This window comes from Klebsiella sp. SYXHC3, assembly GCF_057196925.1.
Window position 1 is genome coordinate 1 of the sequence record NZ_JBXUNG010000006.1, and the last position, 55,737, is coordinate 55,737.

Consider the following 55,737-nt stretch of genomic DNA (forward strand, 5'->3'; position numbering starts at 1 on the left):
GGGTCGTTAGCTCAGTTGGTAGAGCAGTTGACTTTTAATCAATTGGTCGCAGGTTCGAATCCTGCACGACCCACCATTCAACATTGAACTTTGATGTTGAACGTGAAGGATAACGTTGCGTCAGCAACGGCCCGTAGGGCGAGGCGAAGCTGAGTCATCCTGCACGACCCACCAATGTAAAAAGGCGCCCTAAAGGCGCCTTTTTGCTATGCGTCATTCTCCACAATCATCTCCATGTTCGCACTACGCTTACCGTGACTCCATAGCGCACGAACCGGTAGCCCGGGAAGATGCGAGCATCGTCCCCGGGGAATACAAAATTCATCACGACATTTCGCTTGCGATCGGCTATCTTGTTTAGCATATAAAACACAGTGACCGTATTAAGGCGATACAAAGCGATATTTACGGTTTCAAAGTTAAGCCAGTAAAACGAGATTGCATGATGAGCGTAATGTTTGATCCTGAAACGGCGATTTATCCTTTCCCGCCAAAACCACAACCGTTGAACCGTGACGAAAAAGTGTTTTACCGCGAGAAAATTAAACGCCTGCTGCGTGAACGCGACGCCGTGATGGTGGCGCATTACTACACCGATCCTGAAATTCAGCAACTGGCCGAAGAGACCGGCGGCTGTATTGCCGACTCGCTGGAAATGGCGCGTTTTGGCGCGCGTCACCCGGCCTCCACGCTGCTGGTTGCCGGAGTGCGTTTTATGGGCGAAACGGCCAAAATTCTTAGTCCGGAAAAGACCATCCTGATGCCGACGCTGAATGCGGAGTGTTCTCTGGATCTCGGCTGTCCCATTGATGACTTTAATGCATTTTGCGATGCTCACCCGGATCGCACCGTGGTGGTCTATGCCAATACGTCAGCGGCGGTAAAAGCGCGCGCCGATTGGGTAGTGACTTCCAGCATCGCCGTGGAATTGATTGAACATCTCGATAGCCTCGGACAAAAGATACTTTGGGCGCCGGACCGCCATCTTGGCCGCTATGTACAGCGCCAGACCGGGGCCGACGTGCTGTGCTGGCAGGGCGCCTGCATCGTCCATGATGAATTTAAAACCCAGGCGCTGGCGCGCATGAAGGGGCTCTACCCCGACGCGGCGATCCTGGTGCATCCGGAATCACCGCAGGCGATTGTCGACATGGCGGATGCGGTAGGATCAACCAGCCAATTAATTGCCGCGGCGAAAAGCCTGCCGCAGCGCCAGCTTATCGTGGCCACCGATCGCGGGATCTTCTATAAAATGCAGCAGGCGGTACCGGAAAAAGAGCTGCTGGAAGCGCCTACGGCAGGTGAGGGCGCAACCTGTCGTAGCTGCGCCCATTGTCCGTGGATGGCGATGAACGGCCTGAAAGCGATAGCGCAAGGGTTAGAGCAGGGCGGCATTGAACACGAAATTCACGTTGACGCCAAACTGCGTGCCGGGGCATTAATTCCGCTTAACCGTATGCTGGAATTTGCGGCTACACTACGGGGATAACTCATTACCGCGTCGCGTTACGCTTAGGGGATAAAATGGATTTTTTCAGTACGCAGAATATTTTAGTGCATATACCGATCGGCGCCGGCGGCTACGATCTGTCGTGGATTGAGGCGGTGGGGACCATCGCCGGCCTGTTGTGCATCTGGCTGGCGAGCCTGGAAAAGATCAGCAACTATGCCTTCGGCCTGGTGAACGTGACGCTTTTTGCGATCATCTTCTTCCAGATCCAGCTGTACGCCAGCCTGCTGCTACAGCTGTTTTTCTTCGCGGCGAACGTTTACGGTTGGTACGCGTGGTCCAGGCAGACCAGCGATAACGAAGCGGAACTGAAAATTCGCTGGCTGCCGTTGCCAAAAGCGCTGGCCTGGCTGGCGGGCTGCGTAGTGGCTATCGGTCTGATGACGGTGTTTATTAACCCGGTGTTTGCCTTCCTGACCCGTATCGCCGTCAACCTGATGCAAATGCTCGGGCTGCAGGTGGCGATGCCGACGCTGGAACCCGATGCTTTCCCATTCTGGGATTCCTGCATGATGGTGCTGTCGATTGCCGCGATGGTATTGATGACGCGTAAATACGTTGAGAACTGGCTGCTGTGGGTGATCATCAACGTCATTAGCGTGGTGATATTCGCTCTACAGGGCGTGTATGCGATGTCGCTGGAATATTTGCTGCTGACGTTCATTGCCCTGAATGGCAGCCGGATGTGGATTAACAGCGCGCGTGAGCGGGGTTCTCACGCGCTTTCACGTTAATGGTGATGATGATGCTCATGTCCGGAATGCGCCAGATTCAGGTGGCATTCCGGGCCGCTGCAGGGACGGTACTCCATCTGTACCGTCACATGCTCAATTTCATATTTATGCTCAATAAAATGCTGGATGCTATCAAGTAGCGCATCGTGATCGTGCGGCGGTACGACCTGTACGTGCAGCGTCATCACCGGTTTTTCCCCTACCAGCCAGACGTGAACGTGGTGAACGTCGCGGACTTCAGGAATTGAGCGGCGTAGATCGCGGCCTAATGCTTCGACATCCAGCGAGCGCGGCGCGCCCTCCAACAACTCATTCATACTCTCCTGCAGCAGTCGCCAGGCGCTGCGCAGTACTAAACACGACACCAGCACCGAGAGGATCGGGTCAATCGGCGTCCAGCCGGTCATCAGAATGACGATAGCGGCCACGATGGCGCCGACGGAACCCAATAGATCTCCCAGCACATGCAGTGCCGCCGCGCGGACGTTAAGATTACTTTCGGCGCTGCCGCGGTGCAGGATCCAGAAGGCGAGGATATTGGCCAGCAGTCCGGCGACGGCGATGACCATCATGGTTTTTCCCGCCACCGGCTGCGGATGGTTAAAACGCTGTACCGCTTCCCAGAAGATGAAAATCGTAATGACCACCAGGGCGATAGCGTTAACGAAGGCGGCGAGAGTGGTTAAACGCAGCCAGCCAAAGGTGTGGCGGCTATTTGGCGGCCGGCTGGCGAAGCGCACCGCCAGCAGAGCGAACAGGAGGGCGGCGGAGTCGGTGAGCATATGTCCGGCATCGGCGAGCAGGGCCAGGGAACCGGAAATGACGCCGCCGATGGCCTCAATAATCATAAAACCGGCGGTTACGATAAAAGCCCAAAGCAGCCGGTTGGCGTTACTGTTTTCGCCAGCAGGGGTCGGTGAATGTGCATGCGCCATGATGTCATCCCTTAATAGTTATCATTATTACACTATGACATCTTACCGAAATTCAGCGAACAAAGGGATCAAGGTGAGCACTGCCACCTCGATCCCTTATCTCACCCGTTTCAATTACTGCGAGGTGCCATCCGTTTTGCTGGCATCGTTGTTCATGCCATTGCCGCTTTCCATTTTTTTATCCGTATCCGGACAGCGTCCATCTTTGCACATGCTGTTTTTATGGACCTCGTCGCTCGACATCCCGTCATGATTCATCGTCGAACCATCAGGATGAAGCATGGTGCCGCCGGAGTTAATTTTGTCGTTATCGACATTATTTGGCGCCACGTTTTCACGGGCATCGGGCGCAACCTGTCCGGCATCAGCGGCGGAATTGGCCTGACCGTTGTTCGATTGCGCGCCGCTATCGGCGGCCAGCGCGGCGCCGCTGGCTAAGCTTAAGGTGGCGGTGAGAAGTAGGGCTGTGAGTTTATTCATATTCATCGGATACTCCTGCTTAGTCGATTTGTTAGCTAAACGCGCCAACATAGATGTGCCAGGGATCTGCGGTGCTATGGTTTAACACTCCGCCTTAGCGTGAGGATTTAAAATATAATACTGAAAATAAACATTTAATTGGATGTTGCAGTTAAAAATTGTAGTTGGCTGGCAGGATTTCGCTACTTTATGGCGTATTTTTCCCTAATTCCAGGATTATTCCATCGTCAGTGTAAAATCACGTTTACACTTTTTGACCGAAGAGATAGATTGGAAGGATTGCATTTCATTGTATAAGTATGGCAACGCCTGGAAAGAAGATGAATTATCAGAACGACGATTTACGCATTAAAGAGATCAACGAATTATTACCTCCCGTTGCGCTCCTGGAAAAATTCCCCGCTACCGAAAATGCTGCTAATACCGTTGCACATGCTCGCAAAGCGATTCACAACATCCTCAAAGGCAACGACGATCGTCTGCTGGTGGTAATTGGTCCGTGCTCTATTCACGACCCTGCCGCGGCGAAAGAGTATGCCAGCCGCCTGCTGAAACTGCGTGAAGCGCTCAAAGGCGAGCTGGAAATCGTTATGCGCGTCTATTTTGAAAAACCGCGCACCACCGTCGGTTGGAAGGGGCTAATTAACGATCCGCACATGGATAACAGCTTCCGCATTAACGACGGGCTGCGTATCGCGCGTAAGCTGCTGCTGGAAATCAACGACAGCGGTTTGCCAGCGGCGGGCGAGTTCCTTGACATGATCACCCCGCAATATGTGGCGGACCTGATGAGCTGGGGGGCAATCGGCGCGCGTACCACTGAATCCCAGGTGCATCGTGAACTCTCTTCCGGCCTCTCATGCCCGGTTGGCTTCAAAAATGGCACCGATGGCACCATCAAGGTCGCTATCGATGCGATCAACGCTGCTGGCGCGCCGCACTGTTTCTTATCGGTAACGAAGTGGGGCCATTCCGCTATTGTGAACACCAGCGGCAACAGCGATTGCCATATCATTCTGCGTGGCGGTAAAGAGCCGAACTATAGCGCTCAGCACGTTGCCGAAGTGAAAGTGGGTCTGGCAAAAGCCGGTCTGCCGGCGCAAATCATGATCGACTTCAGCCACGCTAACTCCAGCAAGCAGTTTAAAAAGCAGATGGAAGTCGGCGCCGATGTGTGCCAGCAGATTGCCAGCGGTGAAAACGCGATTATGGGCGTGATGATTGAAAGCCACCTGGTGGAAGGCAATCAGAGCCTGGAAAGCGGCGAACCGCTGACCTACGGCAAGAGCGTGACCGACGCCTGCATCGGCTGGGAAGATACCGAGACCATCCTGCGCCAACTGGCAGATGCGGTTAAAGCGCGCCGCGGCTAGCCTGTACTTTGCCATTGTTGGCTGCGTTCGCGTTAGGCCTGCAATGGCTAAAAATAAAAAAGCGTGGGAAATCCCACGCTTTTTTTATGGCTGAAATTATTCAGTCGCTTATTACTTCGCTTTACCCTGGTTAGCGACAGCCGCGGCCTTCGCAGCGATTTCGTCAGCATTGCCCAGGTAGTAGTGTTTGATCGGCTTGAAGTTTTCATCGAACTCATACACCAGCGGTACGCCGGTCGGGATGTTCAGTTCAAGGATCTCGTCTTCGCCCATGTTGTCGAGGTATTTCACCAGCGCACGCAGGGAGTTACCGTGAGCGGCGATAATGACGCGCTCGCCGCTTTTCAGGCGCGGCAGAATGGTTTCGTTCCAGTAAGGTACGACGCGGTCGATGGTCAGCGCCAGGCTCTCGGTGGTCGGCAGTTCCGCATCGGTCAGCTTCGCGTAACGCGGATCGTGGCCCGGATAACGTTCGTCATCTTTGGTCAGTTCCGGCGGGGTGACGGCAAAGCCGCGACGCCACTGTTTAACCTGCTCGTCGCCATACTTCTCAGCGGTTTCGGCTTTGTTCAGGCCCTGCAGCGCGCCGTAGTGACGTTCGTTCAGTTTCCAGGATTTCTCAACCGGCAGCCAGGCCTGATCCAGTTCGTCCAGCACGTTCCACAGGGTGTGGATGGCACGTTTCAGCACGGAGGTATAAGCAAAATCAAAGCTGAAGCCTTCTTCCTTCAGCAGTTTACCCGCCGCTTTCGCTTCGCTAACGCCTTTTTCAGACAGGTCAACGTCGTACCAACCGGTGAAACGGTTTTCGTTGTTCCATTGGCTCTCGCCGTGACGAACTAGTACCAGCTTAGTTACAGCCATTCTCTTACTCCTCCTACACGCAACCCGACTACTGTGGTGTATGTGTTTATTGATTGATAACTATTCTCATTATATTGCCGTGATTTACCTCACGGCAATGCTTATCCCTAACCATAGCGAAAATAGTGACGCAGTGTAAGATGCTTGTAAAACACAGGTTAGCTTTTTGTCTTTTAGCGGTGCAAATTACAGCAAAAAGGCGAAAAAAAACCCTCCGCAGGGAGGGCTATGGCGTTATCCGGCGATAAACTGATATTCCGTCAGACTAACGTATTCGGCGCCGGGCCGTAATACGCAATCTGGCTGCGGCCAATGCGGATGATTGGGGGAGTCCGGCAGGAACTCGCTTTCCAGCGCCAGCCCTTGCCAGTCGCCGTAAGGTTGACTGCCGCGCGATGGCGTGCCGCCGAGATAGTTACCGGAATAAAACTGCAGCGCCGGGGCCGAGGTGTACACCGTCAGCTGTAGCTTTTCATCCTGCGACCAGACATGCGCCGCCGGCTGGCGGGCGTCGCCTTTGGCCTGCAGCAGAAAGGCGTGATCGTAACCTTTCACTTTTTGCTGGTCAGCATCGGCAAGAAACTCTCCAGCAAGCACCTTCGGCGCGCGGAAATCAAAGCTGGTGTACTCCACGTCGTGCAAATCGCCATACGGAATACCGTCGCTCTCCACCGGCAGATACTGGTCGGCGAAGATCTGCAGGCGGTGGTGGCGCACGTCGCCCTGCGCGCCGTCGAGGTTAAAATAGACATGGTTAGTCATATTGACCGGGCAGGGCTTATCAATGGTGGCGCGGTACTCAATGGCGATACGATTATCGTCTGTCAGGCGATAGCGCGCGGTTGCCTGAATATGACCCGGGAAGCCCTGATCGCCATCGGCGGAGTCGAGCGCAAACAGCACCTGGCTGTCGTCGTGGCTGACAATTTGCCAGCGGCGCTTGTCGAAGCCGTCCGGCCCACCGTGGAGCTGGTGGCCGGCCTCGTTCGACGGGGTTAAGTTCACGATTTCGCCATCGAGCGTGAAGCGGCTGTTGGCGATACGGTTAGCGTAGCGGCCGACGGACGCACCCAGAAATGCCGCCTGCTGGCGATATTGCTGCGGCGTGGCGCAGCCAAGCAACGCTTCGCGCAGGCTGCCATCGGCAAGAGGCACTTGCGCGGAGAGTAGCGTCGCGCCCCAATCCATCACCGTTACGGTCATCCCGGCGTTATTACGTAGCGTTATCACGTTCCACGGCTGTCCGTCGGGCGCGAGTTCGCGAGTTGGCGTTAGCATTGGCCGGCTCCCTGGGATGGTTTGCAGACGTAAAAAGTCTCTTTAATGCCGGTTTTCGCTTCATACTGAGCGGCTACCGCCTGCTGTACTTTTTCAACCAGTGCTTCCGGTATCAGGGCAACGATGCAGCCGCCAAAGCCGCCGCCGGTCATACGCACGCCGCCCTGGTCGCCGATAACCGCTTTGACAATCTCAACCAGCGTATCAATTTGCGGTACGGTGATTTCAAAATCATCGCGCATGGAGGCGTGAGACTCTGCCATCAGTTGGCCCATGCGCTGCAGGTCGCCGTTTGCCAGCGCGCTCGCCGCTTCGACGGTACGGGCGTTTTCGGTTAACACATGGCGCACGCGTTTTGCCACAATCGGGTCCAGCTCGTGGGCCACGGCATTAAATTGCGCAAGCTCAACGTCACGCAGAGCGGGCTGCTGGAAGAAACGCGCGCCGGTTTCACACTGTTCGCGGCGGGTGTTGTATTCGCTGCCGACCAGCGTGCGTTTAAAGTTGCTGTTGATAATCACCACCGCGACGCCTTTCGGCATCGACACCGCTTTGGTGCCAAGGGTGCGGCAGTCAATCAGCAGCGCATGATCTTTTTTACCCAGCGCCGAAATAAGCTGGTCCATAATGCCGCAATTACAGCCGACGAACTGGTTTTCCGCTTCCTGGCCGTTAAGGGCGATTTGCGCGCCGTCGAGCGGCAGATGATATAGCTGCTGGAACACGGTGCCGACGGCGACTTCCAGCGAAGCCGAGGAGCTTAAACCCGCGCCCTGCGGTACGTTGCCGCTGATGACCAGATCGGCGCCGCCGAAGTGGTTATTGCGCTTCTGCAGGTGTTTGACCACGCCGCGTACGTAGTTTGACCACTGTTGGGTATCGTGGCTAACGATAGGCGCATCGAGGGAAAACTCGTCGCGCTGATTATCGTAATCGGCGGCAATGACCCGCACGATACGGTCGGAACGCGGCGCGCAGCTGACAACGGTTTGATAGTCAATGGCGCACGGCAGCACGAAACCATCGTTGTAATCGGTATGTTCGCCAATCAGGTTGACGCGGCCCGGCGCCTGAATGACGTGACTGGCAGTGTAGCCAAACTGTTCAGCAAACAGCGCCTGGGTGTTCTCTTTCAGACTCATTATTCAACTCCTGATTCACGAAAATGGATATCGCTAACGGCACGTAACTTTTCGGCGGCTTGCTCCGCCGTGAGATCGCGCTGGGTTTCGGCTAGCATTTCGTAGCCGACCATAAATTTGCGCACCGTGGCGGAGCGCAACAGCGGCGGGTAAAAGTGAGCGTGCAGCTGCCAGTGTTGATTATCTTCATTATTAAACGGCGCGCCGTGCCAGCCCATGGAGTAGGGGAAGGAGGTCTGGAACAGGTTGTCGTAACGGCTGGTCAGCTTTTTCAGCGCCAGCGCCAGGTCGTGGCGCTGGGCTGCGGTTAAATCGGTCAGACGCTGGATGTGCGTTTTTGGCAGCAGCAGCGTCTCAAATGGCCAGGCCGCCCAATACGGGACCACGGCCAGCCAGTGTTCGGTTTCTACAACGGTACGGCTGCCGTCGGCCAGTTCGCGTTGCACATAATCCACCAGCATCGGTGAACCCTGCTCAGCGAAATATTTCTTTTGCAGACGGTCTTCACGTTCCGCCTCATTGGGCAGGAAACTGTTGGCCCATACCTGGCCGTGAGGATGCGGGTTGGAGCAGCCCATCGCCGCGCCTTTATTTTCGAAGACCTGGACCCAGGGATAACTTTTCCCAAGGTCCGCGGTCTGCTCTTGCCACGTTTTAACCACGCCTTCCAGTGCTTCAATGCTCAGTTCCGGCAGCGTTTTGCTGTGGTCTGGCGAGAAGCAGATAACCCGACTGGTGCCGCGGGCGCTTTGGCAGCGCATTAGCGGATCGTCGCTCTCCGGAGCATCCGGCGTATCGGTCATCAATGCCGCAAAGTCGTTGGTAAACACGTAGGTGCTGGTGTAATTCGGGTTAGTGTCGCCGGTGACGCGGGTATTGCCCGGACACAAGAAACAATCCGCATCGTGCGCGGGCAAGGTTTGTTTTGCCGGCGTCTCCTGCGCCCCTTGCCAGGGGCGCTTGGCGCGATGCGGTGAAACCAAAATCCACTGCCCGGTTAACGGGTTATAACGACGGTGCGGATGGTCGACGGGGTTAAATTGCGTCATGGTATTTCCTTAGAGCCTTACCTTTAGGCTATTAGTCCGGATAACCCTGCGGATGACGGGACTGCCAGTGCCAGGTGTCCTGCGCCATTTCGTCAAGGTTGCGCGTCACGCGCCAGTTCAGCTCGCGGTCGGCTTTGGCGGCATCAGCCCAGTAGGCCGGGAGATCGCCATCGCGGCGCGGCGCGAAGTGATAATTAATCGGTTTACCGCAGGCTTTGCTGAAGGCGTTGACCACGTCCAGCACGCTGCTGCCGACGCCTGCGCCGAGGTTGTAGATATGTACGCCAGCTTTGTTCGCCAGTTTTTCCATGGCGGCGACGTGACCGTCGGCGAGGTCCATCACGTGGATGTAGTCGCGCACGCCGGTGCCATCTTCGGTCGGATAGTCGTTACCGAATACCGCCAGTGATTCGCGACGGCCAACGGCAACCTGCGCGATATACGGCATCAGGTTGTTTGGAATGCCCTGCGGATCTTCGCCCATATCGCCTGATGGATGCGCGCCGACCGGGTTGAAGTAGCGCAGCAGCGCGATGCTCCAGTCCGGCTGGGCTTTCTGCAGGTCGGCGAGGATCTGCTCAACCATCAGTTTGCTTTTACCGTAGGGGCTTTGCGGGGTACCGGTCGGGAAGCTTTCAACATAAGGGATCTTCGGCTGGTCGCCGTAGACGGTCGCGGAGGAGCTGAAAATAAAGTTTTTAACGCCGGCTGCGCGCATAGCGGAAACCAATTTAAGTGTACCGGTGACGTTATTGTCGTAATATTCCAGCGGCTTGGCGACGGACTCGCCGACGGCTTTCAGGCCGGCAAAATGGATCACGGCTTCGATAGCGTGATCGTGCAGAATTTCCGTCATCAGCGCTTCATTACGAATATCGCCTTCGACAAAGGTGGCTTTCTTGCCGCCGAGACGTTCAATGACCGGCAATACGCTGCGTTTACTGTTGCAGAGATTGTCGAGAATAATCACATCATGTCCCTGCAGCAGCAGCTGTACGCAAGTATGACTTCCAATGTAACCGCTACCACCTGTGACCAGTACTTTCATGATTCGCTCCAATAGGCTTATCGTGTGAGAAGAAGATAGCATACCAAAGAAGGGAAAAGTGTGACACAGGCCAAAGTGGTGGAATCGTTTACACTTGGTTTGATATTAAGGCTGATTTTAGTTAATTCTTTATAAAACAGCTATTTGTGGTGATTATTGGTTATTTCTCTGAAAAAATACAGGGATCCGCAGACCCCTGTATAGCGCTATTCTGCCAGCGGACCGAGGCGGTAAGTGTAACCGTCTCCACTGCGAATGAACTCCAGACGGTGGGTAATGCAGTCAGGGGCATCTTCGGCATGATGCGATACAAACAGCAGCTGCGTGGCCCCTTCGCCAATTAAAACATCGACGAAACGACGTACCAGTTGACGATTCAGAGGATCCAGTCCCTGTAACGGTTCATCGAGTATCAGCAGGGTCGGGTGTTTGACCAGCGCGCGAACGATCAGCGCCAACCGCTGTTGCCCCCACGACAGACTATGGAACGGCGCGTCGGCGGTGCGTTTATCAATGCCGAGAATATCCAGCCAGCGCTGGACCAGCTTGTGCTGCTTATCAGAGACCGCCTGATAAATGCCTATCGAATCAAAGTAGCCGGAAAGGATCACGTTACGCACGTTAGTGCTGACACGGTATTCCAGATGCAGGCTGCTGCTGACATAGCCAATATGTTTTTTGATATCCCAGATGGTCTCGCCGCTGCCGCGACGGCGGCCAAACAACGTCAGGTTGTTGCTGTAACCCTGTGGATGGTCGCCGGTGATCAGGCTCAGCAATGTGGATTTGCCCGCGCCGTTGGGGCCGACAATCTGCCAGTGTTCGCCGGGGTTCACCGTCCAGCTTAGCTGGTTAATGATCGCTTTATCGTTATACGACACTGTGCCGTCGTTAAGGACGATAAGCGGAGCGTTCGCCGCTAAGTCGTGCCGGGCGGCGGGGGCATCCGGTTCTGGTAGCGTCATACCGGTAAGTTTTTCGCTATGCGCCAGTTGGGCAACCAGCGCCTGTTGTAATAATGCCTGTTTCTCGCCGGTTTCGCTCAGCGTGCAATCCGCCAGCACGCCGGCATATTCAATGAATTCTGGAATCTCATCGAAGCGGTTGAGTACCAGTACCAGGGTGATGCCTGCCTGATGCAGGCTGGCAAGCAGGTCGGCCAACTGTTGGCGCGAAGCGACATCCAGGCCATCAAACGGCTCGTCGAGAATCAGCAGGTCGGGGTCGCTCATCAGCGCCTGGCAGAGGAGCGTTTTGCGGGTTTCGCCCGTCGACAGATATTTAAAGCGCCGCGTCAGCAGGTGGCTAATACCAAACTGCTCCGCCAGCCGGGAACAGCGTTCCGGGTCGCGTCTTTCATCTTGGATGATTTCTGCGGTGGTGCGACCGGTATCTTCTTCGCCGGGACTGAGCATATCGGTGTTGTTACGTTGCCACTCGTCGCTGACCAGTTTCTGCAGCTGTTCGAAGGAGAGGCGAGTAGTACGCTGAAATGCGCTTTCGCGCTGCCCGTTTAACAGAGTCAGTTCGCCGGCCAGCGCTCTGGCCAGCGCCGATTTACCGCTACCGTTACTGCCGACGAAAGCCCAGCTTTCGCCAGCGCGCAGCGTGAGGCGATCGATACGTAAGGTTTTTATATCGCTAAGGCGAAACGTGCCTTGCGAAATTTGCAATGATGACATTGTGTATCCCACTTTTTGCAGCGTTGTGCTTCAGGGATACGTCTTCACGACAATAAAGTCAATGCCATTAGCATAAGGTTGCCAGAATGATGCGATCGGCATTGAAGTAGGCGATCGCCTGCGCGCCTTCCTGCAAACCGTCGGTTTGCGCCGTTGACAGCGTGGCGCACAGGTTTTGCCCATCCGGCAACGCCATGATGACTTCGCACCGCTCCGGCCCGCGTTCAATGTGGCTGATGCGCCCGGTAAGCTGGTTGTCTGCCTGCTGCGCCACGGCGTGGTCAAGCGTGATGCCGACCCACGGCGCTTTCAGCAACACCAGCACTTCCTGGCCTTCAGTGAGCCCGAGGCGGTCGGCGCTTTGAGCGGTAATGGCGACTTTAAAACGGGTCTGGCCGTCCGCCAGCAGCACGTCGACATGTTGCTGTACCTGCTGGTGGTCGCGACCGGTGATGGTGCCGAACCACTGGTTGCGGGCGCTGGTTTGTAACGAGAAGCGGGAAATCGCCGCCAGCAAGCTGTCGAGGGGCAGGGCGTCATCGTCGCTTAGTACGTCGAAGGCTTTTTGTTGAATCTGCGCCAACAGATCGTATAACTGAATCAACCGCTGTCCATAGCGGGTCAGCACCGCGCCGCCGCCGCCTTTACCGCCAGTGGCGCGGTCGACCAGCGATTGTTCGCTAAGCTGGTTCATTTCGTTGATCGCATCCCATGCGCTTTTATAGCTGATACCGGCGTTCTTCGCCCCCTGGCTAATTGAGCCAGTCCGATCAATCTGCTTGAGTAAGGCTATCCGGCGGGGATCGGCGAACAGGCGCTGTTGAAGCTTAAGGGTAAGAAGGATTTCGGCCTGCATAATCAATTCCTGACGTAAAAAGCGTATTGTGAACGATAGCGTCCATCTTGCAACAGCCATCTGCCGCAGCGGCGGTGAGGCACCGCACAAATGGGGCGTGTTTTTCCGGCTGAAATGGTTACAATGAAGTATTCGTACTATCTGGAGCCAACCATGTTAGAGCTGTTGAAAAGTCTGGTATTTGCTGTCGTCATGGTACCTGTGGTGATGGCGGTCATCCTCGGTCTGATTTACGGTCTCGGCGAAGTGTTCAACATTTTCTCCGGCGTCGGTCATAAAGACAGCAGCCAGCAAAATCACTGATTCCCCAACGCCCGGCTCGCCGGGCGTTTTCTTTTGTACCTATCCTGATTACCCCTAAATCGCGCTGGGAAATCCTGAGTATAGTCGTTATATTATTCGCTACATAACGAACACACAGGAGTTTCCAATGGCAGGTCAATGGTCGCGTTTTCTGACCGGAGCGGCTTTAACGCTCTGCGTTTCTGGTCATGCGCTGGCGCAGGACGGCAAAATTACCGTTTTTGCCGCGGCGTCGTTAACCAACGCTATGCAGGATATCGCGCAAGCCTATAAAAAAGAGCACCGTGTTGAAGTAGTCTCTTCCTTTGCTTCTTCCTCCACGCTGGCGCGCCAGATTGAAGCCGGCGCGCCCGCCGATCTGTTTATTTCTGCGGACCAGAAATGGATGGACTATGCCGTAGATAAAAAATCAATCGATAAGGCAACCCGCACCACGCTGCTGGGCAATAGCCTGGTGGTGGTCGCGCCGAAAGCCAGCGATCGCAGCGATATCACCATTAATGCTAAAACCGACTGGGCCAGCCTGCTGCAAGGCGGACGTCTGGCGGTCGGCGATCCGGATCACGTACCGGCGGGGATCTACGCGAAAGAAGCGCTGCAGAAACTGGGGGCCTGGGAGACGCTGTCGCCGAAGCTCGCGCCGGCAGAAGACGTGCGCGGCGCGCTGGCGCTGGTGGAGCGCAACGAAGCGCCGCTGGGCATCGTCTACGGCTCTGATGCCGTCGCCAGCAAGGGGGTCAAAGTGGTGGGCACCTTCCCGGAGGATTCGCACAAAAAAGTCGAGTATCCGCTGGCTATCGTTGATGGGCATAAAAATGCTACCGTAACCGCGTTTTATGACTACCTCAAAGGCCCGGAAGCCTCGGCTATCTTTAAACGTTACGGATTCACCACACAGCAATGATTTTAAGCGATCCCGAATGGCAGGCGGTACTGCTGAGCCTGAAAGTTTCATCCCTGGCGGTGGTTTGCAGCTTACCTTTTGGGATCTTTTTCGCCTGGCTGCTGGTGCGCCGCCATTTTCCCGGCAAAGCGTTACTCGATAGCATTATACATTTACCGCTGGTGCTGCCGCCGGTGGTGGTCGGCTATCTGTTGCTGATTTCCATGGGGCGACGCGGCTTTATCGGCAGTTGGTTATACGACTGGTTTGGTCTGACCTTCGCCTTCAGCTGGCGGGGGGCGGTGCTGGCGGCGGCGGTGATGTCATTTCCGCTGATGGTGCGGGCGATACGCCTCGCGCTTGAAGGGGTGGACGTGAAGCTTGAACAGGCGGCGCGCACCCTGGGGGCTAATCGCTGGCGGGTATTTTTCACCATCACGCTGCCGTTGACCCTGCCGGGCATTATTGTCGGTACGGTGCTGGCTTTCGCCCGTTCGCTGGGAGAGTTTGGCGCGACGATCACCTTTGTCTCAAACATTCCTGGCGAAACGCGCACCATTCCTTCCGCGATGTATACCCTGATTCAAACGCCCGGCAGCGAAGGCGCCGCCGCGCGGTTATGCATCATCTCTATTGTTCTGGCGCTGGTATCGTTGCTGGTGTCTGAATGGCTGGCGCGCCTTAGCCGTAAGCGGATGGGAAAATAACTATGCTGGAGCTCGATTTTAGCCAGACGTTGGGCAACCACTGCCTCGAAGTGCATGAAACCCTGCCCGCCAGCGGCATTACCGCTATTTTCGGCGTCTCAGGCGCGGGAAAAACCTCATTGATTAATGCTATCAGCGGGCTGACGCAGCCGCAGCAGGGGCGCATTGTGCTCAATGGCCGGGTACTCAATGACGCGCGACAGCGCATCTGCCTGGCGCCGGAGAAGCGGCGTATCGGTTATGTGTTTCAGGACGCGCGGCTGTTTCCGCACTATAAAGTGCGCGGTAACCTGAAATATGGGATGGCTAAAAGCATGGCCGCGCAATTTGATAAGCTGGTGGCGTTATTGGGCATTGAGCACCTGCTCGAACGGCTGCCCGGTAGTTTGTCCGGCGGGGAAAAACAGCGGGTGGCGATTGGCCGCGCCCTGTTGACCGCGCCGGAATTGCTGCTGCTGGATGAGCCGCTGGCCTCGCTGGATATTCCGCGAAAGCGCGAATTACTCCCCTATTTACAGCGGCTGGCGCGCGAGATCCATATCCCGATGCTGTATGTCAGCCACTCGCTGGATGAAATTCAGCACCTGGCCGATAACGTGCTGGTGCTGGAAGCGGGAAAAGTGAAGGCGTTTGGCGATCTCGAAACGGTGTGGAGCAGCAGCGTGATGCATCCGTGGCTGCCGCAGGAGCAGCAGAGCACGATTCTTAACGTCTCGGTGATCGCGCAGCATCCGCAATATGCAATGACTGCGCTGGCGCTGGGCGATCAGCAACTATGGGTTAATCAGCTGGCGCGGGAGCCGGGCGAAGCGGCGCGTGTTCGTATTCAGGCGTCGGATGTGTCGCTGGTGCTGGAGCATCCGCGACAAACCAGTATCCGGAATATTCTGCGCGCGCAGGTTGTTGGCTGCGTGGAAACCAACGGCCAGATCGAGGTACAGCTTACGGTCAGCGGCAAAACGCTATGGGCGCGAATTAGCCCGTGGGCGCGGGATGACCTGGGTGTCAGCCCAGGCCAGTGGCTATATGCGCAAATTAAGAGCGTATCGATCGCAGCCTGATTACAGCAAGTTACGATTGATAAAGTCGGCGATGCTGGTGGTTTCGTTTTCGCCGATCACCACCTTCGCCCGCGCTTTGACTTCTTCAACCGCGTTACCCATCGCCACGCCGGTCCCGACGGCTTCCAGCATGCTGAGGTCGTTGTAGTTATCGCCAAAGGCGATAACGTCCTGCATGGATAATCCTTGCGCGGCGACCCACTGCGCCAGGCGCTTGCCTTTGCTATTGCCGGCGCGGGCAATATCCACCTGATCGTGCCACGACCATTCAGATTCCAGGCCCAGCTTCTGGCCGACGGTCTGCGCGAAGGCCTGCAGTTTCGGGATATTTTCGTCGGTAAGGGCGAATTTCCAAACCGCTTGTACTTCACGCGCCGCCTGTGCCAGAGAATCCACCTGGGTGAAAACCGGGCGCTGTTCAACCGGCAGCGACTGCGCCCAGTTAGTGGTGCGGATCACATGGCCGGTCGGACGTTCATAAAGCATGGCGTCATCGACGTACATCAGACCGTGAATATCGTGTTCGGCGAGCATGTTGGTGAGGCTGAGGGCCTTATCTACCGGCATCGGATCGGCTTCGAGAACCTTTTTTGCATGATAATCATACAAATAGGTACCATTACAACAAATTGCAGGTGTATCGAGAGCCAGTGCCTGATAAAAAGGATGGATAGCGACGTGATGTCGGCCGGTTACGACGATCACCTGATATCCAGCCTCCCGGGCGCGAGCCAGCGCATCGAGCGACGCCGGAAGAATCGTTTTTTTCGAGGTCAGTAGGGTGCCGTCTAAATCGAGGGCGATCACGCGTGAGGTCATGTGTTGGTTCCGGTAAATGGTGAAAAAGGGTCTGCCATGATGGTACACGGCTTCGTCTCAGGGGCAAATTTTTCAGCATCTACCGTTAAAAGCGTCTATACCATTCATCGTTGCGCCGCGCGCCGGATGAAATGTATAACGATGTCCACGAGCAGTTTCACGAGCAGTGAGGAAAGGAGTAGTCATGAAACAAACCGTATATACCGCCAGCCCGGAGAGCCATCAGATTCACGTCTGGAGCCTCAATGCTGAGGGAAATCTGACATTGGTTCAGGTTGTTGATGCCCCGGGCCAGGTGCAGCCGATGGTGGTAAGCCCGAACAAAGAGTATCTCTATGTCGGCGTGCGTCCGGAGTTTCGCGTCCTGGCTTACCGCATTGCGCCAGATAATGGCGCGCTGACTTTCGCCGGCGAAGCCGCGCTGCCGGGGAGCCCGACGCATATCTCCACCGACCATCAGGGCCGTTTTGTTTTCAGCGCATCCTACAATCAGGGCTGCGTGAGCGTGACGCCATTGATTGACGGCCTGCCGGGTGAAACGGTCACCGTCGTCGAGGGGCTGGAGGGCTGCCACTCGGCCAATATTTCACCGGACAACCGCATGCTATGGGTACCGGCGCTGAAGCAGGATCGTATTTGCCTGTTTAATCTGAGCGATGACGGCTATCTGGCCGCGCAGGAGCCGGCGGAAGTTACTACCGTGGAAGGCGCCGGTCCGCGGCATATGGTGTTCCATCCGAACCAGCAGTATGGCTACTGCGTGAACGAGCTGAACAGCTCCGTTGACGTGTGGGAGCTTAAAGATCCGCACGGGAAAATTGAGTGCGTACAGACGCTGGATATGATGCCGCCAGATTTTACCGGCGTGCGTTGGGCTGCGGATATCCATATTACGCCGGATGGCCGTCATCTTTATGCCTGCGATCGTACCGCCAGCATTATCACCATCTTTAGCGTTTCTGAAGACGGTAGCGTACTGTCTATTGAAGGCTACCAGCCGACCGAAGCGCAGCCGCGCGGCTTTAATCTCGATCACAGCGGTAAGTATCTGATTGCCGCCGGGCAGAAATCGCATCATATCGCGGTTTATGAAATTGCCGGCGAGCAGGGGCTGTTAAAAGAGAAAGGGCGTTATGCCGTTGGTCAGGGCCCTATGTGGGTAGTGGTTAACGCGCATTAATTTGCTATTGATAGAAAAAAACCTCGCGGCGGCGAGGTTTTTTTATTCGGACTGACAGCTTTAAATATCATCCATCGTATAGCCGACGACAATTTCCAGCGTCTTGCGAATCACATCCGCGGTAACCACGTTATCGGTGGTTTCCAGCGCATTGATCAACCATAAAATAAGCGCCTTGTTACTCAGATGCCCATCTGAGCTGAGGATACTGTCGATTGCCAGCGACATTACCGCAGATTCATCGACTAATTTATCTCCGGCGCTGCGGAAATATTCTGAGAGCGCTGTATCCTGCAGTCCTGCGTAAATATCTGATTGCTGATGCATAGTCTGTCTCATCATATTCTCACTTGTTTATTAAACTTGTTCGGGGATCAGTGTATTTTTTTGCCCGTCGGTTCGACGTTACTATCCACAACAACGGCTCTGTTTTCCCACTGGCCGTTAATCTTTTTAATGACCGGCGCGTGATTGCCGCGCGTCGTGAGTCTGACGCTAATTTCATCGATAACGGCAATAATTGCATTCCTTCGCTGGCGGTTCGTTTCCGCTGCCTGCATTAACCGAAGTTTGACTAGCAGCGTCGGAATATTAATTGGCCGGTTTGTTTTAAGAAGAGATAAAACTGCCTCGCCAATAATCTCATCGCTAACCCGATCTGATTGACTGCTTTTCATCATCGTCCCTCTGCATGCCAGGTTGTTCCTGTAGGCCAGGTCAGGTGCAGGCCGACAGTCAGCGTTTACTCCGGACGCTCAAACAGCATGCCAATCAACGTTTGATAATGATTTTCTTCTTCCGGGGCTCGTGCGACGTCAAGACGGCTCAGTAACTTGGTGCAAAGCGCTTTGCGGTTTAAATGCCGCCCTTCGGTGAGAATGTCCATCACGATTTCGCCCAGCGTCTCCTGCTGAGAAGGTAACGATGCTTTGTTGAAATACTGGGCTATCGCGTTCGCTGTATCTGGAATGTAACCATTCTGCTGCATATGCGCTCCTTTAATTTCACTCATCTGTTAACTGTGAGTAAACTTATACAATAATTTGTAACTTGTACATAGCGTATTGCGCAATAAATCGTGCCTGGAGTATAGTTGATTGAAAATTATTGATAAATTTGTTGTTTTTTTATTTTGTGTAAAATTGCAATGAGGGTTTTAAGCGTGACGGATTGTACAAGATTATGCGGCCTGGCGGCGTTGTGTGTTCAATTTTTGTTAATATAAATACTTGTTTAGCAAGACGTATCGAACAGTAACTGCTACTGTGAATGCTTATACCTCTCATCTGGAACCGCTATGCTCACCACCATCATTTATCGCAGCCATATCTGCGACGATGTCTCATTCAAATCGCTCGAGTCGATGGTTGCTGCGGCTAACGAGAGAAATGGTCAGGCGGATGTCACCGGTATTTTACTTTTTAACGGTACGCATTTTTTCCAACTCATTGAGGGACCGGAAGAAAACGTACAGCAAATCTATCGACATATTTGCGCCGACCCGCGTCATTACAATCTGGTGGAGCTTTTGTGCGATTACGCGCCGGCTCGCCGCTTTGGTAAGGTCGGCATGGAGCTGTTTGATTTAAGGGAACACGATCGCGACGCGGTACTACAGAACGTGCTGGATAAGGGGACGACAAAATATCAACTGACTTACGACGACAGGGCGCTGCATTTTTTCCGTACCTTTGTCGAAGCGACGGAAAAAGAGAATTATTATGAAATTCCGGCAGCTGATAGCTGGGATTTTACTGCTGATGAGAGCACGTTTTATCCGGCCGTACCTTGTATCGACGGCGCTGAATCATGCTGTTTTGCTTTTCAGCCGGTGGTTGACCCCTTTGCCTGCGAAATAATCTCCTGGGAAGCGCTGCTGCGTACCGTTGACGGAGAACCGCCCGCAGCCTATTTTGCCGGTTTGTCAGGCGATGAGATTTACGTCGCGGATCTGCAAAGTAAACGGGTTGCGCTGGCCATTGCCGGTAAGTTAGGCCTGCGTGAACGTACGCTGACCATCAATCTACTGCCGATGACGCTGGTGAAAGTGGCGGATGCGGTGCCATTCCTGCTAACGGAAATTCAGCGCAACGATTTGATTCCGGAACAAATTATTGTTGAATTCACCGAGCGTGAAGTGATTTCGCGAATGGATGAGTTTACCGATGCCGTACGCAAATTGAAGGGGGCGGGAATACGCGTCGCTATCGATCACTTTGGCGCTGGTTTTGCCGGGCTATCGCTGCTGGCGCAATATCAACCGGATCGAATTAAAATTGACCAACAGCTGATCCGCAACATCCATCGTGACGGGCCGCGTCAGGCTATCGTGCAGGCGATTATTAAATGCTGCCACTCGCTGGAAATTGCCGTATCGGTGGTTGGCGTTGAGCAGGCGGAGGAGTGGATGTGGCTGGAGGCGGCGGGTATTTCTCATTTCCAGGGAAATCTGTTTGCCAGCCCGCGACTGGGCGGTCTGCCGGCTATCGCCTGGCCGGGGAAAATATGATCCCTCCTGGGATAGCGTAAACATACTTTCATCCTTTTTCCCGCACGCTGTGAGCTGCAACCTGATATCTTTATCTGTACAAGAAAAGAGAGTTGTACAGTATGCCTAAATTCGTTAGTTTAGGCGCTAAAGTATCAGGTTGAGATAAGGCGGCTTATGGCTTTTTACAGTATCGGTGAAGTAGCCGAGCGTTGCGGAATCAATCCGGTCACCCTTCGAGCCTGGCAGCGGCGTTACGGTTTGCTGAAACCGCAGCGTAGCGAAGGCGGGCACCGTCAGTTTGATGAAGAAGATATTCAGCGAATCGAAGAAATTAAGCGCTGGATAGAACGTGGCGTTTCAGTGGGCAAGGTGAAAGCGCTGCTGGAAGGCCAGCTACCTGCCGCCCGTGACGAATCCGCACAGTTGCAGGAAGAGATGATGAGTATCCTGCGCTATATGCAGCCGGCCAAAATCCGCGCCAAAATCACCGCATTAAGTCATCAGCATCCCGTCGACACCCTGCTTGATAGCCTGTTCGCGCCGGTGCGCCAGCGGTTGAAGCTCGATCAAAACACTTCAATGGTCATCAGCAGCATGTTGGATGGCATATTGATTGATTGCGTGGCGCTGTTTTTAGCGGAATCGCGTAAAAAAAATGGCAAGGAGACGCTGCTGGTGGGGTGGGGGAATGAAGACCGCACCGGCCTATGGCTGGAAGCCTGGCGTCTTTCGCAACGCGGTTGGCATGTTAACGTGCTGGCGGAACCGTTAGAATCTCCCCGCCCGGAGCTGTTTCCTGGACAACATATTTTCGTCTGGACCGGGCGCCCCGCCTCGCCGCTGCAACTGGAGCTGCTGGGCCACTGGCAGGAACAGGGCTTTAGTATTCACTTCCACGGTAACGAATAAAAAAACCTGCCTTGCAAGTGAGGCAGGTTGCTGTTTGCTTACGTCGCGCGTGCTCACAGATGGATTTGACTCCAGGACTTAAATGTTTCGCTACGGCTGATATTAAAGAAATCGGTCCTGCCGCTGCAGCCCAGTTTTTTTATCAGATTCAAACGGATTTGATAAATTGTCTTAATATGCAAGTTTAGCGAGCGACCAATACTGGCAATGGCTTCGCCATTACTGATGAGCTGAATGACCTTCTTTTCTCGCTCGGTAAACTGTATCAGTTCGCCAGGAGAAGTATGCGATTTATAATAACGGGTCGGTTGATTGAGAAATGTTTTTAATTCAGCAGGGGTCGATCTGGCGGGGATGCGTAACATTGGCAGTTCGCTAAGGAAATTAAGATCGTTGCCTTCGGTTAATAAAATAAAAATCGTTTCCCGACGATTGTATTTGTGTTGCAACACTGAGAAATAGCTATCGCTGGTGAAGAAAACATGCTTTTTGCGAAAGCAACTTTCTGGCAGCGTGCGCAGAATAAGGCTGATACCACTCATCAGAAAGTGGTTGTCAATCCACAGGTCATAGCGTTCGGAACAAATGTGCGTGTGTTTACTGAACATTTTGGTCTCCACGAAGCGGATGGACGAATTAATGACGAATACCACAGCGCAGAATATCCAGCGCCTGTAAATAGATATCAGCAAGTATTTCATTACTTTCTATTTGTAACCGTTGATTAATCTCACTAATTAATTGAAGATCGTCAACGGTTTTATTTTCCTGTAATAAGCTATTTTCTATGTTTTTCAGCAATGCGCAGTTAGCTATAAACTGCACAGGGATCGTATTTTTGATATGCATAAGCCTGAATCTCCCACGCGATAAATAAAAGCCGCTGGCGTAAACGATTTGCACATCGTTTACGCCAAAACATTGCGGACAGGCAACGGTAAAACAGGAACCACCTCAAAATAACCGCGGCGTTGGCGCAGAGTGCTGACCCGAGCGCGCGCGTAAAATCGAGCTACCCGTCAACTATAGACGCTCAGAGGAAAGTTGTACAAATTTCTATGGAATAATTTGTACAAATTAGCGGTTAGTGAATGTGTTTTTAATTATGTTATTGATATGTATGTTTTTTATTCTCATGTTTCTTGTACAGACAAGGCGGTAAATCTCTCTGAAAAACGACGAATGCTCTCTGCGCGGGGTTATACTTGTCTGCCAGGAAAGAGAAAAAGGAGGATATGCGATGAAACTATGGCCAATTCTGACTGGGGTTGCGGTATCGCTGGCGTTGGTCGCCTGTAAAACCCCAACGCCACCTCAAGGGGTAAAACCGATAAACCATTTTGACGCCAGCCGTTATCTGGGGCGCTGGTATGAAGTCGCGCGTCTGGAAAACCGTTTTGAACGAGGTCTGGAGCAGGTGACGGCAACCTACAGTATGCGTGACGACGGCGGCATTCGCGTACTCAATCGAGGATTTGACCCGCGCAACAAACGCTGGCGCGAGAGCGAGGGCAAAGCCTATTTTACCGGCGCTTCCACTACGGCAGCGCTGAAAGTCTCTTTCTTCGGCCCCTTCTATGGCGGGTATAACGTGATCGCGCTCGACGAGGACTACCAGTACGCGCTGGTAAGCGGTCCAAACCGCGACTATTTATGGCTGCTTTCGCGCACCCCGGATATTCCGTCCCACATTCGACAGCAGTACCTTGCCCTGGCCGCTGAGCTCGGTTTTGCGGTAAACAAACTGGTGTGGGTGCAGCAGGCGAAGGCTTAAACTATCGCCTGCTGCAGGGCGCGCCGCGTCGGTGAGCGCGGGCCGATAATATTACTGTTTCGGAGCGGCAACCACAAAGCTGCCTACGCCGCGGTTGTTATATTCCCACATGCGGTTGAAGCCGTTGTCGTTAAGGTTACGCTGCGGGTTGCCTTTGTCATCCTGCGCGCCAACGTTACCGCTGAAGGCGCGGTTAGAGCCGACCGCCGCCGCCCACGGTTGAGCAATGTTAAAGCCTTCATTGATGACGCTATCGCGAATCACCACCTGGCCATTACTGTTGCCGTCGACGTCCAGCGCGCGGCCCAGCTGCGCGACGTTATCGCCGGACGCGGTGAAGCGGCTGTTGGTCGCCAGGAAGCCGTAGGTTACGCTTTTCAGCGTTGCCGGGGCGAAAACGTAGGCTTCTTTCTGCGTACGCGAATTCACGACGCGGAAATCGGTATTATCGAATACCACCGCGCCGCGACCGGAAACGATATCCACATCGCCTTCAATATAGCTATTGGTCACCAGCGTGCGGGTCTGACGGTTGTCCTGCAGACGGTTCTGCACGCCGCTATTGGTCACAAAGAAGGTGTTCTGGCGGCCAAGAATGTTGACCTTGTTGATCTGCACCTGGTCGCCATCGCTGCGCAAGGCCACTGCCTGATGGGTACCGGCATCGACGCTGTCGCCGAGATTGTTGGCGATGGTCAGGTTCTGCAGCTGCAGGCCATTATTCTGCGACCAGAAGACCGCGGAACACATCACGCCGACGGTGGCGGCGGATTTGCTCTGGCAGCTGTCGAACATATACCACGCGGGCTTGCCTGGCATGTATTTGCCGCCCGGATTGACCAGGTGACGCCAGCTATTGCGGTCCATTTCGGAATCAATCGCTTCGCTGATTTTGACGTCGGCAGGGTTTTCACCGGTACCATAAATCGTCAGCGCGCCCGGCGCGGCAGGCACGTAGACAGTACCCGCATATTCGCCTGGCATAACGGCGATGAACAGGCGACGGGCAGAGTGACGGGCAATCGCCGCATCGACCGCGGCCTGAATAGTCGTGTGGGTCACGCCCTGGGCACCCGCCGGGCCGACGATGAAATCAGGCTGCGCCGGCAGGCTGATAGCGGATGGCGTCCACGCGGCGGCATTCGGCGTCAGCGACTGAAAATAGGCCGCTTGAGTGAAGTTTTTCGCTTCATCGGCGCTAAGAATCGGCCGTGCGGTATTGCCCGGTGCAGTCTGCGTTGAGGGCTTTTGATCGGCAGGCGTCGAGCTACAGGCGGACAGCGTCACGCCGAAGGCCAGCGCCAGCGCCAGACGGGAAACGGAATATGTGTTCATGTTGCTCCGGGCGATAATATGCAAAGTTACATACCCTTTGTGCGCGACAGGGTATAAGTCCTTTAAAACCTGCTGTTTTATACTAACTTGAACGAAACGGGAAGATGCCAGTTCAAAAACTTCACTTCTTTACGCAATACCTGGTGACAGTGGAACGTCTGTAGTCACAAAAAAATAACATTTACCCGCGCTTTTATTGACATTACCGGCGTTATGAAAATAAATGTCTATACAACCCATGACAAGTTGAACGCTATGACTGAAGCCACCTCTGAACTCGTTATCTGGCGAAACGCGCGTCTCGCCACCCTGAACCCTGATTATTCCCAACCGTACGGCCTGCTGGAGCGCCATGCGCTGCTGGTGCGTAACGGCCGTATCGAGGCGATCGTCGACGACGCTGACGCCCCGGCGGGGCGTCGTATCGACCTCGAAGGCCGGCTGCTGACGCCGGGCCTCATTGACTGCCACACTCACCTGATTTTTGGCGGTAGCCGGGCGCAGGAGTGGGAGCAGCGGCTGAACGGCGTGTCGTATCAAACCATCAGCGCCAACGGCGGCGGCATTAACTCCACCGTGCGCGCCACGCGCGAAAGCAGCGAAGCTGAACTACTGGCGCTGGCGCAGCCGCGTCTTGCTCGCCTGCTGCGTGAAGGGGTGACAACGCTGGAGATTAAATCAGGCTACGGTCTCGATCTGCAAAACGAACGCAAAATGCTGCGGGTCGCCCGACAACTGGCCGACGACAATGGCGTAGAACTGTCGGCGACGCTGCTCTCCGCCCACGCCACGCCGCCGGAATATCATGGCGACGCCGATGGCTATATCTCGCTGGTCTGCGAGACCATACTGCCGACGCTGTGGCAAGAGGGGCTGTTTGAAAGCGTTGACGTCTTCTGTGAAAACGTCGGCTTCAGCCCACAGCAAACCGAGCGCGTCTTTCAGGCCGCGCAGGCGCTGGGCATTCCGGTAAAAGGCCACGTTGAGCAGCTCTCGTCGCTGGGCGGCGCACAACTGGTGAGCCGCTATCATGGGCTTTCCGCCGACCATATCGAGTATCTGACGGAAGAGGGCGTGGCGGCGATGCGCGAAAGCGGCACCGTGGCGGCCCTGCTCCCCGGCGCGTTCTACTTCCTCAATGAAACCCGCAAACCGCCGGTGGAACTGCTGCGCAAGTACCAGGTGCCGATGGCGGTGGCGACCGATTTCAACCCGGGCACCAGCCCCTTCGCTAGCCTGCATCTGGCGATGAACATGGCCTGCGTCAAGTTTGGTTTAACGCCGGAAGAGGCCTGGGCCGGGGTGACTCGCCATGCCGCGCGGGCGCTGGGGCGACAGGAGAGCCATGGTCAGCTGGCGGCGGGCTTTGTCGCAAACTTCGCTATCTGGGATGCCGAGCACCCGGTCGAGATGGTGTATGAGCCGGGGCGCGCGCCGCTCTGGGGGCGCGTGGTACGAGGAGAACTGCAATGATGCTGTGGCAAGCTACGCCCGCCAACCTTTGGCAGGGGCGTGATGATAGCGCGGAAGCGCCTAATGCGCTGCGCCTGTTCCAGACCATCGCCCGCGCGGAACGCTTCGCGCCGCAGGAGATGCCCGGCGATATCGCGCTGCTCGGCTTCGCCTGCGACGAAGGCGTACGGCGTAATAAAGGGCGCACCGGCGCCGGAGATGGCCCGGAAACGCTACGCCGGGCGTTGGCCAATATGGCCAGCCATCAGGGCCATGACCGCTGCGTGGATATGGGCACGATTAGCGTCGACGGTGAACAGTTAGAAGCCGCGCACCAGGCGCTACGCGAGGCGGTGGCCGCCTGTCAACGCGCCGGCAAACGCACGCTGGTGCTGGGCGGCGGTCACGAGACGGCCTTCGGCCACGGCGCTGGGGTACTGGACGCCTTCCCGGGCGAAAAAGTGGGCATTATTAATCTCGATGCGCATCTGGATTTACGCTTTGCCGAATGCGCCAGTTCCGGGACGCCATTCCGCCAGCTGGCGCTGGAGTGTGAAGCGCAGCAGCGAGGTTTTCACTATACCTGCATTGGCGTCAGCCGGGCGGCGAACACCCAGGCGTTATGGGATGAAGCGGCGCGCCGCCAGGTGGCTATCGTTGAAGATCTGGAGGTGCTGGCAGCCTTCGAAACACGCGTGTTGCCGGAGCTTGAGCGCAATATCGCGCAATTCGACCGTCTGTATCTGACTATCGATCTCGACGTGCTGCCGGCGCGCGAAATGCCGGCGGTTTCCGCGCCGGCGGCGCTGGGCGTGCCGCTGGCGACCCTGCTGCGGATCGTTGAGCCGTTGTGCCGCAGCGGTAAGCTACAGGCGGTGGATTTGGTCGAGTTTAATCCGCAATTTGACATCGACGGACAGGGCGCCCGCGCGGCGGCCCGTCTGGCATGGCAAATCGCCCATTGGTGGCGCTAGCGATCCGCGCTATTATTTTCGTTTCGCCGCTCCGCTTATTACGCATAAGGAAAGCCAGGCCATGTTTGCACAACAACCTCGTTCCGCGCCCGCGCCTTTCTATGAAAAGGTGAAGCAGGCGATCAGCGAAAAGATCCACCGCGGCGAGTGGCGTCCGCACGACCGAATTCCCTCGGAGGCTGAACTGGTCGCCCAGTTCGGCTTCAGCCGCATGACCATCAACCGCGCGCTGCGCGAACTGACGGATGAAGGCTTGCTGGTGAGGCTACAGGGAGTCGGTACCTTCGTCGCCGAGCCGAAAGGGCAGTCGGCGCTGTTTGAAGTGCGCAGCATAGCCGATGAGATTGCCTCCCGCCGTCACCAGCACCGCTGCGAGGTGCTGCTTTTAGAGGAGACCGAAGCGGACGTTATCCAGGCGGAGGCGCTCAACGTCGCCGAAGGCACGCGTATCTTCCATTCGCTGATGGTGCATTTCGAAAACGAGGTCCCGGTACAAATTGAAGATCGCTGCGTCAATGCCGCGGTGGTGCCGGACTATCTACTACAGGATTACACCGCCACCACGCCGCATGATTATCTATCGCTCATCGCGCCGTTAACCGAAGGCGAACATATCGTCGAGGCGGTGCAGGCGACGTCAGAAGAGTGCGCGCTGCTGCGCATCCTGCCGCACGATCCCTGCCTGCTTATTCGCCGCCGCACCTGGTCGACGACGCATATTGTCTCACACGCTCGCCTGCTGTTCCCCGGCGCGCGCTACCGTCTGCAGGGCCATTTCAGCTCGTAATTCTCCCTGGCGTCAGCAAAACGTGATTGCTGACGCAATATAACAAAATTGTATCATTTCTGTTAAATCCTGGCTTGCGTATGGTTGTATAGACAAGTATATGTATCTACGTACACAACGTTAATTGTCAGGAGAAACCCCGATGTCGCAAAGCAAATATCGCCAGCTGGACGTACGTGCCCCGAGAGGCACGACGCTTACCGCCAAGAGCTGGTTGACCGAAGCGCCGCTGCGTATGTTAATGAACAACCTCGATCCCGATGTCGCCGAAAACCCGCATGAGCTGGTGGTCTATGGCGGTATCGGTCGCGCTGCGCGCAACTGGGAATGCTATGACGCTATCGTGAAGGCGCTGAAAAACCTGGAAAGCGACGAGACCCTGCTGGTGCAGTCCGGCAAACCGGTCGGCGTATTTAAAACGCATGAAAACTCGCCGCGCGTGCTGATCGCTAACTCCAACCTGGTCCCGCACTGGGCCACCTGGGAACACTTCAACGAACTGGATGCCAAAGGGTTGGCGATGTACGGCCAGATGACCGCCGGCAGCTGGATTTATATCGGTAGCCAGGGCATCGTGCAGGGCACCTACGAAACTTTCGTCGAAGCCGGTCGCCAGCACTATCAGGGCAGCCTGAAAGGCCGCTGGGTGTTAACCGCCGGTCTGGGCGGCATGGGCGGCGCGCAGCCGCTGGCCGCGACGCTGGCAGGCGCCTGCTCGCTGAACATTGAATGCCAGCAGAGCCGCATCGATTTCCGTCTGCGTACCCGCTACGTGGATGAACAGGCCACTTCTCTGGATGACGCCCTGGCGCGCATCAAAAAATACACCGCCGAAGGCCGCACCATCTCTATCGCCCTGTGCGGCAACGCCGCGGATATCGTTCCGGAACTGGTGAAACGCGGCGTGCGCCCGGATATGGTCACCGACCAGACCAGCGCCCACGACCCGCTGCACGGCTATCTGCCGAAAGGCTGGAGCTGGGAAGAGTATCAGCAGAAAGCCGAATCCGATCCGCAGGGCACTATTCTGGCGGCGAAACGCTCGATGGCCGACCACGTTCAGGCGATGCTGGCCTTTAATGAAATGGGCGTACCGACCTTCGACTACGGCAACAACATCCGCCAGATGGCGCAGGAAATGGGCGTCAGCAACGCCTTCGATTTCCCGGGCTTCGTGCCGGCGTATATCCGCCCGCTGTTCTGCCGCGGTATCGGCCCGTTCCGTTGGGTAGCGCTGTCCGGCGATCCGCAGGATATCTACAAAACCGACGCGAAAGTGAAAGAGATCATTAAAGATGATAAGCATCTGCACCACTGGTTGGATATGGCGCGCGAGCGCATCAGCTTCCAGGGACTGCCGGCGCGTATCTGCTGGGTAGGTCTGGAGTGGCGGCAGAAGCTGGGGCTGGCCTTTAACGAAATGGTACGTAGCGGCGAAGTCTCCGCGCCGATCGTGATTGGCCGCGATCACCTTGATTCCGGCTCCGTCGCCAGCCCGAACCGCGAAACCGAAGCCATGCGCGACGGCTCGGATGCGGTATCTGACTGGCCGTTGCTCAACGCACTGCTTAATACCGCCAGCGGCGCGACCTGGGTGTCGCTGCACCACGGCGGCGGCGTAGGCATGGGCTTCTCGCAGCACTCCGGGATGGTTATCGTCTGTGATGGTACCGATGAAGCGGCGGCGCGTATCGCTCGCGTCCTGCATAACGACCCGGCGACCGGCGTAATGCGTCATGCCGACGCGGGTTACGATATCGCCATTGAATGCGCGGTGGAACAGGGTCTGAATCTTCCGATGGTTGCGGCAACGCAGGGGAACGCTAAATGAAATCTTTAACGCTAATTCCGGGGCAACTGAGCCTGTCGCAGCTCCGCGACGTTTACAGCCACCCGCTGAACATTACCCTCGATAGCAGCGCGTTTGCCGCGATTGATGAGAGCGTGGCCTGCGTTAACGCCATCCTTGCCGAAGGGCGGACCGCCTACGGTATCAACACCGGTTTTGGCCTGCTGGCGCAGACCCGTATCTCGACGGAAGATCTGGAGAACCTGCAGCGTTCGCTGGTGCTATCCCATGCGGCGGGCGTTGGTGAGCCGCTGGATGATGACCTGGCGCGCCTGATTATGGTGCTGAAGATTAACAGCCTGTCCCGCGGCTTCTCCGGGATCCGCCTGAGCGTGATCCAGGCGCTGATTGGCCTGGTGAATGCCGGCGTGACGCCGTGGATCCCGGCGAAAGGTTCCGTCGGCGCCTCCGGCGACCTCGCGCCGCTGGCGCATATGTCGCTGACGCTGCTTGGCGAAGGCAAAGCGCGGGTACGCGGCGGCGAATGGCTGCCGGCGACGGAAGCGTTACGTCAGGCGGGGCTGGAGCCGATTACCCTGGCGGCGAAAGAAGGTCTGGCGCTGCTGAACGGCACCCAGGCGTCGACGGCCTTTGCGCTGCGCGGTCTGTTCGAAGCCGAAGATCTGTTCGCCTCCGCGGTCGTTTGCGGGGCGTTAACCACCGAAGCGGCGCTGGGTTCGCGTCGTCCGTTCGATGCGCGTATTCACGAGGTGCGCGGCCAGCGTGGTCAGATTGATGCGGCGGCGCTGTATCGCCACCTGTTGACCGATGACAGCGCGATTTCGCAGTCGCATCATAACTGCGCCAAGGTGCAGGATCCGTACTCTCTGCGCTGTCAGCCGCAGGTGATGGGCGCCTGCCTGACGCAGATCCGCCAGGCGGCGGAAGTATTGTTAGCCGAAGCGAACGCGGTCTCCGATAACCCGCTGGTCTTTGCCGCCGAAAATGACGTCATCTCCGGCGGTAACTTCCATGCCGAACCGGTAGCGATGGCGGCGGATAATATCGCACTGGCGATCGCGGAAATCGGCTCGCTCTCCGAGCGCCGCATCGCGCTGATGATGGACAGCCATATGTCGCAGCTGCCGCCGTTCCTCGTGAAAAATGGCGGCGTCAACTCCGGCTTTATGATAGCCCAGGTCACGGCGGCGGCTTTAGCCAGTGAAAACAAAGCGCTGTCGCACCCGCATAGCGTTGACAGCCTGCCCACCTCCGCGAACCAGGAAGACCACGTCTCGATGGCGCCGGCTGCCGGTCGTCGCCTGTGGGCGATGGCGGAAAACACCCGCGGGGTGCTGGCCGTTGAGTGGCTGGCGGCGGCGCAGGGGCTGGATATGCGCGAAGGGCTGACCACCAGTCCGCTGCTGGAAGAGGCGCGTCATCTGCTGCGCGAACGCGTGCCGCATTATACCCAAGACCGTTTCTTCGCTCCTGATATTGAAAATGCCACCGAGCTTTTGGCCGCACGTCACCTGACGCGTCTGCTGCCTGCCGTATTGCCTGGCCTGAATTAATCACCGTTGTTCTCTGTACCCGCGTCGGGGGGATGTCATCCCCCCGGCCGTCCTACATCGCATATTTGTCGTCATATAAAAAAACCAGGACACCTGTATATGCAACAACAACACAAACCGCATCTGCTGCGCGGGCTGAATGCCCGACACATTCGTTTTATTGCGCTCGGTTCCGCTATCGGCACCGGGCTGTTCTACGGTTCGGCCTCCGCCATTAAGGCGGCGGGTCCGGCGGTGCTGCTGGCCTATCTGATCGGCGGCGCGGCGGTCTTTATGGTCATGCGCGCGCTGGGTGAAATGGCGGTGCGCAATCCGGTTTCCGGCTCCTTCGGCAGCTACGCTCGCCAGTATCTCGGGCCGCTGGCCGGATTTATTACCGGCTGGACCTACACCTTTGAAATGGTGATCGTGGCGCTGGCCGACGTCACCGCGTTCGGTATCTATATGGGGTTGTGGTATCCCGATGTGCCGCGCTGGATCTGGATCCTCAGCATCATCTTCTTTATTGGCGCGATGAACCTGTGCAACGTGCGGGTGTTCGGCGAGATGGAGTTCTGGCTGTCGCTGATTAAAGTGGTGGCGATTATCGCTATGATGGCGGCGGGCGCGGGGATTATTTTCTTTGGCTTTGGCCATAGTTTCCCGGCCACCGGGCTGGAAAATCTGTGGAGCCACGGCGGCTTTGCGCCAAATGGCTGGCAGGGGATCATCGCCTCGCTTGGCATCGTGATGTTCGCTTTCGGCGGTGTAGAGATTATCGGCGTCACCGCGGCGGAAGCGCAGAACCCGAAGAAGGTCATCCCGCAGGCCATCAACACCATACCGCTGCGTATTATTCTGTTTTACGTCTGCACCCTGGCGGTGCTGATGGCGATCTTCCCGTGGAATAGTTTTGGTGAGCAGGGCAGTCCGTTTGTGCTGATCTTTGATGGCCTCGGGATCCCGGCGGCGGCGACCGTGCTGAATATCATCGTGATTAGCGCCAGTATCTCGGCGATTAACAGCGATATTTTTGGCGCCGGGCGCATGATGTACGGTATGTCAAAAGAGGGGCTTGCGCCGAAGTGCTTCCAGCGGATCGCCAGCAACGGCGTACCCTGGATGACGGTTGTGGTGATGGGCGTGGCGCTGCTGGTGGCGGTGGTGCTTAACTATCTGATGCCGGAACAGGTCTTTGTCCTGATTGCCTCGCTGGCGGCGTTCGCCACCGTCTGGGTGTGGCTGATGATCCTGCTCTCTCATTTCTCGATGCGCCGCGGTTTGTCGGCCGAAGAGCGCAGTAAGATCGAATTCCCGATCCCCTTCTGGCCGGTTGGCCCGCTGTTGACGCTACTGTTTATGGGGCTGGTGATCGCCGTGCTGGGAATGGTGGAAGAGACGCGCGTGGCGCTGTTAGCCGGGCTGGTCTGGCTGGGGCTGCTGACGGTGGTGTGGTACGCGCGCGTGCGTAAAACCGCGCTGCAGGTGGCCACGGAACAGTAAGGTCAATCTCCCCGGTGGCGCTGCGCTTACCGGGGCTACGTTTGGACCGTAGATACTGTTATCGGTTTGCAACGGTTTTGGTCGGGGAAAACATGTGCTTTGTGTTAATTTCGACACATTGCGCTCCCAATATTTCTTCTGCGTTATGCCCCTCATGGCGCAGGGAGCGCACAGGGGGCGGCCAGTCGCCGCCGCCCCCTGTACCCCCGGGCTCTGGCCGCCAAAATCGCCACTTCGTGGTACCTTCGACTTATCCCTGCAGGCTTCGGGTCGGGCCGAGGCAGCGTCCTTGCAAAACACGGCCCTCAGCCCGCATCCATGCGGGCTGCCCCGGCCTTCCGGGAACGTCTCAGCGATTTTGAGGCCGCCAACAACGGCAGTTTCAGCAAGCATGGTGAATAAATTAAAGGCAGGCCGCACGGACCGTAGGTCGGGTAAGCGCAGCGCCACCCGACAATATACCGGTGCCGCGGGTTGCCCGGATAAGGCGCAAGCCGCTATCCGGGGGGATAATTAACTGAACAGGGCGGTGATGGAAGCGCTGGCGAGCGAATGGAAATGGACATTAAAGCCGACCATCGCGCCGCTCGCCTCGGCATCGACATCAATCTTATCGATATCCAGCGCGTGCACGGTAAAAATGTAGCGGTGGGTTTCACCCTTCGGCGGCGCCGCGCCGCCGTAGCCGGCCTTACCAAAATCGGTGCGGGTCTGAATGGCCTCTTCCGGTAGCTCCGCCTGACCGGAACCGGCCCCCTGCGGTAAAACCCGGGTATCGGCAGGCAGGTTGGCTACCACCCAGTGCCACCAGCCGGAACCGGTCGGCGCATCCGGGTCGTAGCAGGTGACGACAAAGCTTTTGGTTCCTGCGGGAACGTCGTCCCACATCAGATGCGGCGAAAGATTATCGCCATCGTACCCCATACCGTTGAATACGTGACGATTAGGCAGCTTGCCGCCGTCTTGCAGATCGTGACTGGTCAGTTTCATGCTTCATCCTCATTGATAATGCGCTGATTAACAAAGAAGTGTAGCTTTCCCGACGGCGCAATTCCGCTGTTTATTCGCTAAAAAATGTTTCTTCTTGTACCGCCATATTGACCGCACGGGTCAGGCGAGTCAGCTGTTGTGGGCTGATGATGTACGGTGGCATCAGATAAATCAGCCGGCCAAACGGGCGGATCCATACCCCTTGCTCAACGAAAAAGCGCTGCAGAGCGGCCATGTTCACCGGATGACGGGTTTCAACCACGCCAATCGCGCCGAGTACGCGCACGTCGGCGACCCATTCTGACTCTCGTGCCGGAGCCAGCTCGGCCTTCAGCTGGGCTTCAATCGCCGCTACCTGCTGTTGCCATTCGCCGCTCTCCAGCAGGCGCAGGCTTTCGCTTGCCACCGCGCAGGCCAGCGGATTACCCATAAAGGTGGGGCCGTGCATAAAGCAGCCGGCTTCGCCATTGCTGATGGTTTCAGCAACTGTTCGGGTGGTGATGGCGGCGGAAAGGGTCATGGTACCGCCGGTCAGCGCTTTACCCAGACACAGAATATCGGCGGAGATACCGGCATGCTCGCAGGCGAACAGTTTGCCGGTACGGCCAAAGCCGGTGGCAATCTCATCGGCGATCAGCAAAATCCCTTCCCGGTCGCACATTTTACGCACTCGCTTCAGCAACTCCGGATGGTACATGCGCATCCCGCCGGCGCCCTGGACTACCGGTTCGAGGATCACCGCGGCGATTTCGTGGCGATGCGCGGCCATCAGGCGGGCAAACGGCACCATATCCATCTCGTCCCACTCGCCGTCGAAGCGGCTTTGCGGCGCGGGGGCAAACAGGTTATCTGGCAGGTAGCCCTGCCACAGGCTGTGCATTGAATTCTGCGGATCGCAGACCGACATCGCGCCGAAGGTGTCGCCGTGATAGCCGTTGCGGAAGGTCAGGAAACGACGGCGCGGCTGGCCTTTAGCCTGCCAATACTGCAGCGCCATTTTCATCGCCACTTCTACCGCCACCGAACCGGAATCGGCGAGGAAAACGCACTCCAGCGATTCCGGCGTCATCGCCACCAGTTGGCGACAGAGCGCCACCGCCGACGGATGGGTGATCCCGCCGAACATCACGTGCGACATCTGGTCGATCTGCGCTTTCATCACCGCATTCAGGCGCGGGTGATTGTAGCCGTGGATCGCCGCCCACCAGGAGGACATGCCGTCAACCAGTTGTTCGCCGCCGGCGAGGGACAGCTCGCAACCGTGGGCGGAAACCACCGGGTAGACCGGCAGGGGGGAAGTCATAGAGGTGTAGGGGTGCCAGATGTGGCGCCGATCGAAAGCGAGATCGTCCAGTGTCATAAGCGACTTGTAAACCATTTTGAAAACATTTAGGTTTACGAGTATAAACCGAACCGCAAATTAACAAAACCTTTTGGAGAGGCCAATGACTCACCACGCACGCTGGACAATGTCGCAAGTTACTGAGTTATTTAATAAACCACTCATCGATCTGCTGTTTGAAGCGCAGCAAATCCACCGCCAGCATTTTGACCCGCGTCAGGTACAGGTCAGTACGTTGCTGTCGATTAAAACCGGCGCTTGTCCGGAAGATTGTAAATATTGCCCGCAAAGCGCACGCTACAAAACCGGTCTTGAATCCGAGCGCCTGATGGAAGTCGAGCAGGTGCTGGAATCAGCGCGTCAGGCGAAAAACGCTGGCTCGACCCGCTTCTGCATGGGCGCGGCGTGGAAGAACCCCAACGACCGCGATATGCCGTACCTGGAACAGATGGTGAAAGGCGTCAAGGCGCTGGGGCTGGAGTCCTGTATGACGCTCGGTACCCTTACCGATAGTCAGGCGCAGCGTCTGGCCGGCGCGGGGCTTGATTACTACAACCATAACCTCGACACCTCACCGGAATTTTACGGCAACATCATCACCACCCGTACCTATCAGGAGCGTCTGGATACGCTGGATAAGGTGCGCGATGCCGGGATTAAAGTGTGCTCCGGCGGCATCGTCGGGTTGGGGGAAACCGTGAACGATCGCGCCGGGCTGCTGCTGCAGTTGGCCAATCTGCCAACGCCGCCGGAAAGCGTGCCCATCAATATGCTGGTGAAGGTCAAGGGCACGCCGCTGGCGGATAACGACGATGTCGACGCCTTCGATTTCATCCGCACGATCGCTATTGCGCGCATCATGATGCCAACCTCCTACGTGCGTCTCTCCGCCGGGCGCGAGCAGATGAACGAGCAGACTCAGGCGATGTGCTTTATGGCCGGGGCGAACTCGATTTTCTATGGCTGCAAGCTACTGACGACGCCTAACCCGGAAGAAGATAAAGACCTGCAGCTGTTCCGCAAGCTAGGGATTAACCCGCAGCAGACGGCGGTGCTGGAAGGCGATAATGAGCAGCAGCAGCGCCTGGAGCAGGCCTTACTCACCCCGGACACAGAGGAATACTACAACGCGGCGGCGCTATGAGTTGGCAGCAACGAATCGATCGAGCGCTGGATGAACGGCGGGCGGCGGAGGCTTTACGTCGCCGCCTGCCGGTAAGCCACGGCGCCGGACGCTGGCTGGAGCGTGAAGGGGAGCGCTGGCTCAACTTCTCCAGTAATGACTACCTCGGCCTGAGCCAGCATGGCGAGATTATCGCCGCCTGGCAGCAGGGAGCGGAACGTTATGGCGTCGGTTCCGGCGGGTCGGGCCACGTTAGCGGCTATAGCGAGGCGCATCGCGCGCTGGAAGAGGAACTTGCCGACTGGCTGGGCTATCCGCGCGCGTTGCTGTTTATCTCCGGCTTTGCCGCGAATCAGGCGTTGATTGCCGCGCTGGCGGAAAAAGACGATCGGATTGTGGCCGATCGCCTGAGCCATGCCTCCCTGCTAGAGGCGGCAAGCCTCAGCCCGGCGCAGCTGCGCCGCTTTACCCACAATGACCCGCAACAGCTCGCTCAACTGCTGGCGAAACCGCTGGACGGCCAGCAGTTAGTCGTTACCGAAGGGATTTTCAGCATGGACGGCGACAGCGCGCCGCTGGCTGACATTCAGGCGGCAGCCCGCAGCGCCGGCGCATTATTACTGGTTGATGATGCTCACGGAATCGGGGCGATTGGCGATGAAGGGCGCGGAAGCTGTCATACGCAGGCGGTTCGCCCGGAGCTGCTGGTAGTCACCTTCGGCAAGGCGTTTGGGGTAAGCGGCGCGGCGGTACTGTGCAGTGAATCGATGGCCGATTATCTGCTGCAGTTTGCCCGTCATCTCATCTACAGCACCGCGATGCCCCCGGCGCAGGCGGTAGCGCTGAGCGCGGCGTTGCGGATCATTCGTAGCGATGAGGGCCAGCAGCGGCGGGAAACCCTGACCGCCCGCATCCGTCAGTTCCGCGCAGGAATGGGCGATGTTTCGCTGGGGCTGACCGATTCCCGGAGCGCGATTCAGCCGCTGATTGTCGGCGATAACGCGCGAGCGCTTGCTCTGGCCTCCAGCCTACGCGAGGCCGGCTGCTGGGCTACCGCCATTCGCCCGCCGACGGTTCCCGTCGGCGGCGCTCGCCTGCGCCTGACTCTGACTGCCGCTCATCAGGCCGAGGACATTGCGCGTTTACTGGAGGTGCTGCATGGCCAAGGTGAATAAGCAGGCGGTCGCCGCGGCGTTTGGTCGGGCGGCCAGCGGCTATACGCAACATGATGAGCTGCAGCGCCGCAGCGCCGAATTGCTGCTGCGCCAGTTGGCGAGGAGCGATTTTTCCCGGGTGCTCGATGCCGGCTGCGGCCCCGGCAGCATGAGCCGTTACTGGCGCGAAGCGGGAAGCGAAGTTACCGCGCTGGATCTCTCCGCCGGGATGCTGGCGCAGGCGCAACGCAACGGCGCCGCGCAGCATTATCTACAGGGCGATATCGAAGCGCTGCCGCTGCCGGATGCCTGCTTCGATCTGGCATGGAGTAACCTGGCGGTGCAGTGGTGTGACGAGCTAAGCGCGGCAATCGGCGAGCTGTACCGGGTGGTGCGGCCCGGCGGGCGAGTAGCGTTCACCACGTTGCTCGCCGGATCGCTACCGGAACTCAATCAAGCGTGGCGGGCGGTCGACGACCATCCCCATGCTAACCGTTTTCTCAGCGAACAGGCGGTAAGGGCGGCGCTGAGCGGCCTGCGCGCCGAAGGCGTCGTGCATCAGATTAGCTTACCGTTCGCCGACGCGTTAAGCGCCATGCGCTCGCTAAAGGGCATTGGCGCTACCCACTTACATCAGGGGCGGGCGTCTGCTCCGCTTAGCCGCGGCAAGCTGCGTGAACTGCAACTGGCCTGGCCGCAACAGCAGGGCCAGTGCCCGCTGACGTATCATCTTTTTACAGGAGTCATTGAACGTGACTAAACGTTTCTTCGTCACCGGAACCGATACTGAAGTCGGTAAAACCGTCGCCAGCAGCGCGCTGCTGCAGGCGGCGAATCAGCTGGGATTTAACACCGCAGGCTATAAGCCGGTGGCTTCCGGGAGCGACCTGACCGCACAAGGGTTACGCAATGAAGATGCGCTGGCCCTGCAGCGTAATAGCCGGGTGGCGCTGCGCTATGAACAGGTTAACCCTTATACTTTTGCCGAACCGACCTCGCCGCATATTATTAGCGCCGATGAAGGGCGACCGATTGCCGCGACGACGCTTTCCAGCGGTTTACGCGAACTGGAGCGCCTGGCCGACTGGGTGCTGGTGGAAGGGGCGGGCGGCTGGTTTACGCCGCTCTCGGAAACCCTGACCTTCGCCGACTGGGCGCAGCAGGAGCAATTGCCGGTGATTTTAGTGGTCGGCGTCAAACTTGGCTGTATCAATCACGCGATGCTCACCGCCCAGGCGGTACGCGAAGCCGGGCTGCCGCTCGTGGGCTGGATCGCCAACGATATCCAGCCACCGGGTAAACGCCATCGCGAATATCTGCAAACCTTAACGCGGGTATTGCCAGCGCCGCTGCTGGGGGAAATTCCCTGGCTTGCCGACGCATCGCAGCGTCAGGATCTCGCGCAGTACCTGGATCTGACCCCCTGCAATAACCCCGCATAAACCTGCGAGACGGCTCTATTTTTTGTTGACAGGACGATGAAATGTGGTCCAGAAAACGCAAAAAATCCAGCCGTCTTTAGCTGATAAATATCAAAAAAAATTCGATAATTTTTTTTAGCCACGGGCTTTGGTCCGATGAGACTTTTCTGCCGGGTGGCAGACCTCGCGGCCTGCAGGCAGTTATCCACTATTCCTGTGGATAACCTTGTGTATTAGAGTTAGAAAACTTGCGGTAAGCTAGAGAGTACGCGGCCTGCGAGCAAATTGGCGCGAAACCCGTCTTTTGGTAAATTATGTTTTATTTCAGCAAGTTAAATAAAAGCAATGGCTGTCAGAAAAGTGTCACCGGCTGCCATAAAAGATTCATTACCTTGCTTGACAAATGTTAAATGATAAATGTTTCTGGGGATAACCACACAGGCTGGTGGATTATTCCGCAAAGCGCGCATTTTACGCCCGCAGTCGGACGACCGCGCGTCCTTTTGCCGCCATACAATAATGCGATACTGTTTTTATATCCAGTATTATTTATTGGCAAAAATGAAACTGAAGGGTAGAATTAAACACCTGCTGGCCAATCCCATCTTCAGGTCCTGAAATATGAGCAAACCATTCAAGCTGCACTCCGCATTCCGTCCTTCCGGCGATCAGCCCGAAGCCATCCGCCGTCTGGAAGAGGGGCTGGAAGATGGCCTTGCGCATCAAACCCTGCTTGGGGTAACCGGTTCGGGGAAAACCTTCACCATCGCCAACGTTATCGCTGACTTACAGCGCCCGACGATGGTGCTGGCGCCGAACAAAACCCTGGCGGCGCAGCTGTATGGCGAGATGAAAGAGTTCTTTCCCGAGAATGCGGTGGAGTATTTTGTCTCCTACTACGATTATTACCAGCCTGAAGCCTACGTACCGAGCTCGGATACCTTTATCGAAAAAGACGCCTCGGTGAACGAACACATTGAGCAGATGCGTCTGTCGGCCACCAAAGCGTTGCTCGAACGGCGTGATGTAGTGGTGGTGGCTTCGGTTTCCGCCATCTACGGTCTTGGCGACCCGGATCTGTATCTGAAGATGATGCTGCACCTGACCACCGGCATGCTGATCGACCAGCGGGCGATCCTGCGTCGGCTGGCGGAACTGCAATACACCCGCAACGATCAGGCCTTCCAGCGCGGCACTTTCCGCGTCCGCGGCGAGGTTATCGATGTTTTCCCGGCGGAATCCGATGATATCGCGCTGCGTATTGAACTGTTTGACGAAGAGGTCGAGCGGCTATCGCTGTTTGACCCGCTGACCGGCCACGTCGAATCGTCCATTCCACGCTATACCATCTATCCGAAGACCCACTACGTTACGCCGCGCGAGCGTATCGTACAGGCGATGGAAGAGATCAAAGACGAGCTGGCTGACCGCCGCAAGGTCCTGCTGGCGAACAATAAACTGCTTGAAGAGCAGCGGCTGAGCCAGCGCACTCAGTTCGACCTCGAAATGATGAACGAGCTGGGCTACTGCTCGGGGATTGAAAACTACTCGCGCTTTCTCTCCGGGCGCGGGCCGGGCGAGCCGCCGCCGACGCTGTTCGACTACCTGCCGGCGGATGGCCTGCTGGTTATCGATGAATCGCACGTGACTATCCCGCAAATCGGCGGTATGTACCGTGGCGACCGGGCGCGTAAAGAGACGCTGGTGGAATATGGCTTTCGCCTGCCGTCAGCGCTGGATAACCGGCCGATGAAGTTCGAAGAGTTTGAAGCGCTGGCACCCCAGACCATCTACGTTTCAGCGACGCCGGGTCCCTATGAGCTGGAAAAATCCGGCGATGAGGTGGTAGACCAGGTCGTTCGCCCAACGGGCCTACTGGATCCGGTTATCGAAGTGCGGCCGGTGGCGACGCAGGTCGACGATCTGTTATCAGAAATCCGTACCCGTGCGGCGATCAATGAGCGTGTACTGGTGACGACGCTGACCAAACGCATGGCGGAGGATTTAACCGAATACCTGGAAGAGCACGGTGAACGGGTGCGCTATCTGCACTCCGATATCGATACCGTCGAGCGTATGGAAATTATTCGCGATCTGCGTCTTGGCGAGTTCGACGTGCTGGTGGGGATCAACCTGCTGCGCGAAGGGCTGGATATGCCGGAAGTATCGCTGGTGGCGATACTTGATGCCGATAAAGAGGGCTTCCTGCGTTCCGAGCGCTCGCTTATCCAGACCATCGGCCGCGCGGCGCGTAACGTGAACGGTAAGGCGATTCTTTACGGTGATAAAATCACGCCATCGATGGCGAAGGCGATCGGTGAAACCGAACGCCGCCGCGAGAAGCAGCAGCGTTATAACGAAGAGCACGGTATTGTGCCGCAGGGTCTTAATAAGAAAGTGGTCGATATTCTGGCGCTGGGTCAGAACATCGCGAAGACCAAAGCCAAAGGCCGTGGCAAAGCCCGTTCTCCGGTGGAAGCCGATAGCGTCGAACTGACACCGAAAGCGCTGCAGCAGAAGATCCACGAGCTGGAAGGGCAAATGATGCAGCATGCCCAGAACCTTGAGTTTGAGGAAGCCGCGCAGATCCGCGATCAATTGCATCAGCTACGCGAACTGTTTATTGCGGCATCATAAGGGTGATAGGGGAGCCGTGCAAAAATGACGGCAATTTGCAATTGCCGTCACGCTATTATCGTAGGATCTTAATGTTGGCTTAATTTTCTTCAGCGACACTATCCTCAGTTTAATGAGGATAGCGCCATGCAAAAACTGACCAACCGTGAATATCTGGCCATTGCGACCGCCTTTGTGATTGTGGTCGCCTTCTTACATCAATGGGTATTAACCTTCTGACGCGAACTGCGTGGGAACAGCACCCAGGCGCGGACGCCCGGTCCGGGTTGACGGTTATGTAAAAAGAATTGCGCATCGTGCAGTTGAGCGATGCGGGTGACAATGCTTAAACCGAGGCCTATTCCACCATAGCGGCTATCCATACGGACAAACGCTTTACTCAGTTCGCCGCTTTTGGCCTCATCAATGCCCGGCCCTTCATCTTCAACTGCCAGAATCGGCGTATTTCCCGGTTTTACCGAAATCTTAATCTTCGACCCCACGGGGCTATAGCGGTGCGCATTCTCCACCAGATTGCGTAAAATCACCCGCGCTAACGTCGCATCTCCGGAAATGAGATCCTCGCCGGCGCCGCTTTCTATCTCCAGGGTCTGTTGGCGCGCTTCGAGCATTGTTTTCAGCTCATCCTGCAGAGGCTCCACCACATCTTCGTGCAAATGCACCTGCTGGTAACTCCCGGCGGAAAACGACTGCCCGACGCGCGCCAGTTGTAGCAGCTGCGAAATGCTGTTGGTCATCTGATCGAGGCGTTGAATTAACGGATCAACGCTGACGCCGTGAACCTTCGCCAGCAGTTCCAGATGCAGGCGCAGCCCGGCAAGAGGGGTACGAAGTTCGTGGGCGACGTCGGCGGTAAACAGACGCTCGCGATCGAGCGTCAGGGTCAGCCGCGACACCAGTTGATTAATCGCCATGGTCACTGCGGTCACTTCCGGCACCGACTCCTGCAAAATAATGGGTTGCAGATTATCCGGCGTCCGGCTTTCCAGCTCGCTCTGCAGATTTGATAGCGGACGGGTGATTTTCTTCACCGCCATCAGGCTGATATATAGCGCCAGACCGATGATCAGCAGGCTTGGCACCAGCAGGCTGGCGACCGCCTCGCGTACCTCATGTTCGACGTGCCTTTGATTGTTATGACCCTCAATGGCGCTGGCAACCAGCAGCTGGATTTGCTCTTTGCTTTCATGCCATAGCCAAAATACGCTGATCAGCTGGCAGACCACCAGAATCGCGCCGATGGTCAACAGCAGGCGGTGGCGCATGGTCCAGGTTTCGGTCGCAAACAGTGCCATAGCGTTATTCTGACTCCGTATTATTCACCAGCATGTAGCCAAAGCCGCGGACGGTGCGGATCCGCGCTTTACCAATCTTGTCGCGCAGATTATGGATATGCACTTCGAGGGTATTGGTGGCCGGTTCGTTATCCCAGCTGTAGATATCATTGTAGAGAATTTCGCGATGTACCGGGCTGCCGGCCTTCATCATCAGGCGCGAGAGCAGAGCATACTCTTTTGGCGTCAGCTCCAGCGATTCGCCGGCCAGCCACACCTGACGACGGGTCACATTAAGGCGCAGGTTGCCGACGGTCAGCTCATTATCGCCCTGATTATTATGGCGACGCAGCAGCGCGCGAATGCGGGCGTTGAGCTCTTCAAGCGCGAAAGGTTTCACCAGGTAATCGTCAGCGCCGGTATCCAGCCCGCTGATGCGGTCGCCCACGGTATCGCGGGCGGTGAGGATTAACACCGGTTGGGTGAATTTCTCCCGGCGCATACGCGCCAGGAAATGCAGACCGTCTTCATCCGGCAGGCCCAGGTCGAGCACCACCAGACTGTAATGGTTGCTGGCTAACGACAGCGCGGCTTCATGCGCGGTGGCGACGCCATCGCAGACATAGCCTTCGCTTTGCATGGCCAGAATTAACCCTTGTAACAGGAGCGCATCGTCTTCAATGACTAAGATTTTCATCTGCCGGTCTCTCTACATGGCGTTAAAAGGTCGTCTTTTGCCTGATACTCGCGGGTGTCTACCCCGAGCAGGCCAAGCAGGGTAGAGAACAGATTATCTTGTGAATAATCGTTCGTCTTCGCCTGCTGTTGCAAACACTGGCTGGATACGCCATAGCGTTGCTGATAATCCAGCGACAACCAGAGCAACATCGGCACGTGTTTTTGCGTATCCGGCGCTATGGAGTACGGCAGGCCATGCAGATACACGCCATCTTCACCCAGCGATTCGCCGTGGTCAGACAAATACACCAGACTGGTGGTGAATCTATCTTGTTTTGATTGCAGCAATTTTATCGCTTTATCAACCACATAGTCGACGTACAAAATGGTGTTGTCGTAGGTATTGGTCAACTGTTGTTGCGTACAACTTTGGATTTCATTGGTATCGCAGGTCGGGGTGAATTTTTTGAATTCAGCCGGGTAGCGATTGTAATAGGTCGGGCCATGACTACCAATGGTGTGCAGAACGATAATGCCATCCTGCTGTAAATTATCGATATAGCTATCAAGATTATGGAACAGCACGTCATCGTAGCACTCGCCATCAATGCACTCGCCGCTGAGGTTCAGGTTGGTGACGTTTTGGTGCGGTACGCGGTCACAGGCGCCTTTACAGCCGCCATCGTTGTCGTTCCATAGCACCTGAATACCGGCGCGCTGCAAAATATCCAGAACGCCTTCCTGATGGTGCGCCAGTTCTTCATCGTAATGCGCGCGCGGCATATTGGAGAACATGCAGGGGACGGAAACCGCGGTTGCGGTGCCGCAGGAGGTGGTTTTCGGGAAGTACACCACGTCGTCCTGTTTCAGGCGCGGGTTAGTTTCGCGATCGTAGCCGCCCAGCGAGAAATTCTCGGCGCGCGAGGTTTCGCCCAGCACCACGATGGTCAGATTTTTACGCGCGCCGTTATGCATCACCGCTTTCTGTTTGGCATCTTCGCCGATCTTCACCAGCGGCAGGTTATCCATCCGGTTATGCGCATACCACGAGTTCAGCGCCACAATGCTGTTGGAAGGGCTTAAAGATTTCACCAGCTCCTTATTGTTACGGAATACCGAGGCGTAATCTTTGTAGAACAGCGCCGCCACCAGCACAATGAGCAGCGCTGAAACGGCGATATTGAGCAGGCGCATCGTCGCACCGCGCCAGAAAGAGGCCGGTCTGCGAACTTTAATCCACCAGGCGACCAGAACCATCAATAGCCCGGAGAGACCCAGCACGATGACCATTTGCGTCGACAGCAGGGCAAAACTTTCCGCAGGTGTCGTATCGAAGATATTGGCGATCATCGAACGGTCGATCACCACGCCGAAGGTCCAGATAAAGTACTGCGCCGAGGCGCTCAGCAGAATAAACAGGCTGATGACTACCCGGTCGAGCTTTAAGAACGAGGCGAGGGTGGTGATGATGTTCATCACGCTAATTGCCACGATCGGCATGCTAAGGAAAACCAGCCAGTTATGGAGATTGTTTACCGGCAGTAGCGGGAAAACCTGGCGATAAAAGGCCAGGTTAAGAAAGATACCGATATAACAGGCAAAGAGAGTCAAATAAGCCGTGCGGCTGAGTACCGGCCGACGTAAAGAAATAAACGACATAACGAATACCCGTAGTAGGAGATGTTCGTTATGTTGACAGCGATATTTTAAGACAACCTTAAGATTTTAATCTGAGGCGTCATCTTGTTTAAAATAGTTCCGCTTGAGGATTAACCTAATGCCTGAATAGCCTGCTCCAGCGCCTGGCGTAGCAGCACGCGGTCATGACGATAGGTGACATCGCTGGCGTCCAGCTCGGTCTGAATCACCAGTCGTTCTTCCATACCCTTAACATCGGCTTTCGGCCCGACGATGGCGGCATCAATCACTTTTTTGCCGACGTAATGTTCCAGAATCGTCATTCTGTCCGCCAGCGTTAGATTGGCGGCAGGGCTATGTTCCTTACCCAGGTTATCGATAAACACCATGGGCGCCGGGGTCCGCCGCAGCGCCTGGGCCATTTCGTCGAGCAGTAAAATGGGCAGCAGGCTGGTGTAGAAGCTCCCTGGCCCAATCAGGATCAGATCGGCCTCGGCGATGGCCTCAACCGCTTCGCGAGTCGCCGGAACCGGTGGGCTGAGCATCAGTTCCTGCGGGATGTGATCCAGCTGATCGATATTCACTTCGCCATACACTTCATGGCCTTCATGATCGAGCGCCACCAGATCGACCGGTTGCTCCGACATCGGAATCAGGAAAGCATCCACTTTAAGCAGGTTTCTGATCAAATTGATCGCCTCTAAAGGCCGCACACTCAGGTGATCCAGCGCCTTTAACATCAGATTTCCGAGGTTATGCCCGGAAAGCTCGCCATTACCGCCAAAACGATATTCAAACATCGCGGAAGCGACGCTGGGTTCGGCGATTAATTGATTAATGCAGTTGCGCATATCGCCCCAGGCGATCCCCCCTTCCGAGCGGCGAATTCGCCCCGTTGATCCGCCGTTATCGGTGGTGGTCACGATGCCGGTCAGGCGTGAGCCGAGCGACGAGAGCGACGACATCACCCGCCCCAAACCGTGGCCTCCGCCAAGGGCGACGACGCGGTCCAGATCGGCGAAAGTGCGATTGCGCATACGAATTCCTTCTGTTCAATGTTCGGGTTTAGCGTCTCCGATCTACCCCTAAAAGATAATGCCCGGTTTCCGTCAAACTGACCGATATCAATGTTAAAGTGTGATTTTTGGCTATTCTGTACTGAAAATGCAAGATATTAGCGATATATAGATGATTATATAGCGAAAATGAAAATGGCGAAACCATCGTTAAAGCGCTACTATCGGCATAACCAACTAACACTCTAGCCTTGGTACCTGTGTCGCAAGATATGGTGCTCTGGCCGCGGCAGCCGCGCTGTCGCCAGGGCGTGGAAAGAAATGACCGCGCCTCCCGTACTTGGAAAGGTGTATATGGCCTCACAGCTTACTGATGCATTTGCGCGTAAGTTTTATTACTTGCGCCTGTCGATTACCGACGTGTGTAACTTTCGTTGCACCTACTGCCTGCCGGACGGCTACAAGCCCGGCGCCGTGACCAACAAGGGTTTTCTTAGCGTAGACGAAGTGCGCCGCGTGACGCGCGCTTTTTCCGCCCTTGGCACGGAAAAAGTCCGCCTCACCGGCGGCGAACCCTCGTTACGTCGCGACTTTACCGAGATTATTGCCGCCGTGCGTGAAAACAGCGCGATTCGTCAGATCGCGGTGACCACCAACGGTTATCGCCTGGCGCGTGATGTCGAACGCTGGCGCGATGCCGGGCTGACGGCGATTAACGTCAGCGTCGATAGCCTCGACGCTCGCCAGTTCCATGCCATCACCGGTCAGGATAAATTTCAGCAGGTGATGGACGGTATTGACGCCGCCTTTGCCGCCGGCTTTGAAAAGGTTAAGGTCAACACCGTGCTGATGCGTGATGTCAACCATCACCAGCTCGACACTTTCCTCGCGTGGATCAAACCTCGCCGTATTCAACTGCGTTTTATTGAGTTAATGGAAACCGGCGAGGGCAGCGACCTGTTCCGCCGTCACCACATTTCCGGCATGGTGCTGCGCGATGAGCTGCTGCGCCGCGGTTGGATCCACCAGATCCGTCAACGAAGCGATGGCCCGGCACAGGTCTTTTGCCACCCGGATTACGCCGGCGAAATCGGCTTGATCATGCCGTATGAAAAAGACTTCTGCGCCACCTGTAACCGTCTTCGCGTCTCATCCGTTGGCAAACTGCACTTGTGTCTGTTCGGCGAAGGCGGCGTAGATCTGCGCGACCTGATGGCCGAGGACGAGCAGCAGGCCGAGCTGGAAGCGCGGATAGCCGAAGCTTTAACCCATAAAAAGCAGACCCATTTCCTGCATCAGGGCAACACCGGTATTACGCAGAACCTGTCGTATATTGGCGGATAATCGTTTTCGAAAGGAGCATTCAGATGAGCCAGGCTAGCGCTGAGTTTATCCCGACCCGTATTGCTATTCTTACCGTTTCCAACCGCCGCGGCGAAGAGGACGATACCTCCGGCCACTGGCTGCGCGATGCGCTGCACGAAGCGGGACATACCCTCGTCGATAAGGCTATTGTGAAAGAGAACCGCTACGCGATTCGCGCCCAGGTTTCGGCGTGGATTGCCAGCGATGAGGTGCAGGTGGTGTTGATCACCGGTGGTACCGGTTTTACCGATGGCGATCAGGCGCCGGAAGCGCTGCTGCCGCTGTTTGACCGCGAGGTCGAAGGTTTTGGCGAAGTGTTCCGTATGCTCTCGTTTGAAGAGATAGGCACCTCGACGCTGCAATCCCGCGCCGTTGCTGGCGTTGCCAACCGCACGCTGATTTTCGCGATGCCGGGCTCGACCAAGGCCTGCGCCACCGCGTGGGAAAATATTATCGCGCCACAGCTGGATGCGCGCACTCGCCCGTGCAACTTCATTCCTCATTTAAAGAAATAGTTTATGTCACAACTGACCCACATTAACGCCGCGGGCGAAGCCCACATGGTTGACGTCTCCGGCAAAGCGGAAACGGTGCGTGAGGCGCGCGCTGAGGCTTACGTCGAAATGCAGGCCGCAACGCTTGCGATGATTATCGACGGCAGCCACCATAAAGGCGATGTGTTCGCCACCGCGCGTATCGCCGGGATTCAGGCCGCGAAACGTACCTGGGAGCTGATCCCGCTGTGTCATCCGCTGATGCTCAGCAAAGTAGAAGTGAACCTGCAGGCGCAGCCGGAGCATAACCGCGTGCGCATTGAGTCACTCTGCCGCCTGACCGGTAAAACCGGCGTAGAAATGGAAGCGCTGACCGCGGCCTCGGTTGCCGCGCTGACCATCTACGACATGTGTAAAGCGGTACAGAAAGATATGGTTATTGGCCCGGTACGTCTGCTGGCGAAAAGCGGCGGCAAGTCCGGCGATTTTAAGGTGGAGGAAGCCCATGATTAACGTCCTGTTTTTTGCCCAGGTGCGCGAACTGGTTGGCACCGATACCCTGACTCTCGACGCCAGCGAATTGCCGACCGTTGAAGCCGTGCGTCAGCAGCTTGCCGCGCGCGGAGACCGCTGGGCGCTGGCACTGGAAGAAGGAAAATTGCTGGCGGCGGTCAACCAGACGCTGACCTCGTTTGACCATCCGGTCGCGAGCGGCGACGAAGTGGCGTTTTTCCCGCCGGTCACCGGGGGCTAAGATGACGCAGACTCGTATCGTGGTAAGCCCGGCGCGCTTTTGTGTCGGCGATGAGTATCCGTGGCTGGCCGAGCGGGATGAAGACGGCGCGGTGGTCACCTTCACCGGCAAAGTACGTAATCACAATCTCGGCGACAGCGTGAAAGCGCTGACGCTGGAGCACTATCCGGGCATGACCGAAAAATCGCTGGCGGAAATCGTCGAACAGGCGCGGGAGCGTTGGCCGCTTGGCCGGGTGACGGTTATCCATCGCATTGGCGAAATGTGGCCGGGCGAAGAGATTGTTTTTGTTGGCGTGACCAGCGCCCACCGCGGCAGCGCCTTCGCCGCCGGCGAGTTCATCATGGATTACCTGAAAACCCGCGCGCCGTTCTGGAAACGCGAGGCGACGCCGGATGGCGAACGCTGGGTCGATGCCCGCGACAGCGATCATCAGGCGGCAGAGCGCTGGTAGTGTGATACGCTTACTGAGAGAAACTTGTTAATCAGGAGATAGTCATGGACAGATTCCCTCGTTCCGATTCCATTGTTCAGAGCCGCAGCGGCCTGCAGACCTACATGGCGCAGGTTTACGGCTGGATGACGGTCGGGTTGTTGTTAACCGCGTTTATCGCGTGGTTTGCGGCGAATACCCCGGCGGTCATGATGTTCGTCTTTTCAAGCAAAATCACTTTCTTCGGGCTGATCATCGCCCAACTGGCGCTGGTGTTTGTGCTCTCGGGGATGGTGCAGCGCTTAAGCGCGGGTATGGCGACGACGCTGTTCATGCTTTATTCGGCGTTAACAGGGCTAACGTTAGCGAGCATCTTTATTGTTTATACCTATTCGTCTATCGCCAGCACTTTTGTGGTGACCGGCGGGATGTTCGGGGCGATGAGCCTGTATGGTTACACCACTAAGCGCGATCTGAGCGGCTTCGGCAGCATGCTGTTTATGGGGCTGATTGGTATCGTGCTGGCGTCGCTGGTTAACCTGTGGCTGAAGAGCGAAGCGCTGATGTGGGCGGTAACCTACATTGGTGTGCTGGTGTTTGTCGGCCTGACCGCCTACGACACCCAGAAGTTGAAAAACATCGGCGAGCAGATTGATACCCGCGATAGCGCCACGCTGCGTAAATACTCTATTCTCGGCGCCTTAACGCTGTATCTGGACTTCATCAACCTGTTCCTGATGCTGCTGCGTATCTTCGGCAACCGCCGTTAATATCATCCCGGATAGCGGCGCGATGCGCCTTATCCGGGCTACCAATCCAGGCAATCCGCAAAAATGTCGCCCGGTAAGCGCAACCGGGCCGTTTCATCCGCGGGCCAGCTTGCGCTCGTTTTTTTGCCGCAGCTTTTTCGCCCGACTCTCCAGCACCAGATAGGCGATGGTCGCCAGCAGCAGCGGCAGAAAATAGTACAGCGCGCGCCACGCCAGCAGAGCGGCAATTATCGCCCCCTTCGAAATCGACTCGCCGGAGAGCATGGCGATAAACACCGCCTCCAGCACGCCAATCCCGGCGGGAATATGAACGATAACGCCGGCGATACTGCTCACCAGCAGCACGCCCAGCACCAGAAAATAGTTAATCTCGCTGCCCAGTAGCAGCCAGATAATCGCCCCCATCACCATCCAGTTCGCCGCTGAAATCCCTATCTGTAGTAGAGCGAAACGAAAAGAGGGCAGCACCAACCGCTGTCCCTTAATCGTCATGTGGCGGCGTTTGGCGAAGGCGCAACCGAAAAGATAGATCAGGGTTAAAAGCAGCAGAACGCCGCCAATAATACGCAGCGTGGTTTGACTGATGTACCAGTGCGGCGGCAACGTCACCAGATTCGCGGTGAAAATGACGCCGCCCAGTAGAATATAGCCCAACCAGTTGGTGGTAATGCTAAGCGAGAAAATACGGGTAATAGTGCCGCCGTTCAGCCCCAGCCGCGAGTACAACCGATAGCGCATCCCGATCCCGCCGACCCAGGTGCTGAGCGTCAGGTTAAAGGCGTAGCAGATAAACGACACCAGCATCACCTGTTTTTTTGCCAGCTTGTGGCCGCACCAGGCTCGCCCGAGCAGATCGTAGCAGCCATAAATCAGGTAGCTGACGATAACCAACCCAACGGCGCTAAATAGCGCCAGACGATCGTAGCCGCGGATGACCTTCCATACATCCTGCCAGTCGACCTTTTGCGCATAAATTACCAGCAATACGATGACGGCGATAAAAAAGAGCGCGGTCAGCACTCTTTTCGCCATCCGCCAGCGGGGATGCGATTTGCTCATAGCGGATTGTCTCTGGTTTGCGTTTCTACACGATCCTGGGTTTCAATTTCCGGCTGCACCGGCGGGCTGACCCTGGCTAACTGCGGGGTATGCGCCGGCAGCCAACCGACCCAGGCGGGGAAGTGGCGCAGAAAGTGGAAAGCCAGCACGCTGACGCCGAGCCGCCACCAGTTACGTTTTGGCAGCATGGATTTATCTATCTGCTGGCAGTCCCTGGCGATAAGGCCGTTGAGGTTATCACGCAGGGTCTGATTGAACTCTCGGTCGTGGATAATCAGGTTGGCCTCCAGATTCAGCGACAGACTCAGCGGGTCGAGATTACTTGAACCGACGGTGGCCCAGTGGTCGTCCGCCAGCGCAACCTTGCCATGCAGCGGACGGCGGCGGTATTCATACACCTGAACGCCGCCTTTAATCAGGTAGTGGTACAGCAGGTGGGCGCCAAACTTAACAATCGGAATATCCGGCTCGCCCTGGACAATCAGCTTCACCCGTACGCCGCGCCGCGCGGCATTGCGCATCGCGTGCAGCAGACGGTAGCCGGGAAAGAAATAGGCGTTGGCGATGATGACCTCGCGGCGGGCGCTGGTCAGCATTTTCAGATAGTGACGTTCAATATCGTCACGATGTTCATGGTTATCGCGCCAGATAAACAGCGCCTGCGCTTCGCCAGGGGTTTGGTTAATTTCCGGCTGATGCCGACGGCGTCGCCACCAGCGGCGGGCTGCCTCGCTGGTGGGCAGGTTCTCCAGTTCGAATTGGAGAATATCGAGCACCACCGGCCCCTCAACCTGCACGGCATAATCCTGTTTCGCCTCCGGTCCGTAATCGCTCATGTGCTCGGCAGAGTAGTTAATGCCGCCAACAAACGCGGTTGTGTCGTCAATCACCACGATTTTTCGATGCATGCGGCGGAATAAATTGGTACGCATACCCATTAGCCGGGGGCGCGGATCGTAGTAGCGGAAGACCACGCCAGCGGCGGTGAGTTCGCCGACAAACTCATCGCTGAGGTCCGGCGAGCCGTAGCCGTCGAGCAGTACTTCCACCTGAATCCCCCGGCGGGCGGCTTTCAGCAGCACCGCATGCAGGCGCCAGCCCACCTCATCTTCAAACCAGATAAAGGATTCAAGGATCACCTTGCGCTGCGCGCGGCCAATGGCGGCGAATAACGCCGGATAATACTGGTCGCCATTCTCCAGTAGGGTAATACGATTGCCTTCCTGCCAGCGACATTTCACAGATGTATCTCCACGCTCAGGGGCGCATGATCGGACAGATGCCGCCAGTGTTTAAGCGCCAGCGCCTTCGGATGGCTGGCATGAGCATTCTTAACGTAAATACGATCGAGTCGTAGCAGCGGGAAAGCGACCGGAAAGGTGCGTAGCGGCCGCCCGCGGGCGCGGGTAAAAATCTCCTCAAGCCCTGCCTGCGCTTTTAATGGCTGATTAGCCTGCTGGCGCCAGTCGTTGAAGTCGCCAGCTACTACCACCGGATCGTCTGCCGGTAGCGTGTTGACCCATTCCGCCAGCATCGTTAGCTGTGCCTGCCGCTGGTGCGTGCGAAGACCGAGATGCACGCAGATGACGTGGATCGTCACGCCGCTGTGCGGAGGTACGATGCGACAGTAAAGCAGGCCGCGTTTTTCGCCATTGCCGACTGAGATATCGCGATTTTCATAATATTCAATGGGAAAGCGCGACAGTACGGCATTGCCGTGATGGCCTTCGGGGTAGACCGCGTTGCGCCCGTAGGCGTAATCGCTCCACATGGTGTCGGCAAGAAACTCGTAATGGGTGGTATCAGGCCAGTTTTCGATATGCAAAGGGTGCACTTCGTGCGCGCCCATCACTTCCTGTAGGCAAACTATGTCGGCGCTGACGCTGCGAACGGCCTCGCGCAATTCGGGCAAAATAAAACGCCGATTAAACGCCGTAAAGCCCTTGTGGGTGTTAATTGTCAGCACGTTCACCGAAATTCGCGACGTTGGCTTAGCCATAATTCTCCAGTTAATGTCACTTTCCTGAATAAAATAGTGTAGTAGACGTCACAAAAAGATGCGGTGATACGGAATTTTCCGTAAAGTGCGGTACTCTGAGTAACAGAGAAAAATCCTTCAGGAGAGAAGCCATGAAGTGGCAACAACGTGTACGCGTCGCAACGGGTCTTAGTTGCTGGCAGATTATGTTGCATCTACTGGTCGTGGCGTTACTGGTGATGGGTTGGCTGAGCGGCGCGCTGGTGCGCGTCGGATTAGGGCTGTGCGTATTGTACGGCGTCACGCTGCTGGCGATGCTGTTTTTACAGCGTCACCATGAAGCGCGCTGGCGCGACGTGGGGGACTTCCTTGAGGAACTCACCACGACCTGGTACTTCGGTGCCGCCATGATAGTGCTCTGGTTGTTGTCGCGCGTGCTGCACAACAACCTGCTGCTGGCCCTCGCCGGGCTGGTCATACTGGCAGGCCCGGCGGTGGTATCGCTGCTGGCGAAAGATAAAAAACTACGCAATCTTTCTTCGGAACATCGCGTACGCCGCTGAGCCGGTGGTGGCCGCTATGACTAATAGCGGCCACAAACTTCCCCACACAATCTTCAGACTCGCATCCTTCAGATAAATTTGCTTGGTGATATCGGTAAAGTGCCGGATTGGGTTTATCCAGGTCAAATCCTGCAGCCACTGCGGCATGTTTTCTACCGGTGAAACGTAGCCGGATAGCAGAATCGCCGGCATCATAAAGACGAACACGCCGATAAATGCCTGCTGCTGGGTTGAACACAGCGAAGAAATCAATAAGCCAAAGCCTACCAGCGATAGACCGTAAATCAGCATGGTGAAATAGAACAGCAGCAGCGAGCCGGCAAATGGGATCTGATAGGCCCAGATGCCGATCGCCAGCACGATAGTCGCCTGCATCGTGGCGACAATCAGCGCCGGTACCGCTTTGCCAACGAAGATTTGCCAGGTGGCGAGCGGTGAGACCAGCAGCTGATCGAGGGTGCCCTGTTCGCGCTCGCGTGCCACCGACAGCGAGGTAACGATCATCACCCCGATGGTGGTGATCATGGCGATAAGCGACGGCACCACGAACCATTTATAGTCGAGATTCGGGTTGTACCAGTTGCGTACCACCAGTTCGCTGTTGTTCGGTTTTGCTTTATCCTGCAGCAGTTCCTGCTGATAGTTTTTAACAATCTGCTGTAGATAGTTAGCGGCGATTTGCGCGCTGTTGGAGTTACGCCCGTCGAGCAGTAGCTGTAGCGGGGCGGTTTGATAGTTGTCGAGATTACGCGAGAAATCCGTCGGGAAGCGCACCACGAGCAGGGCTTTTTGTTCATCGATGGTCGGTTGAATCGCCTGCGGGCTTTTCAGCAGCAGGACGTGGGTAAAGGCTTTGGCGCGGGCAAAGCGCTGGGTGAGCTCCACCGCGTGGCGGCCGCTATCTTCGTTATAGATAGCGATGGTAGCGTTGGTCACCTCAAGCGTGGCGGCAAAGGGAAACAACAATACTTGAATCAGCACCGGCATGATTAAAATCATCCGCGTTTGCGGTTCGCGCAGCAGCGACTGCAGCTCTTTGCGGATTAATGTCCATAAACGATGAAACATAAAACCTTCCTCATGTCGGACCCGGGCGACCGAAACTTACCGTAGGCCCGGTAAGCGTAGCGCCACCGGGCAAAATTCGAGCGCAGGGTTAATCCAGACGCCGTTTGGTTTTCAGCCACGTCAGGCCGATAAACATCACCGCCGAAGCAATCAAAAACAGCACGTTCACCAGCAGCACCACCGGAATATTGCCCGCCAGAAACAGGCTTTGCAGGGTGTTGACGAAATAACGCGCCGGGATCACGTAGGTCACCGCGCGGATCACCGCCGGCATACTGTCTATCTGGAAAATAAACCCGGACAACATAATCGATGGTAAAAAAGCGGCGTTCAACGCGACCTGCGCGGCGTTAAACTGGTTGCGGGTAATGGTCGAGATCAGTAACCCCATTCCCAGCGTACTAAGCAAAAACAGGCTGGTGATGACAAACAGAATCAGCAGCGAGCCGCGATAGGGCACGCCGAGAATAAATACCGATACCAGCATACACAGCAACATCGCCAGCATGCCGAGGAAATAGTAGGGAATTATCTTGCACAGCAGCAGTTCGGCGCGGGTGATTTCAGTGGATAGCAGCGCTTCCATGGTGCCGCGTTCCCATTCGCGCGCTACCACCAGCGAGGTCAATATCGCGCCGACCACGGTCATGATGATGGTAATTGCGCCAGGGATAATAAAGTGCTGACTGATGGCCGCCGGGTTAAACCAGTAGCGCATCTGCACATCGATAAGCGGTTCAAAGGTCTCACCGCGATCTTCCGCCCGCTGCTGTTGCCAGATCTGCCAGATACCTTCGACGTAGCCCTGCGCGAAGTTAGCGGTATTCGGTTCGCTACCGTCGGTAATTAACTGAATCGGCGCATTGGCGCCGGCGCGGGCCATCTGACGGTCAAAGTCGACGGGAATGACGACCATCGCGCGGATGCGCCCGGCCTGCATCAGCTCAATCAACTGCTGGCGATTATCGCTGACGGTGGCGTCGATATAGGGTGAGCCGGTCATGGTATGGACGAAATCCAGCGCCTCTTCGCTCTGCTGTTCCAGCAATACGCCGACCCGCAGTTTGCTGGAGTCGAGGTTTATGCCGTAGCCGAAGATAAACAGCAGGAGCAGGGGGATCACCACCGCAATTAGCCAACTGCTGGGATCGCGGATGATCTGCCGGGTCTCTTTGACGCACAGCGCGCGTACTCGTCGCCAGGAAAGAATGCTATTGCTCATGACCGTTTTCCTTGTCCCATTGGTTAATCAGGGTAATAAACGCCTGTTCCATAGTGGGATCCGCCTGACTGTCATTCGCCGCCTGCGCCTTCAGCGCGTCCGGCGTGCCGCTGGCGATAAGCTTGCCGTGGTAGACCAGCCCGATGCGGTCGCAGTATTCCGCCTCATCCATAAAGTGGGTAGTCACCATCACCGTGACCCCTTTATCGACCATGCTGTTGATATGCAGCCAGAACTCGCGGCGGGTTAGCGGGTCGACGCCGGAGGTGGGTTCATCGAGAAACAGA

Annotated in this window: 57 protein-coding genes, 1 tRNA gene and 1 riboswitch (1 of these 59 only partly in view); of the genes, 30 read left to right on the top strand and 28 right to left on the bottom strand. The window is 56.4% G+C overall.

What is annotated here, in order from left to right; all coding sequences use genetic code 11:
• The 3 genes from AC2CGP_RS15910 (at nt 1) to pnuC (ending at nt 2,244) form a co-directional block, all read left to right on the top strand.
• Nucleotides 1-76, top strand: a tRNA-Lys gene (locus AC2CGP_RS15910).
• Nucleotides 77-445: 369 nt separating this feature from the next.
• Nucleotides 446-1,489, top strand: coding sequence for a quinolinate synthase NadA (gene nadA, locus AC2CGP_RS15915; protein WP_026612371.1), 1,044 nt, complete (start codon nt 446-448; stop codon nt 1,487-1,489).
• A gap of 35 nt (nt 1,490-1,524) precedes the next feature.
• Complete coding sequence (gene pnuC, locus AC2CGP_RS15920) at nt 1,525-2,244, top strand: nicotinamide riboside transporter PnuC (RefSeq protein WP_015367656.1); 720 nt, start codon at nt 1,525-1,527, stop codon at nt 2,242-2,244.
• On the opposite strand, the gene zitB is transcribed toward pnuC, so the two are convergent.
• Both zitB and AC2CGP_RS15930 read right to left on the bottom strand, forming a co-directional pair.
• Entirely contained in the window at nt 2,241-3,179 is a 939-nt protein-coding gene (zitB, locus tag AC2CGP_RS15925; RefSeq protein ID WP_015367655.1) for a CDF family zinc transporter ZitB, read from the bottom strand. The two genes, pnuC and zitB, sit on opposite strands and share 4 nt — an antisense overlap.
• A gap of 114 nt (nt 3,180-3,293) precedes the next feature.
• Complete coding sequence (locus AC2CGP_RS15930) at nt 3,294-3,665, bottom strand: YbgS-like family protein (protein WP_015367654.1); 372 nt, start codon at nt 3,663-3,665, stop codon at nt 3,294-3,296.
• Between the two features lie 314 nt (nt 3,666-3,979).
• Between AC2CGP_RS15930 and aroG the strand changes: the two genes are divergently transcribed.
• Nucleotides 3,980-5,032 (top strand): 3-deoxy-7-phosphoheptulonate synthase AroG, encoded by a 1,053-nt coding sequence (gene aroG / locus AC2CGP_RS15935; RefSeq protein ID WP_015704774.1) that lies wholly within the window; start codon nt 3,980-3,982, stop codon nt 5,030-5,032.
• Between the two features lie 111 nt (nt 5,033-5,143).
• On the opposite strand, the gene gpmA is transcribed toward aroG, so the two are convergent.
• The 7 genes from gpmA to modE form a co-directional block, all read right to left on the bottom strand.
• A complete protein-coding gene (gpmA, locus tag AC2CGP_RS15940) occupies nt 5,144-5,896 on the bottom strand; it encodes a 2,3-diphosphoglycerate-dependent phosphoglycerate mutase (protein ID WP_015367652.1) in 753 nt (250 codons plus the stop codon).
• Nucleotides 5,897-6,130: 234 nt separating this feature from the next.
• Nucleotides 6,131-7,174 carry a galactose-1-epimerase gene (galM, locus tag AC2CGP_RS15945; RefSeq protein WP_046884144.1) on the bottom strand — a complete coding sequence of 348 codons (1,044 nt, stop codon included), beginning with the start codon at nt 7,172-7,174 and terminating at the stop codon, nt 6,131-6,133.
• On the bottom strand, nt 7,168-8,316 hold the full coding sequence (gene galK, locus AC2CGP_RS15950; protein WP_046884145.1) for a galactokinase: 1,149 nt from the start codon (nt 8,314-8,316) through the stop codon (nt 7,168-7,170). The genes galM and galK overlap by 7 nt, the downstream gene beginning before the upstream one ends.
• A complete protein-coding gene (galT, locus tag AC2CGP_RS15955; protein ID WP_032712902.1) occupies nt 8,316-9,365 on the bottom strand; it encodes a galactose-1-phosphate uridylyltransferase in 1,050 nt (349 codons plus the stop codon). The genes galK and galT overlap by 1 nt, the downstream gene beginning before the upstream one ends.
• Before the next feature lie 31 nt (nt 9,366-9,396).
• Nucleotides 9,397-10,413: a UDP-glucose 4-epimerase GalE gene (gene galE, locus AC2CGP_RS15960; protein ID WP_015367648.1), complete on the bottom strand. Its 1,017-nt coding sequence runs from the start codon at nt 10,411-10,413 to the stop codon at nt 9,397-9,399.
• Nucleotides 10,414-10,619: 206 nt separating this feature from the next.
• Nucleotides 10,620-12,095 carry a molybdate ABC transporter ATP-binding protein ModF gene (gene modF / locus AC2CGP_RS15965; protein ID WP_046884146.1) on the bottom strand — a complete coding sequence of 492 codons (1,476 nt, stop codon included), beginning with the start codon at nt 12,093-12,095 and terminating at the stop codon, nt 10,620-10,622.
• A gap of 67 nt (nt 12,096-12,162) precedes the next feature.
• Nucleotides 12,163-12,951 (bottom strand): molybdenum-dependent transcriptional regulator, encoded by a 789-nt coding sequence (gene modE, locus AC2CGP_RS15970; RefSeq protein WP_032712906.1) that lies wholly within the window; start codon nt 12,949-12,951, stop codon nt 12,163-12,165.
• Between the two features lie 153 nt (nt 12,952-13,104).
• Between modE and AC2CGP_RS15975 the strand changes: the two genes are divergently transcribed.
• The 4 genes from AC2CGP_RS15975 to modC all read left to right on the top strand — a co-directional run bounded on the left by AC2CGP_RS15975 (nt 13,105) and on the right by modC (nt 15,905).
• A complete protein-coding gene (locus tag AC2CGP_RS15975) occupies nt 13,105-13,254 on the top strand; it encodes an AcrZ family multidrug efflux pump-associated protein (protein WP_015367645.1) in 150 nt (49 codons plus the stop codon).
• A 127-nt stretch (nt 13,255-13,381) separates the two neighbouring features.
• Nucleotides 13,382-14,158, top strand: a complete 777-nt coding sequence (gene modA, locus AC2CGP_RS15980; RefSeq protein WP_032712908.1) for a molybdate ABC transporter substrate-binding protein — start codon at nt 13,382-13,384, stop codon at nt 14,156-14,158.
• Nucleotides 14,155-14,844, top strand: a complete 690-nt coding sequence (modB, locus tag AC2CGP_RS15985) for a molybdate ABC transporter permease subunit (RefSeq protein WP_015367643.1) — start codon at nt 14,155-14,157, stop codon at nt 14,842-14,844. Before modA ends, modB begins: the two co-directional genes overlap by 4 nt.
• A gap of 2 nt (nt 14,845-14,846) precedes the next feature.
• Nucleotides 14,847-15,905, top strand: a complete 1,059-nt coding sequence (gene modC / locus AC2CGP_RS15990) for a molybdenum ABC transporter ATP-binding protein ModC (protein WP_348849566.1) — start codon at nt 14,847-14,849, stop codon at nt 15,903-15,905.
• On the opposite strand, the gene AC2CGP_RS15995 is transcribed toward modC, so the two are convergent.
• On the bottom strand, nt 15,906-16,724 hold the full coding sequence (locus AC2CGP_RS15995) for a pyridoxal phosphatase (RefSeq protein WP_047076984.1): 819 nt from the start codon (nt 16,722-16,724) through the stop codon (nt 15,906-15,908).
• A gap of 184 nt (nt 16,725-16,908) precedes the next feature.
• Between AC2CGP_RS15995 and pgl the strand changes: the two genes are divergently transcribed.
• Entirely contained in the window at nt 16,909-17,904 is a 996-nt protein-coding gene (gene pgl / locus AC2CGP_RS16000; protein WP_475702366.1) for a 6-phosphogluconolactonase, read from the top strand.
• Between the two features lie 60 nt (nt 17,905-17,964).
• Here pgl and AC2CGP_RS16005 read toward each other — a convergent pair whose 3' ends face one another.
• The 3 genes from AC2CGP_RS16005 to ycgZ form a co-directional block, all read right to left on the bottom strand.
• Nucleotides 17,965-18,231: a biofilm development regulator YmgB/AriR family protein gene (locus tag AC2CGP_RS16005; protein WP_015367639.1), complete on the bottom strand. Its 267-nt coding sequence runs from the start codon at nt 18,229-18,231 to the stop codon at nt 17,965-17,967.
• A gap of 47 nt (nt 18,232-18,278) precedes the next feature.
• On the bottom strand, nt 18,279-18,581 hold the full coding sequence (locus AC2CGP_RS16010; protein ID WP_026612370.1) for a hypothetical protein: 303 nt from the start codon (nt 18,579-18,581) through the stop codon (nt 18,279-18,281).
• Between the two features lie 65 nt (nt 18,582-18,646).
• Nucleotides 18,647-18,892 carry a regulatory protein YcgZ gene (ycgZ, locus tag AC2CGP_RS16015; protein ID WP_475702365.1) on the bottom strand — a complete coding sequence of 82 codons (246 nt, stop codon included), beginning with the start codon at nt 18,890-18,892 and terminating at the stop codon, nt 18,647-18,649.
• Between the two features lie 309 nt (nt 18,893-19,201).
• Between ycgZ and AC2CGP_RS16020 the strand changes: the two genes are divergently transcribed.
• The gene (locus AC2CGP_RS16020) at nt 19,202-20,413 is read left to right on the top strand and encodes a diguanylate phosphodiesterase (protein WP_126033338.1); all 1,212 of its coding nucleotides are present in this window, start codon (nt 19,202-19,204) and stop codon (nt 20,411-20,413) included.
• A 156-nt stretch (nt 20,414-20,569) separates the two neighbouring features.
• Entirely contained in the window at nt 20,570-21,304 is a 735-nt protein-coding gene (locus AC2CGP_RS16025; RefSeq protein WP_015704784.1) for a MerR family transcriptional regulator, read from the top strand.
• A gap of 53 nt (nt 21,305-21,357) precedes the next feature.
• On the opposite strand, the gene AC2CGP_RS16030 is transcribed toward AC2CGP_RS16025, so the two are convergent.
• Nucleotides 21,358-21,912, bottom strand: a complete 555-nt coding sequence (locus AC2CGP_RS16030; protein ID WP_015367634.1) for a helix-turn-helix transcriptional regulator — start codon at nt 21,910-21,912, stop codon at nt 21,358-21,360.
• Nucleotides 21,913-21,940: 28 nt separating this feature from the next.
• Nucleotides 21,941-22,153, bottom strand: a complete 213-nt coding sequence (locus AC2CGP_RS16035; protein ID WP_015367633.1) for a hypothetical protein — start codon at nt 22,151-22,153, stop codon at nt 21,941-21,943.
• Nucleotides 22,154-22,544: 391 nt separating this feature from the next.
• Between AC2CGP_RS16035 and blc the strand changes: the two genes are divergently transcribed.
• Nucleotides 22,545-23,078, top strand: coding sequence for an outer membrane lipoprotein Blc (gene blc, locus AC2CGP_RS16040; protein WP_020079325.1), 534 nt, complete (start codon nt 22,545-22,547; stop codon nt 23,076-23,078).
• Between the two features lie 51 nt (nt 23,079-23,129).
• On the opposite strand, the gene AC2CGP_RS16045 is transcribed toward blc, so the two are convergent.
• Nucleotides 23,130-24,413, bottom strand: a complete 1,284-nt coding sequence (locus tag AC2CGP_RS16045) for a putative acyl-CoA thioester hydrolase (protein WP_015704788.1) — start codon at nt 24,411-24,413, stop codon at nt 23,130-23,132.
• A 213-nt stretch (nt 24,414-24,626) separates the two neighbouring features.
• On the opposite strand from AC2CGP_RS16045, the gene hutI reads away from it, so the two are divergent.
• The 6 genes from hutI (at nt 24,627) to AC2CGP_RS16075 (ending at nt 32,471) form a co-directional block, all read left to right on the top strand.
• Nucleotides 24,627-25,886, top strand: coding sequence for an imidazolonepropionase (gene hutI, locus AC2CGP_RS16050; RefSeq protein ID WP_162184077.1), 1,260 nt, complete (start codon nt 24,627-24,629; stop codon nt 25,884-25,886).
• On the top strand, nt 25,883-26,839 hold the full coding sequence (gene hutG, locus AC2CGP_RS16055) for a formimidoylglutamase (RefSeq protein ID WP_015704790.1): 957 nt from the start codon (nt 25,883-25,885) through the stop codon (nt 26,837-26,839). Before hutI ends, hutG begins: the two co-directional genes overlap by 4 nt.
• Nucleotides 26,840-26,900: 61 nt before the next feature.
• Nucleotides 26,901-27,626 (top strand): histidine utilization repressor, encoded by a 726-nt coding sequence (locus AC2CGP_RS16060; protein ID WP_015367624.1) that lies wholly within the window; start codon nt 26,901-26,903, stop codon nt 27,624-27,626.
• 142 nt (nt 27,627-27,768) lie between these two features.
• The gene (hutU, locus tag AC2CGP_RS16065) at nt 27,769-29,457 is read left to right on the top strand and encodes a urocanate hydratase (protein ID WP_475702364.1); all 1,689 of its coding nucleotides are present in this window, start codon (nt 27,769-27,771) and stop codon (nt 29,455-29,457) included.
• Entirely contained in the window at nt 29,454-30,989 is a 1,536-nt protein-coding gene (gene hutH, locus AC2CGP_RS16070; protein ID WP_015367622.1) for a histidine ammonia-lyase, read from the top strand. The genes hutU and hutH overlap by 4 nt, the downstream gene beginning before the upstream one ends.
• A 99-nt stretch (nt 30,990-31,088) precedes the next feature.
• The gene (locus AC2CGP_RS16075; protein ID WP_015367620.1) at nt 31,089-32,471 is read left to right on the top strand and encodes an amino acid permease; all 1,383 of its coding nucleotides are present in this window, start codon (nt 31,089-31,091) and stop codon (nt 32,469-32,471) included.
• Between the two features lie 513 nt (nt 32,472-32,984).
• Here the strand turns inward: AC2CGP_RS16075 and AC2CGP_RS16080 are convergent.
• Together AC2CGP_RS16080 and bioA are read right to left on the bottom strand one after the other, a co-directional pair.
• On the bottom strand, nt 32,985-33,461 hold the full coding sequence (locus tag AC2CGP_RS16080) for a kinase inhibitor (RefSeq protein WP_015704792.1): 477 nt from the start codon (nt 33,459-33,461) through the stop codon (nt 32,985-32,987).
• A gap of 70 nt (nt 33,462-33,531) precedes the next feature.
• Nucleotides 33,532-34,821 carry an adenosylmethionine--8-amino-7-oxononanoate transaminase gene (gene bioA, locus AC2CGP_RS16085; RefSeq protein WP_475702363.1) on the bottom strand — a complete coding sequence of 430 codons (1,290 nt, stop codon included), beginning with the start codon at nt 34,819-34,821 and terminating at the stop codon, nt 33,532-33,534.
• Nucleotides 34,822-34,906: 85 nt separating this feature from the next.
• Between bioA and bioB the strand changes: the two genes are divergently transcribed.
• From bioB to uvrB, 5 genes are all read left to right on the top strand, one after another.
• Nucleotides 34,907-35,947 (top strand): biotin synthase BioB, encoded by a 1,041-nt coding sequence (bioB, locus tag AC2CGP_RS16090; RefSeq protein ID WP_045364657.1) that lies wholly within the window; start codon nt 34,907-34,909, stop codon nt 35,945-35,947.
• Nucleotides 35,944-37,101, top strand: a complete 1,158-nt coding sequence (gene bioF, locus AC2CGP_RS16095) for an 8-amino-7-oxononanoate synthase (RefSeq protein WP_475702362.1) — start codon at nt 35,944-35,946, stop codon at nt 37,099-37,101. Before bioB ends, bioF begins: the two co-directional genes overlap by 4 nt.
• Nucleotides 37,085-37,840, top strand: a complete 756-nt coding sequence (bioC, locus tag AC2CGP_RS16100; protein ID WP_087867908.1) for a malonyl-ACP O-methyltransferase BioC — start codon at nt 37,085-37,087, stop codon at nt 37,838-37,840. The genes bioF and bioC overlap by 17 nt, the downstream gene beginning before the upstream one ends.
• Nucleotides 37,833-38,522 (top strand): dethiobiotin synthase, encoded by a 690-nt coding sequence (gene bioD / locus AC2CGP_RS16105; protein WP_475702361.1) that lies wholly within the window; start codon nt 37,833-37,835, stop codon nt 38,520-38,522. The genes bioC and bioD overlap by 8 nt, the downstream gene beginning before the upstream one ends.
• A 600-nt stretch (nt 38,523-39,122) precedes the next feature.
• Nucleotides 39,123-41,138, top strand: coding sequence for an excinuclease ABC subunit UvrB (uvrB, locus tag AC2CGP_RS16110; RefSeq protein WP_015367612.1), 2,016 nt, complete (start codon nt 39,123-39,125; stop codon nt 41,136-41,138).
• Between the two features lie 197 nt (nt 41,139-41,335).
• Here the strand turns inward: uvrB and pmrB are convergent, their stop codons facing one another.
• From pmrB to yvcK, 4 genes are all read right to left on the bottom strand, one after another.
• Nucleotides 41,336-42,433 carry a two-component system sensor histidine kinase PmrB gene (pmrB, locus tag AC2CGP_RS16115; RefSeq protein ID WP_046883538.1) on the bottom strand — a complete coding sequence of 366 codons (1,098 nt, stop codon included), beginning with the start codon at nt 42,431-42,433 and terminating at the stop codon, nt 41,336-41,338.
• A 4-nt stretch (nt 42,434-42,437) separates the two neighbouring features.
• On the bottom strand, nt 42,438-43,109 hold the full coding sequence (gene pmrA, locus AC2CGP_RS16120; protein WP_032705592.1) for a two-component system response regulator PmrA: 672 nt from the start codon (nt 43,107-43,109) through the stop codon (nt 42,438-42,440).
• Nucleotides 43,106-44,749 (bottom strand): phosphoethanolamine transferase EptA, encoded by a 1,644-nt coding sequence (gene eptA, locus AC2CGP_RS16125; RefSeq protein WP_046883537.1) that lies wholly within the window; start codon nt 44,747-44,749, stop codon nt 43,106-43,108. The genes pmrA and eptA overlap by 4 nt, the downstream gene beginning before the upstream one ends.
• 110 nt (nt 44,750-44,859) lie before the next feature.
• On the bottom strand, nt 44,860-45,765 hold the full coding sequence (yvcK, locus tag AC2CGP_RS16130; protein ID WP_032712921.1) for a uridine diphosphate-N-acetylglucosamine-binding protein YvcK: 906 nt from the start codon (nt 45,763-45,765) through the stop codon (nt 44,860-44,862).
• Between the two features lie 208 nt (nt 45,766-45,973).
• Nucleotides 45,974-46,111, top strand: a riboswitch (molybdenum cofactor riboswitch).
• On the opposite strand from yvcK, the gene moaA reads away from it, so the two are divergent.
• The 6 genes from moaA (at nt 46,099) to AC2CGP_RS16160 (ending at nt 49,560) form a co-directional block, all read left to right on the top strand.
• Nucleotides 46,099-47,088 carry a GTP 3',8-cyclase MoaA gene (moaA, locus tag AC2CGP_RS16135; RefSeq protein ID WP_059304916.1) on the top strand — a complete coding sequence of 330 codons (990 nt, stop codon included), beginning with the start codon at nt 46,099-46,101 and terminating at the stop codon, nt 47,086-47,088. (Overlaps the previous riboswitch by 13 nt.)
• Nucleotides 47,089-47,111: 23 nt before the next feature.
• Entirely contained in the window at nt 47,112-47,624 is a 513-nt protein-coding gene (gene moaB / locus AC2CGP_RS16140; RefSeq protein WP_015367606.1) for a molybdenum cofactor biosynthesis protein B, read from the top strand.
• 3 nt (nt 47,625-47,627) lie between these two features.
• Nucleotides 47,628-48,116 carry a cyclic pyranopterin monophosphate synthase MoaC gene (gene moaC / locus AC2CGP_RS16145; RefSeq protein ID WP_015367605.1) on the top strand — a complete coding sequence of 163 codons (489 nt, stop codon included), beginning with the start codon at nt 47,628-47,630 and terminating at the stop codon, nt 48,114-48,116.
• Entirely contained in the window at nt 48,109-48,357 is a 249-nt protein-coding gene (moaD, locus tag AC2CGP_RS16150; RefSeq protein ID WP_015367604.1) for a molybdopterin synthase sulfur carrier subunit, read from the top strand. Before moaC ends, moaD begins: the two co-directional genes overlap by 8 nt.
• A gap of 1 nt (nt 48,358) precedes the next feature.
• Nucleotides 48,359-48,811: a molybdopterin synthase catalytic subunit MoaE gene (moaE, locus tag AC2CGP_RS16155; protein WP_015367603.1), complete on the top strand. Its 453-nt coding sequence runs from the start codon at nt 48,359-48,361 to the stop codon at nt 48,809-48,811.
• Between the two features lie 44 nt (nt 48,812-48,855).
• Nucleotides 48,856-49,560, top strand: coding sequence for a Bax inhibitor-1/YccA family protein (locus AC2CGP_RS16160; protein ID WP_015367602.1), 705 nt, complete (start codon nt 48,856-48,858; stop codon nt 49,558-49,560).
• Between the two features lie 93 nt (nt 49,561-49,653).
• Here AC2CGP_RS16160 and AC2CGP_RS16165 read toward each other — a convergent pair whose 3' ends face one another.
• The 3 genes from AC2CGP_RS16165 to AC2CGP_RS16175 are packed head-to-tail and all read right to left on the bottom strand — an operon-like array spanning nt 49,654 to nt 52,618.
• Nucleotides 49,654-50,619, bottom strand: a complete 966-nt coding sequence (locus AC2CGP_RS16165) for a lysylphosphatidylglycerol synthase domain-containing protein (protein ID WP_015367601.1) — start codon at nt 50,617-50,619, stop codon at nt 49,654-49,656.
• Nucleotides 50,616-51,860 (bottom strand): cardiolipin synthase ClsB, encoded by a 1,245-nt coding sequence (clsB, locus tag AC2CGP_RS16170; RefSeq protein ID WP_015704806.1) that lies wholly within the window; start codon nt 51,858-51,860, stop codon nt 50,616-50,618. The genes AC2CGP_RS16165 and clsB overlap by 4 nt, the downstream gene beginning before the upstream one ends.
• Complete coding sequence (locus AC2CGP_RS16175) at nt 51,857-52,618, bottom strand: endonuclease/exonuclease/phosphatase family protein (protein WP_046883536.1); 762 nt, start codon at nt 52,616-52,618, stop codon at nt 51,857-51,859. Before AC2CGP_RS16175 ends, clsB begins: the two co-directional genes overlap by 4 nt.
• 131 nt (nt 52,619-52,749) lie before the next feature.
• Between AC2CGP_RS16175 and AC2CGP_RS16180 the strand changes: the two genes are divergently transcribed.
• A complete protein-coding gene (locus AC2CGP_RS16180; RefSeq protein ID WP_046883535.1) occupies nt 52,750-53,160 on the top strand; it encodes a YbhQ family protein in 411 nt (136 codons plus the stop codon).
• Here AC2CGP_RS16180 and AC2CGP_RS16185 read toward each other — a convergent pair.
• The 3 genes from AC2CGP_RS16185 to AC2CGP_RS16195 form a co-directional block, all read right to left on the bottom strand.
• Nucleotides 53,122-54,228, bottom strand: a complete 1,107-nt coding sequence (locus AC2CGP_RS16185) for an ABC transporter permease (protein WP_046883534.1) — start codon at nt 54,226-54,228, stop codon at nt 53,122-53,124. The genes AC2CGP_RS16180 and AC2CGP_RS16185 overlap by 39 nt on opposite strands.
• An 88-nt stretch (nt 54,229-54,316) precedes the next feature.
• Complete coding sequence (locus tag AC2CGP_RS16190) at nt 54,317-55,450, bottom strand: ABC transporter permease (RefSeq protein ID WP_046883533.1); 1,134 nt, start codon at nt 55,448-55,450, stop codon at nt 54,317-54,319.
• Nucleotides 55,440-55,737, bottom strand: the final stretch of a protein-coding gene (locus AC2CGP_RS16195) for an ATP-binding cassette domain-containing protein (protein ID WP_020079305.1). It continues 1,442 nt past the right edge of the window; only the last 298 of its 1,740 coding nucleotides appear in the window; its start codon lies off the right edge, out of view; its stop codon occupies nt 55,440-55,442. Before AC2CGP_RS16195 ends, AC2CGP_RS16190 begins: the two co-directional genes overlap by 11 nt.

Excerpts from the sequence above, each read along its gene's own strand:
- AC2CGP_RS16175 (WP_046883536.1), bottom strand. The coding sequence starts at position 52,618 with ATGGCTAAGCCAACGTCGCGAATTTCGGTGAACGTGCTGACAATTAAC.
- pnuC (WP_015367656.1), top strand. The coding sequence starts at position 1,525 with ATGGATTTTTTCAGTACGCAGAATATTTTAGTGCATATACCGATCGGC.
- AC2CGP_RS16045 (WP_015704788.1), bottom strand. The coding sequence starts at position 24,413 with ATGAACACATATTCCGTTTCCCGTCTGGCGCTGGCGCTGGCCTTCGGC.
- galT (WP_032712902.1), bottom strand. The coding sequence starts at position 9,365 with ATGACGCAATTTAACCCCGTCGACCATCCGCACCGTCGTTATAACCCG.
- AC2CGP_RS16005 (WP_015367639.1), bottom strand. The coding sequence starts at position 18,231 with ATGCATCAGCAATCAGATATTTACGCAGGACTGCAGGATACAGCGCTC.
- moaE (WP_015367603.1), top strand. The coding sequence starts at position 48,359 with ATGACGCAGACTCGTATCGTGGTAAGCCCGGCGCGCTTTTGTGTCGGC.
- galK (WP_046884145.1), bottom strand. The coding sequence starts at position 8,316 with ATGAGTCTGAAAGAGAACACCCAGGCGCTGTTTGCTGAACAGTTTGGC.
- hutG (WP_015704790.1), top strand. The coding sequence starts at position 25,883 with ATGATGCTGTGGCAAGCTACGCCCGCCAACCTTTGGCAGGGGCGTGAT.
- moaC (WP_015367605.1), top strand. The coding sequence starts at position 47,628 with ATGTCACAACTGACCCACATTAACGCCGCGGGCGAAGCCCACATGGTT.
- modE (WP_032712906.1), bottom strand. The coding sequence starts at position 12,951 with ATGCAGGCCGAAATCCTTCTTACCCTTAAGCTTCAACAGCGCCTGTTC.
- bioC (WP_087867908.1), top strand. The coding sequence starts at position 37,085 with ATGGCCAAGGTGAATAAGCAGGCGGTCGCCGCGGCGTTTGGTCGGGCG.
- blc (WP_020079325.1), top strand. The coding sequence starts at position 22,545 with ATGAAACTATGGCCAATTCTGACTGGGGTTGCGGTATCGCTGGCGTTG.
- AC2CGP_RS16190 (WP_046883533.1), bottom strand. The coding sequence starts at position 55,450 with ATGAGCAATAGCATTCTTTCCTGGCGACGAGTACGCGCGCTGTGCGTC.
- AC2CGP_RS16025 (WP_015704784.1), top strand. The coding sequence starts at position 20,570 with ATGGCTTTTTACAGTATCGGTGAAGTAGCCGAGCGTTGCGGAATCAAT.
- zitB (WP_015367655.1), bottom strand. The coding sequence starts at position 3,179 with ATGGCGCATGCACATTCACCGACCCCTGCTGGCGAAAACAGTAACGCC.
- modA (WP_032712908.1), top strand. The coding sequence starts at position 13,382 with ATGGCAGGTCAATGGTCGCGTTTTCTGACCGGAGCGGCTTTAACGCTC.
- hutI (WP_162184077.1), top strand. The coding sequence starts at position 24,627 with ATGAAAATAAATGTCTATACAACCCATGACAAGTTGAACGCTATGACT.
- bioB (WP_045364657.1), top strand. The coding sequence starts at position 34,907 with ATGACTCACCACGCACGCTGGACAATGTCGCAAGTTACTGAGTTATTT.
- AC2CGP_RS16010 (WP_026612370.1), bottom strand. The coding sequence starts at position 18,581 with ATGAAAAGCAGTCAATCAGATCGGGTTAGCGATGAGATTATTGGCGAG.
- gpmA (WP_015367652.1), bottom strand. The coding sequence starts at position 5,896 with ATGGCTGTAACTAAGCTGGTACTAGTTCGTCACGGCGAGAGCCAATGG.
- AC2CGP_RS15975 (WP_015367645.1), top strand. The coding sequence starts at position 13,105 with ATGTTAGAGCTGTTGAAAAGTCTGGTATTTGCTGTCGTCATGGTACCT.
- ycgZ (WP_475702365.1), bottom strand. The coding sequence starts at position 18,892 with ATGCAGCAGAATGGTTACATTCCAGATACAGCGAACGCGATAGCCCAG.
- eptA (WP_046883537.1), bottom strand. The coding sequence starts at position 44,749 with ATGTCGTTTATTTCTTTACGTCGGCCGGTACTCAGCCGCACGGCTTAT.
- AC2CGP_RS16160 (WP_015367602.1), top strand. The coding sequence starts at position 48,856 with ATGGACAGATTCCCTCGTTCCGATTCCATTGTTCAGAGCCGCAGCGGC.
- AC2CGP_RS16060 (WP_015367624.1), top strand. The coding sequence starts at position 26,901 with ATGTTTGCACAACAACCTCGTTCCGCGCCCGCGCCTTTCTATGAAAAG.
- AC2CGP_RS15995 (WP_047076984.1), bottom strand. The coding sequence starts at position 16,724 with ATGACCTCACGCGTGATCGCCCTCGATTTAGACGGCACCCTACTGACC.
- moaB (WP_015367606.1), top strand. The coding sequence starts at position 47,112 with ATGAGCCAGGCTAGCGCTGAGTTTATCCCGACCCGTATTGCTATTCTT.
- pmrA (WP_032705592.1), bottom strand. The coding sequence starts at position 43,109 with ATGAAAATCTTAGTCATTGAAGACGATGCGCTCCTGTTACAAGGGTTA.
- AC2CGP_RS16185 (WP_046883534.1), bottom strand. The coding sequence starts at position 54,228 with ATGTTTCATCGTTTATGGACATTAATCCGCAAAGAGCTGCAGTCGCTG.
- AC2CGP_RS16165 (WP_015367601.1), bottom strand. The coding sequence starts at position 50,619 with ATGAGCAAATCGCATCCCCGCTGGCGGATGGCGAAAAGAGTGCTGACC.
- moaD (WP_015367604.1), top strand. The coding sequence starts at position 48,109 with ATGATTAACGTCCTGTTTTTTGCCCAGGTGCGCGAACTGGTTGGCACC.
- AC2CGP_RS16035 (WP_015367633.1), bottom strand. The coding sequence starts at position 22,153 with ATGCATATCAAAAATACGATCCCTGTGCAGTTTATAGCTAACTGCGCA.
- moaA (WP_059304916.1), top strand. The coding sequence starts at position 46,099 with ATGGCCTCACAGCTTACTGATGCATTTGCGCGTAAGTTTTATTACTTG.
- AC2CGP_RS16030 (WP_015367634.1), bottom strand. The coding sequence starts at position 21,912 with ATGTTCAGTAAACACACGCACATTTGTTCCGAACGCTATGACCTGTGG.
- bioF (WP_475702362.1), top strand. The coding sequence starts at position 35,944 with ATGAGTTGGCAGCAACGAATCGATCGAGCGCTGGATGAACGGCGGGCG.
- nadA (WP_026612371.1), top strand. The coding sequence starts at position 446 with ATGAGCGTAATGTTTGATCCTGAAACGGCGATTTATCCTTTCCCGCCA.
- uvrB (WP_015367612.1), top strand. The coding sequence starts at position 39,123 with ATGAGCAAACCATTCAAGCTGCACTCCGCATTCCGTCCTTCCGGCGAT.
- AC2CGP_RS15930 (WP_015367654.1), bottom strand. The coding sequence starts at position 3,665 with ATGAATATGAATAAACTCACAGCCCTACTTCTCACCGCCACCTTAAGC.
- AC2CGP_RS16020 (WP_126033338.1), top strand. The coding sequence starts at position 19,202 with ATGCTCACCACCATCATTTATCGCAGCCATATCTGCGACGATGTCTCA.
- modB (WP_015367643.1), top strand. The coding sequence starts at position 14,155 with ATGATTTTAAGCGATCCCGAATGGCAGGCGGTACTGCTGAGCCTGAAA.
- modC (WP_348849566.1), top strand. The coding sequence starts at position 14,847 with ATGCTGGAGCTCGATTTTAGCCAGACGTTGGGCAACCACTGCCTCGAA.
- galE (WP_015367648.1), bottom strand. The coding sequence starts at position 10,413 with ATGAAAGTACTGGTCACAGGTGGTAGCGGTTACATTGGAAGTCATACT.
- AC2CGP_RS16180 (WP_046883535.1), top strand. The coding sequence starts at position 52,750 with ATGAAGTGGCAACAACGTGTACGCGTCGCAACGGGTCTTAGTTGCTGG.
- aroG (WP_015704774.1), top strand. The coding sequence starts at position 3,980 with ATGAATTATCAGAACGACGATTTACGCATTAAAGAGATCAACGAATTA.
- hutH (WP_015367622.1), top strand. The coding sequence starts at position 29,454 with ATGAAATCTTTAACGCTAATTCCGGGGCAACTGAGCCTGTCGCAGCTC.
- AC2CGP_RS16080 (WP_015704792.1), bottom strand. The coding sequence starts at position 33,461 with ATGAAACTGACCAGTCACGATCTGCAAGACGGCGGCAAGCTGCCTAAT.
- modF (WP_046884146.1), bottom strand. The coding sequence starts at position 12,095 with ATGTCATCATTGCAAATTTCGCAAGGCACGTTTCGCCTTAGCGATATA.
- pmrB (WP_046883538.1), bottom strand. The coding sequence starts at position 42,433 with ATGGCACTGTTTGCGACCGAAACCTGGACCATGCGCCACCGCCTGCTG.
- hutU (WP_475702364.1), top strand. The coding sequence starts at position 27,769 with ATGTCGCAAAGCAAATATCGCCAGCTGGACGTACGTGCCCCGAGAGGC.
- pgl (WP_475702366.1), top strand. The coding sequence starts at position 16,909 with ATGAAACAAACCGTATATACCGCCAGCCCGGAGAGCCATCAGATTCAC.
- yvcK (WP_032712921.1), bottom strand. The coding sequence starts at position 45,765 with ATGCGCAATCGCACTTTCGCCGATCTGGACCGCGTCGTCGCCCTTGGC.
- galM (WP_046884144.1), bottom strand. The coding sequence starts at position 7,174 with ATGCTAACGCCAACTCGCGAACTCGCGCCCGACGGACAGCCGTGGAAC.
- AC2CGP_RS16075 (WP_015367620.1), top strand. The coding sequence starts at position 31,089 with ATGCAACAACAACACAAACCGCATCTGCTGCGCGGGCTGAATGCCCGA.
- bioA (WP_475702363.1), bottom strand. The coding sequence starts at position 34,821 with ATGACACTGGACGATCTCGCTTTCGATCGGCGCCACATCTGGCACCCC.